Source organism: Nocardia sp. NPDC051321 (genome assembly GCF_044455225.1).
In the GTDB taxonomy this organism is placed as follows: Bacteria; Actinomycetota; Actinomycetes; order Mycobacteriales; family Mycobacteriaceae; genus Nocardia.
Map to the genome: position 1 here is coordinate 283,768 of NZ_JBITEM010000008.1, position 57,671 is coordinate 341,438.

The 57,671-nt window shown below is 65.3% G+C and carries 51 protein-coding genes (2 of these 51 only partly in view); 22 read left to right on the plus strand and 29 right to left on the minus strand.

What is annotated here, in order from left to right; translation table 11 throughout:
- On the minus strand, window positions 1–521 hold the 5' portion of the coding sequence (locus tag ACIA8C_RS21110) for an alpha/beta fold hydrolase (protein ID WP_397137102.1). Its footprint begins 301 nt before the window's first position; only the first 521 of its 822 coding nucleotides appear in the window; its start codon is at window positions 519–521; its stop codon lies off the left edge, out of view.
- Between the two features lie 157 nt (window positions 522–678).
- Here ACIA8C_RS21110 and ACIA8C_RS21115 point away from each other — a divergent pair, with 157 nt between their 5' ends.
- Both ACIA8C_RS21115 and ACIA8C_RS21120 read left to right on the plus strand, forming a co-directional pair.
- Complete coding sequence (locus tag ACIA8C_RS21115; protein ID WP_397137104.1) at window positions 679–1,491, plus strand: SAM-dependent methyltransferase; 813 nt, start codon at window positions 679–681, stop codon at window positions 1,489–1,491.
- 103 nt (window positions 1,492–1,594) lie between these two features.
- Entirely contained in the window at window positions 1,595–1,933 is a 339-nt protein-coding gene (locus ACIA8C_RS21120; protein ID WP_397137106.1) for a DUF6300 family protein, read from the plus strand.
- Here ACIA8C_RS21120 and dnaE read toward each other — a convergent pair.
- The 8 genes from dnaE to ACIA8C_RS21160 all read right to left on the minus strand — a co-directional run bounded on the left by dnaE (window position 1,917) and on the right by ACIA8C_RS21160 (window position 13,033).
- On the minus strand, window positions 1,917–5,480 hold the full coding sequence (gene dnaE, locus ACIA8C_RS21125; protein WP_397137441.1) for a DNA polymerase III subunit alpha: 3,564 nt from the start codon (window positions 5,478–5,480) through the stop codon (window positions 1,917–1,919). The genes ACIA8C_RS21120 and dnaE overlap by 17 nt on opposite strands.
- A gap of 192 nt (window positions 5,481–5,672) precedes the next feature.
- Window positions 5,673–6,632 (minus strand): LysR family transcriptional regulator, encoded by a 960-nt coding sequence (locus tag ACIA8C_RS21130; RefSeq protein WP_397137109.1) that lies wholly within the window; start codon window positions 6,630–6,632, stop codon window positions 5,673–5,675.
- A gap of 229 nt (window positions 6,633–6,861) precedes the next feature.
- Window positions 6,862–8,061 (minus strand): dipeptidase, encoded by a 1,200-nt coding sequence (locus ACIA8C_RS21135; protein ID WP_397137111.1) that lies wholly within the window; start codon window positions 8,059–8,061, stop codon window positions 6,862–6,864.
- Window positions 8,062–8,310: 249 nt separating this feature from the next.
- Window positions 8,311–9,162: a class I SAM-dependent methyltransferase gene (locus tag ACIA8C_RS21140; RefSeq protein WP_397137113.1), complete on the minus strand. Its 852-nt coding sequence runs from the start codon at window positions 9,160–9,162 to the stop codon at window positions 8,311–8,313.
- Window positions 9,163–9,382: 220 nt separating this feature from the next.
- Window positions 9,383–10,273: a class I SAM-dependent methyltransferase gene (locus ACIA8C_RS21145; RefSeq protein WP_397137115.1), complete on the minus strand. Its 891-nt coding sequence runs from the start codon at window positions 10,271–10,273 to the stop codon at window positions 9,383–9,385.
- Window positions 10,274–10,682: 409 nt separating this feature from the next.
- Window positions 10,683–11,945 (minus strand): hypothetical protein, encoded by a 1,263-nt coding sequence (locus tag ACIA8C_RS21150; protein WP_397137118.1) that lies wholly within the window; start codon window positions 11,943–11,945, stop codon window positions 10,683–10,685.
- A 17-nt stretch (window positions 11,946–11,962) separates the two neighbouring features.
- On the minus strand, window positions 11,963–12,823 hold the full coding sequence (locus ACIA8C_RS21155) for an alpha/beta fold hydrolase (protein ID WP_397137120.1): 861 nt from the start codon (window positions 12,821–12,823) through the stop codon (window positions 11,963–11,965).
- Window positions 12,824–12,862: 39 nt separating this feature from the next.
- On the minus strand, window positions 12,863–13,033 hold the full coding sequence (locus tag ACIA8C_RS21160; RefSeq protein ID WP_397137123.1) for a hypothetical protein: 171 nt from the start codon (window positions 13,031–13,033) through the stop codon (window positions 12,863–12,865).
- A gap of 121 nt (window positions 13,034–13,154) precedes the next feature.
- On the opposite strand from ACIA8C_RS21160, the gene ACIA8C_RS21165 reads away from it, so the two are divergent.
- On the plus strand, window positions 13,155–15,464 hold the full coding sequence (locus ACIA8C_RS21165; protein WP_397137125.1) for a tetratricopeptide repeat protein: 2,310 nt from the start codon (window positions 13,155–13,157) through the stop codon (window positions 15,462–15,464).
- Window positions 15,465–15,533: 69 nt separating this feature from the next.
- On the opposite strand, the gene ACIA8C_RS21170 is transcribed toward ACIA8C_RS21165, so the two are convergent.
- Entirely contained in the window at window positions 15,534–16,559 is a 1,026-nt protein-coding gene (locus ACIA8C_RS21170) for an SEFIR domain-containing protein (protein WP_397137127.1), read from the minus strand.
- Window positions 16,560–16,707: 148 nt separating this feature from the next.
- The gene (locus tag ACIA8C_RS21175) at window positions 16,708–17,559 is read right to left on the minus strand and encodes a DUF1707 domain-containing protein (protein WP_397137129.1); all 852 of its coding nucleotides are present in this window, start codon (window positions 17,557–17,559) and stop codon (window positions 16,708–16,710) included.
- A 471-nt stretch (window positions 17,560–18,030) separates the two neighbouring features.
- Between ACIA8C_RS21175 and ACIA8C_RS21180 the strand changes: the two genes are divergently transcribed.
- A complete protein-coding gene (locus tag ACIA8C_RS21180) occupies window positions 18,031–18,777 on the plus strand; it encodes an ABC transporter permease (RefSeq protein ID WP_397137132.1) in 747 nt (248 codons plus the stop codon).
- Window positions 18,778–18,813: 36 nt separating this feature from the next.
- Here ACIA8C_RS21180 and ACIA8C_RS21185 read toward each other — a convergent pair whose 3' ends face one another.
- Complete coding sequence (locus ACIA8C_RS21185; protein WP_397137135.1) at window positions 18,814–19,371, minus strand: SRPBCC family protein; 558 nt, start codon at window positions 19,369–19,371, stop codon at window positions 18,814–18,816.
- An 18-nt stretch (window positions 19,372–19,389) separates the two neighbouring features.
- Between ACIA8C_RS21185 and ACIA8C_RS21190 the strand changes: the two genes are divergently transcribed.
- The 4 genes from ACIA8C_RS21190 to ACIA8C_RS21205 all read left to right on the plus strand — a co-directional run bounded on the left by ACIA8C_RS21190 (window position 19,390) and on the right by ACIA8C_RS21205 (window position 26,095).
- Entirely contained in the window at window positions 19,390–20,421 is a 1,032-nt protein-coding gene (locus tag ACIA8C_RS21190) for an LLM class flavin-dependent oxidoreductase (protein WP_397137137.1), read from the plus strand.
- A 457-nt stretch (window positions 20,422–20,878) separates the two neighbouring features.
- The gene (locus ACIA8C_RS21195) at window positions 20,879–22,720 is read left to right on the plus strand and encodes a hypothetical protein (RefSeq protein WP_397137140.1); all 1,842 of its coding nucleotides are present in this window, start codon (window positions 20,879–20,881) and stop codon (window positions 22,718–22,720) included.
- Entirely contained in the window at window positions 22,710–24,602 is a 1,893-nt protein-coding gene (locus tag ACIA8C_RS21200) for a TOMM precursor leader peptide-binding protein (RefSeq protein WP_397137142.1), read from the plus strand. Before ACIA8C_RS21195 ends, ACIA8C_RS21200 begins: the two co-directional genes overlap by 11 nt.
- An 11-nt stretch (window positions 24,603–24,613) precedes the next feature.
- Window positions 24,614–26,095: a SagB family peptide dehydrogenase gene (locus ACIA8C_RS21205; RefSeq protein ID WP_397137144.1), complete on the plus strand. Its 1,482-nt coding sequence runs from the start codon at window positions 24,614–24,616 to the stop codon at window positions 26,093–26,095.
- Here ACIA8C_RS21205 and ACIA8C_RS21210 read toward each other — a convergent pair.
- From ACIA8C_RS21210 to ACIA8C_RS21220, 3 genes are read right to left on the minus strand one after another with little or no spacing between them, the layout of a single operon-like run.
- Complete coding sequence (locus ACIA8C_RS21210) at window positions 26,084–28,171, minus strand: xanthine dehydrogenase family protein molybdopterin-binding subunit (protein ID WP_397137146.1); 2,088 nt, start codon at window positions 28,169–28,171, stop codon at window positions 26,084–26,086. The two genes, ACIA8C_RS21205 and ACIA8C_RS21210, sit on opposite strands and share 12 nt — an antisense overlap.
- Window positions 28,168–29,169, minus strand: coding sequence for an FAD binding domain-containing protein (locus ACIA8C_RS21215; protein ID WP_397137148.1), 1,002 nt, complete (start codon window positions 29,167–29,169; stop codon window positions 28,168–28,170). The genes ACIA8C_RS21210 and ACIA8C_RS21215 overlap by 4 nt, the downstream gene beginning before the upstream one ends.
- On the minus strand, window positions 29,166–29,684 hold the full coding sequence (locus ACIA8C_RS21220; protein WP_397137150.1) for a 2Fe-2S iron-sulfur cluster-binding protein: 519 nt from the start codon (window positions 29,682–29,684) through the stop codon (window positions 29,166–29,168). The genes ACIA8C_RS21215 and ACIA8C_RS21220 overlap by 4 nt, the downstream gene beginning before the upstream one ends.
- 144 nt (window positions 29,685–29,828) lie before the next feature.
- On the opposite strand from ACIA8C_RS21220, the gene ACIA8C_RS21225 reads away from it, so the two are divergent.
- The gene (locus ACIA8C_RS21225; RefSeq protein WP_397137152.1) at window positions 29,829–31,250 is read left to right on the plus strand and encodes an MFS transporter; all 1,422 of its coding nucleotides are present in this window, start codon (window positions 29,829–29,831) and stop codon (window positions 31,248–31,250) included.
- Between the two features lie 77 nt (window positions 31,251–31,327).
- On the opposite strand, the gene ACIA8C_RS21230 is transcribed toward ACIA8C_RS21225, so the two are convergent.
- On the minus strand, window positions 31,328–31,750 hold the full coding sequence (locus tag ACIA8C_RS21230) for a MarR family winged helix-turn-helix transcriptional regulator (protein WP_397137154.1): 423 nt from the start codon (window positions 31,748–31,750) through the stop codon (window positions 31,328–31,330).
- Window positions 31,751–31,901: 151 nt separating this feature from the next.
- Window positions 31,902–32,348 (minus strand): MarR family winged helix-turn-helix transcriptional regulator, encoded by a 447-nt coding sequence (locus ACIA8C_RS21235; protein WP_397137156.1) that lies wholly within the window; start codon window positions 32,346–32,348, stop codon window positions 31,902–31,904.
- A gap of 88 nt (window positions 32,349–32,436) precedes the next feature.
- Here ACIA8C_RS21235 and ACIA8C_RS21240 point away from each other — a divergent pair, with 88 nt between their 5' ends.
- From ACIA8C_RS21240 to ACIA8C_RS21260, 5 genes are all read left to right on the plus strand, one after another.
- Complete coding sequence (locus ACIA8C_RS21240; RefSeq protein ID WP_397137158.1) at window positions 32,437–32,823, plus strand: nuclear transport factor 2 family protein; 387 nt, start codon at window positions 32,437–32,439, stop codon at window positions 32,821–32,823.
- Between the two features lie 515 nt (window positions 32,824–33,338).
- The gene (locus ACIA8C_RS21245) at window positions 33,339–34,703 is read left to right on the plus strand and encodes a cytochrome P450 (protein ID WP_397137160.1); all 1,365 of its coding nucleotides are present in this window, start codon (window positions 33,339–33,341) and stop codon (window positions 34,701–34,703) included.
- Between the two features lie 238 nt (window positions 34,704–34,941).
- On the plus strand, window positions 34,942–35,403 hold the full coding sequence (locus ACIA8C_RS21250; RefSeq protein ID WP_397137162.1) for an anthrone oxygenase family protein: 462 nt from the start codon (window positions 34,942–34,944) through the stop codon (window positions 35,401–35,403).
- A 242-nt stretch (window positions 35,404–35,645) separates the two neighbouring features.
- Window positions 35,646–35,915 (plus strand): hypothetical protein, encoded by a 270-nt coding sequence (locus ACIA8C_RS21255; protein WP_397137164.1) that lies wholly within the window; start codon window positions 35,646–35,648, stop codon window positions 35,913–35,915.
- 160 nt (window positions 35,916–36,075) lie between these two features.
- The gene (locus ACIA8C_RS21260) at window positions 36,076–36,861 is read left to right on the plus strand and encodes an STAS domain-containing protein (RefSeq protein WP_397137166.1); all 786 of its coding nucleotides are present in this window, start codon (window positions 36,076–36,078) and stop codon (window positions 36,859–36,861) included.
- Here ACIA8C_RS21260 and ACIA8C_RS21265 read toward each other — a convergent pair.
- The gene (locus ACIA8C_RS21265; protein WP_397137168.1) at window positions 36,849–37,886 is read right to left on the minus strand and encodes a chemotaxis protein CheB; all 1,038 of its coding nucleotides are present in this window, start codon (window positions 37,884–37,886) and stop codon (window positions 36,849–36,851) included. The two genes, ACIA8C_RS21260 and ACIA8C_RS21265, sit on opposite strands and share 13 nt — an antisense overlap.
- A 61-nt stretch (window positions 37,887–37,947) precedes the next feature.
- Window positions 37,948–38,760, minus strand: coding sequence for a SigB/SigF/SigG family RNA polymerase sigma factor (locus ACIA8C_RS21270; RefSeq protein WP_397137170.1), 813 nt, complete (start codon window positions 38,758–38,760; stop codon window positions 37,948–37,950).
- Between the two features lie 352 nt (window positions 38,761–39,112).
- On the opposite strand from ACIA8C_RS21270, the gene ACIA8C_RS21275 reads away from it, so the two are divergent.
- Window positions 39,113–39,529 (plus strand): group 1 truncated hemoglobin, encoded by a 417-nt coding sequence (locus tag ACIA8C_RS21275; protein WP_397137172.1) that lies wholly within the window; start codon window positions 39,113–39,115, stop codon window positions 39,527–39,529.
- 93 nt (window positions 39,530–39,622) lie between these two features.
- Here ACIA8C_RS21275 and ACIA8C_RS21280 read toward each other — a convergent pair whose 3' ends face one another.
- Window positions 39,623–42,517, minus strand: coding sequence for an ATP-binding protein (locus ACIA8C_RS21280; protein ID WP_397137174.1), 2,895 nt, complete (start codon window positions 42,515–42,517; stop codon window positions 39,623–39,625).
- A 292-nt stretch (window positions 42,518–42,809) separates the two neighbouring features.
- Between ACIA8C_RS21280 and ACIA8C_RS21285 the strand changes: the two genes are divergently transcribed.
- Entirely contained in the window at window positions 42,810–43,424 is a 615-nt protein-coding gene (locus ACIA8C_RS21285) for a TetR/AcrR family transcriptional regulator (protein ID WP_397137176.1), read from the plus strand.
- Window positions 43,425–43,440: 16 nt separating this feature from the next.
- Here ACIA8C_RS21285 and ACIA8C_RS21290 read toward each other — a convergent pair whose 3' ends face one another.
- From ACIA8C_RS21290 to ACIA8C_RS21300, 3 genes are read right to left on the minus strand one after another with little or no spacing between them, the layout of a single operon-like run.
- Window positions 43,441–43,887, minus strand: coding sequence for a hypothetical protein (locus tag ACIA8C_RS21290; RefSeq protein ID WP_397137178.1), 447 nt, complete (start codon window positions 43,885–43,887; stop codon window positions 43,441–43,443).
- A gap of 58 nt (window positions 43,888–43,945) precedes the next feature.
- Entirely contained in the window at window positions 43,946–44,872 is a 927-nt protein-coding gene (locus ACIA8C_RS21295) for a hypothetical protein (RefSeq protein WP_397137180.1), read from the minus strand.
- 15 nt (window positions 44,873–44,887) lie between these two features.
- Entirely contained in the window at window positions 44,888–45,361 is a 474-nt protein-coding gene (locus ACIA8C_RS21300) for a hypothetical protein (protein ID WP_397137182.1), read from the minus strand.
- A gap of 325 nt (window positions 45,362–45,686) precedes the next feature.
- Here ACIA8C_RS21300 and ACIA8C_RS21305 point away from each other — a divergent pair, with 325 nt between their 5' ends.
- On the plus strand, window positions 45,687–46,331 hold the full coding sequence (locus ACIA8C_RS21305; protein WP_397137184.1) for a TetR/AcrR family transcriptional regulator: 645 nt from the start codon (window positions 45,687–45,689) through the stop codon (window positions 46,329–46,331).
- Window positions 46,328–47,185 carry a metal-dependent hydrolase gene (locus ACIA8C_RS21310; protein WP_397137186.1) on the plus strand — a complete coding sequence of 286 codons (858 nt, stop codon included), beginning with the start codon at window positions 46,328–46,330 and terminating at the stop codon, window positions 47,183–47,185. The genes ACIA8C_RS21305 and ACIA8C_RS21310 overlap by 4 nt, the downstream gene beginning before the upstream one ends.
- Window positions 47,186–47,240: 55 nt before the next feature.
- Here the strand turns inward: ACIA8C_RS21310 and ACIA8C_RS21315 are convergent, their stop codons facing one another.
- From ACIA8C_RS21315 to ACIA8C_RS21325, 3 genes are all read right to left on the minus strand, one after another.
- Window positions 47,241–47,564 carry a hemophore-related protein gene (locus ACIA8C_RS21315; RefSeq protein WP_397137188.1) on the minus strand — a complete coding sequence of 108 codons (324 nt, stop codon included), beginning with the start codon at window positions 47,562–47,564 and terminating at the stop codon, window positions 47,241–47,243.
- 83 nt (window positions 47,565–47,647) lie between these two features.
- Window positions 47,648–49,027, minus strand: coding sequence for a sensor histidine kinase (locus tag ACIA8C_RS21320; protein WP_397137190.1), 1,380 nt, complete (start codon window positions 49,025–49,027; stop codon window positions 47,648–47,650).
- A complete protein-coding gene (locus ACIA8C_RS21325; protein ID WP_397137192.1) occupies window positions 49,017–49,691 on the minus strand; it encodes a response regulator transcription factor in 675 nt (224 codons plus the stop codon). The genes ACIA8C_RS21320 and ACIA8C_RS21325 overlap by 11 nt, the downstream gene beginning before the upstream one ends.
- 90 nt (window positions 49,692–49,781) lie before the next feature.
- Between ACIA8C_RS21325 and ACIA8C_RS21330 the strand changes: the two genes are divergently transcribed.
- Both ACIA8C_RS21330 and ACIA8C_RS21335 read left to right on the plus strand, forming a co-directional pair.
- A complete protein-coding gene (locus tag ACIA8C_RS21330; RefSeq protein WP_397137194.1) occupies window positions 49,782–51,098 on the plus strand; it encodes a DUF1800 family protein in 1,317 nt (438 codons plus the stop codon).
- 18 nt (window positions 51,099–51,116) lie between these two features.
- The gene (locus ACIA8C_RS21335; protein ID WP_397137196.1) at window positions 51,117–52,310 is read left to right on the plus strand and encodes a DUF1501 domain-containing protein; all 1,194 of its coding nucleotides are present in this window, start codon (window positions 51,117–51,119) and stop codon (window positions 52,308–52,310) included.
- Window position 52,311: 1 nt separating this feature from the next.
- Here ACIA8C_RS21335 and ACIA8C_RS21340 read toward each other — a convergent pair whose 3' ends face one another.
- From ACIA8C_RS21340 to ACIA8C_RS21350, 3 genes are all read right to left on the minus strand, one after another.
- Window positions 52,312–53,757: a purine-cytosine permease family protein gene (locus ACIA8C_RS21340; protein ID WP_397137198.1), complete on the minus strand. Its 1,446-nt coding sequence runs from the start codon at window positions 53,755–53,757 to the stop codon at window positions 52,312–52,314.
- A 47-nt stretch (window positions 53,758–53,804) separates the two neighbouring features.
- A complete protein-coding gene (locus tag ACIA8C_RS21345; protein ID WP_397137200.1) occupies window positions 53,805–54,497 on the minus strand; it encodes a class I SAM-dependent methyltransferase in 693 nt (230 codons plus the stop codon).
- A 94-nt stretch (window positions 54,498–54,591) separates the two neighbouring features.
- Complete coding sequence (locus ACIA8C_RS21350) at window positions 54,592–55,647, minus strand: helix-turn-helix domain-containing protein (protein ID WP_397137202.1); 1,056 nt, start codon at window positions 55,645–55,647, stop codon at window positions 54,592–54,594.
- A gap of 395 nt (window positions 55,648–56,042) precedes the next feature.
- Here ACIA8C_RS21350 and ACIA8C_RS21355 point away from each other — a divergent pair, with 395 nt between their 5' ends.
- Window positions 56,043–57,386, plus strand: a complete 1,344-nt coding sequence (locus ACIA8C_RS21355) for a lysine N(6)-hydroxylase/L-ornithine N(5)-oxygenase family protein (RefSeq protein WP_397137204.1) — start codon at window positions 56,043–56,045, stop codon at window positions 57,384–57,386.
- Window positions 57,387–57,389: 3 nt separating this feature from the next.
- Window positions 57,390–57,671 carry the 5' portion of a cytochrome P450 gene (locus ACIA8C_RS21360; protein ID WP_397137206.1) on the plus strand. The gene runs 876 nt beyond the window's last position, so the window shows 282 of its 1,158 coding nt (coding positions 1–282); it begins with the start codon at window positions 57,390–57,392; its stop codon lies off the right edge, out of view.

The window sequence follows — 57,671 nt, forward strand, 5'->3', positions numbered from 1 at the left end:
TCGAGAATCTCCTGCGCACTGAGCAACACCTGACGTGGGGTGCCGCTGATGCTCCTCTGCCACGCTGCCAGGTCCGCCCACAACGCGCGGAACCCCGGCAGATCAGCCGCGGTGATGAAGGGTGCGGGAATCGGATTCGCCCCGTCGATGAGCACGAGCTCGCCGACGGAATCGGGATGCTCCGCGGCATAGTGCACGATCAGATCCGCACCGTACGAATGCCCCGCGAGCACCGGAGCCGAGGACATGCCGAGTCGCGCCACTTCGGCCAGCACCGCGGCGAAATCACCGAGAAACGCCTCGAACGAGTATCGGTCGGCCGCCGACGAAAACCCATGTCCCCGTAGGTCGAAGCTCACCACATCGAAGTCCCGCCGCAACACCTCGATGAGTTCACCCAACTCGGCCTGCGTCGAAGTAAGCCCGGGACACAGCACCAACGTCCGCCCGCTGCCGCCGCGCGACACCGGGATCGTCACCCCGTCGTGGCGGACAGTGAATTGCTCGGTATCCATAGTCATGCCAACCATGCTGAAACGTTGACCCTGCGTCAGTGTCAACCCTCGGTCAGCGTGCGAGTGAGCGGATACGAACTGGACTGGCGGTTAGCGTCGGGTTGATTGTCCGGATGCGGTATACCTCGTTGGTATCGATCCCAACGCGCAAGGAGACTTCGGCGTGTCCGATGGCCCTATCGACCTGCATACCGATGTGCCGCACCCGGCTCGGATGTATGACTATTTCCTCGGCGGCAAGGACTCCTACGATGCCGACCGGGTGGCTGCCGAGCAGGCGCTGCGCGAATTTCCGCACGTCCAGTTGACCGCCCGTACCAATCGCGAGTTCATGCGGCACGCTACGCGATTCCTTGCGGCGCAAGGGATTCGGCAGTACCTCGACATCGGTACCGGTATTCCGACCGAACCGAACCTGCACCAGGTCGCCCAGGAGCAGGCGCCCGAGTCCAGGGTCGTGTACGTGGACAACGACCCGTTGGTGCTCGCGCACGCGCGGGCGCTGCTGGTGAGCACTTCCGAGGGGCGAACCACCTACCTGCAGGCCGACGCGGCGGATCCGGCGGCCATTCTCGCCGCGCCGGAATTGCAAGCGACACTGGACCTTTCGAAGCCGGTGGCGGTGTCGCTGATGGCGGTGGTGCACTTCGTGCCCGGTGACGTCTACGAGATGGTGCGGACCTTGATGGCGCCGTTGGCGCCGGGGTCCTATCTGGCGATGTCGCATGTAACAACGGATTTCGATGACGGTGACGCGGACCCGGAAGGCATGGCGCGGCTGTTGCAGGTCTACATCGACCGCGGGATTCCCGTGCGGCCGCGGACCCGCGCCGAAGTCGCACGGTTCTTCGATGGACTGGAACTCGTCGACCCCGGTGTCGAGGTGATCCACCGCTGGCGTCCCGAGGGCATCGAATGCCCGAAAAGCTATGACAAGCGAGTGTCGCTCTACGGTGCCGTCGGCAAGAAGGTCTGAGGCCGTAGGGGATCATCGAGTTATCGCCAATTCACAACTGGTGGTTGGGGATTACGCGTTTCGGTTGTTGGACATCGCACTCGCGATCTAGTCGAATCGATCCGTGACCGAACTCGAGATCTCGTATGTCGATGATGTGCCGTGCAATCGGTGCGCGGGCACGGTGATATGCGCCATGCGGGTTCCCCATTCCTTCCTTCGGGCAGACGGGGTAGAGGTGCGCGGGACCAGATCCGTCGGCCTCTGCCCGTCTTGCGACGGCGAAACTCGCGCGGCACGAGCGGTGCTCGATCACCTCGTTCGCCACGGCGATCTCGCGCAGGCGGACCTGCCCGAGATCGCCGCTCTGCTCGGCGAATTGGCGTCGCGGGCGTTACCGGCGGAACTGGACGAGGAACTGTTGGGTGCGGCTGCGGCGGAGTTCGTCAGGGCAACACCTTGATTCCGCGCAGCGCCCGCAATTCGCCGAGCAACGCCGGGCTCACCGCCACCGGATAGTCGGCGACCGCCAGGATTGTCCGCTTCTCCCGATGGCACAGCACGATCCGCACCGGAGTGCTGCCGTGATGGGCTTGCAGTGCCGACTTGAGTTCCAAAACGCCTTCGCGGTCGGTGCTTTGGGCGTTGAGCTCCAGCATCAGGGGCGGGCGTTGCTGGCCGCCATCTAGGTGGCTCACGTCGAGCACCGCGACGTGCGAGCCGAACACCGACATCTTGTCCTCGCGCCAGTTGACGCGGCCTTCCACTACGACAACGGCGTCGACGGCCAGATCCATGGCGAACACGCTGTAGCTCTTCGGGAAGAACAGCACCTCGATCGAGGCGTCCAGGTCCTCCACCACCGCGATGGCCCAACTCTCACCCTTCTTGTTCACTCGGCGCTCCAGGGCCGAGATGATGCCCGCGACCGTGACCGTCCCCTCCTTCGGTGGATTGGCCAGCACGCCGGCGATCGGCTTCGGCGCACTCTTGCGCAGGATATGGTCCGCGCCATCGAGCGGGTGGCCGGAAACGTAGAGCCCCAGCATTTCCCGCTCCAGCGCGAGCATGTCTTTGCGCGGCCATTCGTCCGCGTCGAAGCGCAGGTGAGCCAGCGGCGAGGAATCGCCTGCCGCCTCCTCGGCGCCGTCCGGCACCCCGAACAGGTCGAACTGGCCCAGCGCCTCCTGGCGTTTCAGTCCGGTGACCGCGTCCACGGCTTCTTCATGGACGGCCATGAGCGCTTTGCGATGCTGGCCGAAGGAGTCGAAGGCGCCCGCCTTGATGAGCGATTCCAAGACACGCTTGTTGCAGCAGACCAACGGCGACTTCTCGACGAAGTTCGCGAACGAGGTGTATTTGCCCTTCGCCGTGCGGGTTTCGATGATCGAGTCGACCACGTTGGCCCCGACATTGCGCACGCCGCCGAGCCCGAACCGGATATCACCGCCCACCGCGGAGAACCGCAGTGCGGACTCATTCACGTCCGGCGCAAGTACTTTGACGCCGAGCTGCCTGCATTCGGACAGGTAGATGGCCGACTTGTCCTTGTTGTCGGACACCGAAGTCAGCAGTGCCGCCATGTATTCGGCTTGATAGTTGGCCTTGAGATAGGCGGTCCAATAGCCGACCAAGGCGTATCCGGCGGCATGCGACTTGTTGAAGGCGTACCCGGCGAACGGCAGCACGGTGTCCCACAGCGCCTGCACGGCCGCATCGGAGAATCCGTTGTCCCGCATGCCCGCCCGGAAACCCTCGAACTCCTGCTGCAGCACGTCGAGCTTCTTCTTACCCATCGCGCGGCGCAGCACGTCGGCGCGCCCCATGGAGAAGCCCGCGACCCGCTGCGCGATCTGCATGATCTGTTCCTGATAGACGACCAATCCGTAGGTCTCGGCAAGGATTTCGCGCAGCGGCTGCTCGAGCTCCGGGTGGATCGGCTCTATCCGCTGCCTGCCGTTCTTGCGATCGGCGTAGTTGTTGTGCGTGTTCATCGCCATCGGTCCCGGCCGGTACAGCGCGTTGACGGCGACGATGTCCTCGAAACCGGTCGGCCCGAGTCGCCGGAGCAGTTCGCGCATCGCGCCGCCGTCGAGCTGGAACACGCCGAGACTGTCACCGCGGCCGAGCAATTCATAGGTCTTCGGGTCGTCGGTGCCGAGCGCGTCCAGGTCGACCGTCTCGCCGCGGTTGGCCTGGATGTTGTCGATCGCGTCGCCGATCACCGTGAGGTTGCGCAAGCCGAGGAAGTCCATCTTGAGCAGGCCGATGGCCTCGCAGGACGGGTAATCCCAGCCGGTGATCATGGCGCCGTCGTCGCGTCGCCACAACGGCGTCACGTCGATCAGCGGTTCGGACGACATGATCACCGCGCAGGCGTGCACACCGGCGTTGCGGATCAAGCCCTCGAGGCCGCGCGCGGTGTCCATGATGGTTGCGACGTCTTTATCGGTCTCGATCAGCGCCCTGACCTCGGACGCCTCCGGGTAGCGTTCGTGCGACGGATCAGTGATGCCCGAAAGCGGAATGTCCTTGGCGGCCACCGGCGGTGGCAGCGCCTTGGAGATCCGGTCGGCGACGGCGAAGCCCGCCTGACCGTAGTGGACGCGCGCGGAGTCCTTGATCGCCGCCTTCGTTTTGATCTTGCCGAAGGTGATCACCTGCGCGACGCGATCAGAACCATACTTCTCCGTCGCGTAACGCACCATCTCACCGCGGCGGCGATCGTCGAAGTCCATATCGATATCCGGCATGGACACCCGCTCGGGGTTGAGGAATCGCTCGAACAACAGGCCGTGCGCGATCGGGTCCAGGTTGGTGATGCCCATGGCGTAGGAAACCAGCGATCCCGCGGCCGAGCCCCGGCCGGGGCCGACGCGGATGCCCTCCGCGCGCGCGTGATTCATCAGGTCCGCGGTAATCAGGAAGTAGGCGGGAAACCCCTTCTCCACGATGATGTTCATCTCGAACTCTGCCCTGCGCACATACTCTTCGGACACCCCGCCGGGAAACCGCCGATCGAGTCCGCGCATGACCTCCGCGCGGAACCACGAGTTCGCGTCGTAGCCCGGCGGCGCTTCGTAGATCGGCATCCGATCGGTATGCGCCCACACCTCGGCGTAGGACTCGACCCGTTCGGCGACCAGCAAGGTGTTGTCCGCCGCGCCGGGCACCTGGGTGTCCCAGTACGCGCGCATCTCCTCGGCCGATCGCAGGTAGTAGCCATTGCCGTCGAACTTGAATCGTGTTGGGTCGCTGAGGGTTTTCCCGGCCTGCACGCACAGCAGCGCGGCGTGCGCCTCGGACTGGTCCTTGGTCACGTAATGCGAATCGTTGGTGGCAAGCGGGGGCAGGCCGAGCTTGGCGCTGATCTCGAGCAGGCCGTCGCGGACCGATCGCTCGATCGGCAAGCCGTGGTCCATCAACTCCACGAAGAAGTTGTCCTTGCCGAAGATGTCGCGGTAGTCGGACGCGGCCCGCATCGCCTCCGCGTGCTGGCCGAGGCGCAGCCGGGTCTGTACCTCGCCGGACGGGCAACCGGTGGTGGCGATGATGCCCGCGGCGTGCTGGGCGATGAGCTCGCGGTCCATCCGTGGCTTGCGGTAGTAGCCCTCGACGCTGGCCAGCGACGACAGCTTGAACAGGTTGCGCAGACCCCGCGAATTCTGCGCAAGCATGGTCATGTGGGTGTATGCGCCGCCGCCGGAGACGTCACCGCCGACGCCCTCGCCATTGGATCCGCGCTGGCCGGCCTGTCCCCAGAACACCGGCTTCTTGTGGTGCCTGCTGCCCGGTGCCAGGTAGGCCTCGATGCCGATGATGGGTTTGATGCCCGCTTTCGTGGCGACCTGATAGAACTCGTCCGCGCCGAACATGTTTCCGTGGTCGGTCATGCCGACCGCGGTCATCCCGAGCCTGCCTGCCTCGTCGAACAGCGGTTTGATCTTCGCCGCGCCGTCGAGCATGGAGAATTCGGTGTGGACGTGCAGGTGAACGAACGAAGACAACAGACGCCCTCCAAGATGCGATCCGGGTTCGGATCGCCCTATTCGAGCCGAGTGCGCGAGGGAGGGTCAAACAATCGACACGCGTGCGTCGACAACCGATGGTTGTTCGTGCTGGCAGTGTGTCGCGAAACAGAAGCGGGTGCAGGCGAATCCGGGGCGGTCATGAGACGGCCGCCATGTCCGCGCCTCAATTGATCAGGGGCTCTTGGCCGGGTGGTTTGCCCAGAGTCCGCTGTGCAGTTCTGCCGCTGGCAGCCAATGGATTTCGGGATCGTACGGCCGAAAGTCGGCGGTCACGTAGTCGATGAGGCGGGGCAGCGCGGGGTGCCGATTCCGGCGCTGCCACAGCATGGAATGCGGGTAACCGGGTATCGGCTCGACGACCGGGATCTGCACCACCTCGGGATGCCATGGGGCGCGCAGTCTTTCGCCGGTGAAGACGAAGCTGTCCGCTGTGTCGGCGATATCGTCGAGCAGGTGTTCCAGGCCGAAGTAAGGGCCCGAGGTATCGATGGTGAGCCGGAACTCGGCGGCGAGATCGTCGTAGTACTGCCGCCATTCGCTGCCCGGTTCGTTGCCAGGCATCCGCGCGACCGAATCGGTCAGCTCGCTCAGCCGGATCTGGCGGTGCGCCGCGAGGCGGTGTTTGCGGCCGATCAGCACGTGCACTGGCTCGAGGTAGGCGGGGACATGGTCGATCGAGGGGTCGAGTGCGCCGACCACCCTGGCGAAGGCGACGTCGATCGCGCCGTTGACGAGTGCGGACCGCCCGCTGCGCAGGCCGCTGGAGGTGATGATGTCGACCTCGACGCCCGCGTGCGCGTGCGCGAAATCTCTGATCAATTCGGTTGCCACGATCCGGGTTTCGAGCACATCGACGCGTAGCGGGCGCACCCGTCCACTGACTGATTCGCTGGCCTGATCGGCCAGCGCGATGAGGGCCCTGGCATGGGGGAGGAAGGTGGTGCCGTCCTCGGTGAGGCCGCTCCCGTTGCGCGAGCGCTGGAACAGGGTGGTGCCCAGACCTGCCTCCAGCTTGGCGATCCGCTTCGAGATCGCCTGCTGCGTCAGCCCCAGCTGGTCCGCGGCCGCACCGAAATGCTGATGGTCGGCGATAGCAATGAACGCGCGAACCGCGCCCAGATCCAATTCCACCCTTACTCCTCCCACAACTACCGGTTGTCTACCTTCGCATAGAGCAGACATCCGCCGCGGATCAGTCCGGCGTCGTCGAGTCCGGCACCGGCTCGATGATGAGTCCGAAATCGGCGTCGTGGCGTTCCTGGCCCTAGGTCACCGAGCCTGCCGCGTGAGGTTTCTCGCTCACCGTGCTGGGTGTAACACACCTAGCCTCGGTCGTGCGCCCTCGGACACTCGTCGACGGTCAGGGCGTGGGAGCGTCGAGTTGGTCGATGGTGGCGTTTGAGGGGGTGCGGGTGCGTTGCAGTTTGCCCGCGACGTCTTCGGCGTCGCGGAGGACGCGGACGGCGTTGTGCCAGGTCAGTTTTCCGATGTCGGGCGCGGACCAGCCGCGGCTCAGTAGTTCGGCGATCAGGGTGGGGTAGCCCGCGACATCGTGCAGGTCGGTGGGGAGGTAGTTGGTGCCGTCGAAGTCGCTGCCGAGGCCGATGTGGTCGATGCCTACCTGCTCGCGCAGGTGGTCGAGGTGGTCGGCGACGGTTGCCGCGGTCAGCTCAGGGCGCGGGTGGGTGGCTTCGTAAGTTCGCCGGCATGCTGTCGCCTCCGGTGACCAGTCCATCCGGTGGAAGCCGTTGGCGTGCGCGTATTCGTCCGCCGCGGCCGCCCAGTCCTTGGCCGCGGGGAGCAGGAAGTATCCGACGAAGGCGGCCATCGCGACGCCGCCATTGGCGGGCAGCGTGGCCAAGACGTCGTCGGGGATGTTGCGCGGGTGGTCGCAGAGGGCGCGCGCACAGGAGTGCGAGAAGATCACGGGCGCTTCGGATGTCGCGATCGCCGCACGCATGGTGTCGGGGGAGACGTGGGAGAGATCGACGAGCATGCCGACGCGATTCATCTCGCGCACCACCTCGGCACCGAACGCGGTGAGCCCGCCCGCCTTCGGTTCGTCGGTGGCCGAATCCGCCCACGGCACATTGTCGTTGTGCGTGAGGGTCAGGTACCGCACACCCAGTCGATGCAGGGCACGCAACGTCGCGAGCGAGCAGTTGATGCTGTGGCCACCTTCGGCCCCCATCAACGAGGCGACCCGGCCTGCTGCGCGTGCGGCTTCCATTTCGTCTGCGGTGCAAGCCAATTGCAGCCGATCGGGGAATCGTTCGGTCAGCGCCCGGACGAAGTCGATCTGCTCCAGGGTGGCGCTGACGGCGGCGTCGCCTGCCAAGCTGCTAGGCACGTACACCGACCAGAACTGCGCGCCGACCCCACCGGCGCGAAGCCGATCGAGGTCGGTGTGCAACCGCGCACTCTGATCCGCCGCCAGGTCGACGGCATCGAGATCGTAACCGGCCTCGACCCGCATAGCCCATGGAAGATCGTTGTGACCATCCACCACAGGGGTATCGCGGAGGACGGCGTGCGCGCGAGCGAGCAGAGGGGAGGTCACGACTCTGTTCTATACGCGTGACGCGCGGGTGTCGACTGCTTCGGGCGGTCTGGGTTCGATTGGAGTCAGATATCCGGGAGACAGGTCTGGGGCCCCTCGATCAGCTGATGGGTACCGCTAGCCGCGCAGTTGACGACCGCGTCGATGATCGGTTTGGGGGGTGCTGTTGTCGTCTGAGCTGCCCAGTGCGGAGTTCCCCACAGGTTGCATCCGTGACCGCCTTCGAATTCCGAACCGGTACAGCCGAGTTCAGCGGGATGATGCGGGGAGCGGTGAGTTCGACATCGGACGGGTGACCGCACCCGCGGCCGGATCCTTCACGCCGACGCCGACGGCGACGAAGGCGCCGGTGCGGCGGAAGATCACCTCGTAGCATCTCGCGGCCACGGCGAGCGGCAGCGTGACGGTGCTGGTCAGCCGCCCGATCATGTTGCGCACACCGCCTCGGGACCACACCTCGGTGAGATGCGATCCGGCGGCCGCGTGCGTTGGACCATCCATCCACCCGGCGAGGGTGTGTCCACCGGACAGATTGAGGGTGCGAGCTTGCAGTCCGACGCTCGTGAGCAACTCGGTGAGCACCGGTCTGGAGAAGTGGAACCGATGCTCTGGCAGGTTCCATCCGCGCCAGGCGGCGCCGAACATGTGCGACTGCACGCTGGTCGGGTCGGGGACGGCGATCACCAGCGAGCCACCGGGACGGAGCAGCGCGGCCGCGGCTCGCAGCTCCGCGTTCGGCCGCGGAATATGTTCCAGCACATGCCAATACACAATCGCGGAGTAGCGATCGGAATGATCGATCAAGTCGGAGGTTCGGCTGTTGAGCACGCCGGGCGCGGACGAGTGCGGATCGATTGCCGTGACGTAGCAGCCGCGGTGTCGCAGCACGTGAGCGAGGCGCCCGGCGCCGGCGCCGACCTCCAGCGTGTTGCTGAAGTCCACGCGTTGGCGCGCCAGGCGCCAGGTGACGTACTGGCAGATGAGGTTCATCAGCCCGCGCACCACCGGTGGATACCCGAGTTGGGCACGGTCGCCGGCGTCGTGTGCTGCGTGCAGCGCGTCCTCGGCAATGTCTGGACTGGCGGCCAGTCCGCAAGACACGCAGCGATGTAATTGAATCCGAGTATCGAAGCAAGCTCGACAACTCTCGGCTGCGCGCGGGCAGGCGTGCGTGAGCGTCATGAATTACCTCCGGAACATCCGTACCCCGCAGCGAATGAAGGGGCCGACATCGAACGTTAGCGAGCAATGGTCGGAGAGAGAACCAGTTGCGGAGGTTGCGCTAGTTGCGCAACACAAGTCGGGTTCCTGCACGGTGTTCTCAGTGCGCGTCGTGCTGGCTCGGCGCTCGGCGGACTATCTTGGGCGCCGCCGTGTTTGCCTTGCGCAACGTCCATTGGGCGCAGCCGAGATCGCCTGCCCGGAAGGCTGCCGCACACATGCCGAAGTAGTACAGCCATGTTCGGATGACGGTGTCACTGACGCCTTCGAAATGCAGTGCGTGCGAGGACCGTTCGAGGTTGTCGGCCCATTGCGTGAGAGTCCTGGCGTAATCGGTACCGATTTCATCGGACGACTCGACATGGAACTGCGCGAGTTCTGCTGCAGAGCTGATGAGTTCCTTCGACAGAATTTGTCCGCCGGGGAAGATGTTTCTCCGTATCCAGGTGTCGTGCCTGCCGGATAAGACCATGCGGGCGTGGCTGGTGTAAATGAATTGCAGCACGAACGTACCGCCGGGGACGAGGGCCGCCGATACGGCGGAGAAAAACTCATCGATGTGCTCGCCGCCGACCGCTTCGATCATCTCGATACTCACTGCCGCGTCGTAGGTTCCATCGATGGATCGATAATCGGCTACTCGGAAATCGGCGGACGATCCGGCGGCGAGAGCGCGGTTCCTGGCGAAATCTATCTGGCGCCGCGCGAGGCTGATCGCCACGACGTCGAGGCCTCGCCGAGCTGCTTCGAGGCTCAATGTACCCCAGCCACAGCCGATTTCGAGCATCGACTGGCCGTGCCTCAGGCCGGTTCGGTCGAGCGTGGTCTGTATCTTGCGGCGTTGAGCGTCGGCCAGCGTGTCGTCGCCGTCCTTGTCGAACATGGCAGAGCTGTAGGTGTAGGTCTCATCGAGAAAGTTCGCGAAGAATCCGGTAGGCACGTCGTAGTGAAATGCGGCGTTCTCCCGGGCCTTGTCGACGCTGTTGGCCATGAGCCTGGGCGACCTGGCCAGGATCCGTGCGGCCGCTCGGCCGTACACCGATGAAGCTGCTCGCTTCAGTAATGCGGCAAAGGGCTCGAGGACGCCAGCAAGGTCTGCGGTATCCCAGTCGCCGTTGACGTATGCCTCGGCAACTCCGGTGATCGGGTTTCCGGCAATGCGGCGAAAGAAATTGCGCTGGTTCAAGATGACGAGCGTCGGCCCGTCGAGGGTGGGGGCGGTACCGGACGGCACAACCCGTACCTGCACCTGTAGCCTGCGGCAGAGGGCGAAGAAAACTATCTTGGTGAAGGGCACGGCGATCGCCTGCAAGCGGCCCGCGCTTGCCGCATTACTGCTCGCCGTCGGTTCGCCGTTTCCTATCGCATTGACCATGGTTCTTACTTTCTCCGAACTGGGTTCACTTCTGTGGCCCCCCTTGAATCGAGAAATAGACCTGCACGGCCGTCAGCACGATCGGCAGTATGACCGCCACGAAAAAGGCGGGAAGTTCGATGCGTCGGATGACCCGCAACGGACGAACGGAAATGGCGCGCACTTCCTCGATTCGCTTGCGAAAGTTTTCCTCCTCGATGGGGCTGAGCGGGCCGGTGGCGGTAGCCGTGGCGTACAGGGTTGCTATCCGACGCTGCTGGGCCGCGGCCGACATGCCGTGTAACGCGTAGGCCGGGACGACCGTCACTGTCGGGAGCATGATCGACCAGATGATGAGCACCACAATGACCCAGGGCACGTTGTTGAATCCGAACGCGAGCAGCGTGATCGACATGGCGGTGCCGTGGATGGTGAGTGACAGCACGACTGTCCGATAGGTATCGGTGACCGATTTCCAGCCGAATACACCGTCGCGGTTCAGCCAATCGAGGTCGCGTTCGGCCACCGCGGTAAAGCCGAAGAAGGTCCAGATCGAGATCAATCCGACGAGATTCTGGATCAACACCAGAAACATGCCGAGGGCCATCAGGCAGATATAGACGAGGAAGCCGGCCGGATGGTAGATCGACGCCCACCAGGATCGGTAGGAATCGGAAACCCACGGAACTTCCTGCCCAGCGGACAGATTGCCCGCATAGGCGCGGAAGATCCCATTCTGATTCGCGCCGATCACCAGTGACATAGCGGTGAGAAGTGCGGCGAGGACGATGAGTACCAACCCGGTATGGCCTGCCCTGTTCAACCCCGTGTTCGCACTACGTACCAACCCCTGCAGCCCCGTTGTGCCCGCCGGTCGGTGTTCGACGAACCGCTTGATGAATAGGACGCGGTGCAGCCTCGAGTACGACGGTGTGCCGCGATCCCGCAGCGCGCCGCTCGCGACGAGCGCGGGTACGCACAGCTTCATCATGCGCCACTGTCGATGAACGATCGGCAAGGTCAGGCAGATGACGGCTATCAAGATGATGTGGGTGAAGTCCCGGACAAGGGTGAAACGTGGCTGGGATCTCGATGATTCACTGATGCCAAGGCTGCGCCGCACATCGTTGACCATCTGGAAATCCGATGCCTGTCCGAAGGTTCCTTGCCGAAGTGTCAGTGCGGTCAGGCTCAACGCGACTATCGGCAGTAGCAGTAGCAGCGGCCAGGTAGGCCACGTCGCCGACTTTTTCAGTGGCGGCACGGACAAGAACGGGTCGAAGGCGACCGGCGTCCCGGAATGCGTCATCGCAGCCTGCTACCCACCTACTGGGAAAGGGAGAGAATCAAGTCGGCCAATTCAGCGGGGCGTTCGAGCATCGGCATATGCCTGCATCTTTCGACGGTCAACTCTTCGGAAATGTTCAGTATCTTGCGCAACCGGAGGTAATCGCGGTCGGTCGACATCCGGTCCGATGCCCCCCTGATGACGACCGTCCGGCTGGAGACAGTTCTGGCCAGCTCGGCCAGATTTACCGTGTGCGCCGCGCCGAAGACCTTGATAAGCCGGGCAGTCCGACGCCCACCGATGTACTGGAGCGCATCCCGGAGCACCTCGGGGTCGAGCCCTGCCGGGTCTTCGATGTAGGCCCGCATGGTGAGGGAGCGAACAAGTTTCGATTGCACCGCGCGCCTGGAGACGGCGGCGGGGATCGCGGCGCCGACGAAGTGTGCCAGGGTAATTGTGAACAACCCGGGGTTCCGGAGCGCCGCCCTCGGGTCGGTGAGCACCGCCTCGACGTCGAACAGCACCGGGTCGACCAACACCAGGGTGTCGACGAGATCAGGTCGTGCTGCCGCGATCTGCAGGGTGACCAACGCGCCGAGCGAATGTCCGACCAGCACACTACGTTGCACGCCGATCTGGTCCAGAAATCGGATGGTCTCTCGGGCAACTGACTTCAGATCGTAGGTACCGACCGGCGGCACGCTCTCTCCGGAGCCGGGGAGGTCGAGGACGAGGGTTCGGCGCGTCGCGGCGACACGCGGTGCTACCGCGTTCCAGAAGTCAAGTGAGGTGCCGAGACCGTGCACCAGGACAACATCGCCGCGGTCACCGGGATCGAGCGGGCCATTGCGGAAATATCGGATGCCGTGACGGGTTTCGGTGGGAAGACGCAACATCATCGCTCTCTGGTCGAGGTGGGGGAACATGCGCGATTCGGCCTACTTGGTCGGTGGCGACAGCGGGCGGGCACAGGACGGGCGGCCACCGATCCGAGTGGGTTGATGGGCGTTGCCCGCTGGGGCGGTGCCGTCGGCTCGTGCGGTGGGCCGCTCGTCGGTCCTGGCGACGCGGGTGACCGCCGCGCCCCCGCGGTGTCGGAATGAATCCATCCTGCGTCGCACCGGTTCCTCCCATTTCTCCTCTTGGTTACCGAGGCGCGCTTGGCGACAATGAATGCGCCTGGCATTCGCTAGTTTTCATGGATCAGATCCGGTACGGGAGGGTTGCGCGATGGCGGATGGACCGCAACCCGCAACCACGCCGGGTGGGCCGCCCGACTCGGCGGCGGCCAGGCAGGCGTTCGGTCGCGAGCTCAAGCGGTGGCGCATGCTGCGTGGTAAATCGCAGGGCGAATTGGGCAAGGCCGTGTACGTCGATAAGTCGGTGATCAGTCGTATCGAGAACGGACAACGTCCCGTCGCCGCGGACTTCGTCGCCGGCTGTGAGCAGTTGCTCGACGCGGGCGGTGCACTGTTCGCGCTGGCACCGACCCAGGGGCCCGCAGCGGTGATCCGCGCCGTACCGTTGCGCGAACTGGGCTTACCGCCCGCGCCGCGGCTCGTCGGGCGGGAATCTGAGCTGTCGGCGCTGGTGTCAACGCTCGCGTCAGGCCAGGCACGACCCGGGTCGTCGCAGGTCTGCGTGGTCCGGGGCATGCCTGGCGTAGGGAAGACCGCGCTGGTGCTGTGCGCCGCCCACCAGTTGGTCTCCACTTTTACCGATGGCTGTGTTTACCGCGATTTAGGTGGCGACACGACCGGTCTGCCACCGGTGCGACCAGAAGATCTGCTCGAATGGTTGCTGCGGCATCTGCAAGTCGATGTCGACGTGATACCTGCGAGTCTGGCGGACAGTGCGGCACTGTACCGCGGGCGCACCAGGGGTAAACGGATGTTGTTAGTGCTCGACAACGTCCGGGATATCGGTCAGGTGATGTCCGTCATCCCGTCGGATCCAGGGTGCGCGGTGATCGTTGCCACCCGTCATCGACTGAGCTCGCTCGACGTCGTCCACAGCATCGATCTGTCCCCGCTGGCCACAACCGACGCGAGAGAACTACTGCGGAAGATGGTTTCATCGGACGATTCAACTGATGAAGCAGGCCTCGATGCCGCCGTCGCGGAGATAGTTCAGCGCTGCGGCAATCTTCCGCTTGCCATTCACGTTGCTGCGGGCATGTACAGGCGCATGCCACATCGCGGCCTGAGCGGTGTCCGCACGCAGCTGGACGAGGCGGCCGGGGATATCCGCGCGCTGTCTGATGGAGTTACGAGTGTGGCCGGTATTCTGCGGACGGCACTCGCGGAACTCGATGCGTCGGAACGCGATTTGTTCCGGCTGTTGTCTGTGCATCCGGGACGCGACTTCACCGCGGAGTCGGCGGCGGCGCTCGCGGACGTCGATCTATCGGGCGGACAACGGCTGATCGACGGGCTGTGGGACAGACATCTGCTCGTCGCCGGCCGGGGCCGTGGCTACGGCATGCACGATCTGCTCCGTGAATTGTCGGCGGATGATGCCGCCACACTCACCGAGACGGAGCGGGGCGGCGCATTGCGGCGGCTGCTCGCGCGGTATCTCGGCATCGCCCACGCCGCGGATATCCTCGTCGCACCGCACCGGAATCGAACGCCGTTACCCGACACGGTCGACGCGGTCGCTGGAGACACTCGGTTCGGCAGCCCAGAGAAGGCACTCGGCTGGTTCGATGGCGAAGAAGAGACGCTGGTTGCCCTCGCCCATGCGGCGCGGGCGGCCGGGCAGGACGAATACTGTTGGCACCTGGCGCATATTTTGCGCGGATATTTCTTCCACACGCGCCGATGCGCACCATGGATCGCGGTGCATGAGGACGCACTCGCGTGCGCGCTCCGGCGCGGCGACAGTTGGTGGGAAGCGACCACTCGCAACAACCTCGGACTGGCCTTCGCGATGCAGCATGACCTGGACCGCGCTTCCCGGCAGTACGAGCGAGCGCTGGCCATCTTCACCGCATCGGGAGATGACATCAGCGCAAGCCACACGCGCGGACATCAGGCGTGGATCCATCACCTGCGCAAGGAGTATGCCGCCGCCATCGACACGGCCCGTGCCGCACTCACCGTGTATCAGCGGGAAGGCATGCGCCGCAACGCGGCCATCATGATGCGTGAACTCGGCGGATCGCTCGCAGCGCTGGACCTGACCGCGGAGGCGGCCGGACAGTTGGGCGCGGCCATCGCCGAATTCCGGGTGCTTGGGCTGGATCTGGACCTGAGCATGGCGTTGAGCTCGCTTGCGGCGATCAGCCTGCGGTCCGGAGATCCGGTCGAGGCGGTGGCGCATTTCGAGGAGGCGGTCGCGGTCGCTCATGCCTGCGGTAGCGGCATACAGGAAGTTGCCGCGTTGCAAGGACTCGGCGACGCCGAACTGGTCATCGGACGATCGGAAGTTGCGACGGCGCATTGGTCGGCTGCGTTGGCACTGGTGGACGAACTCGACCTGCCCGGCGGCGGCGACCTTCGCCGCAGGCTCGGGGGCAACCGCGTCAGTGGCGAATGAGCCCACGGACGTCCTTGCCGCGCAGCGGGTGCGGCGGTGCCAGCGCCGGAGCTCGGGAGTGTTCGCCGACTACGTGAAAAGTGTCGGATTCCCCCACGCCAGTGCGGGTAGCTTGCCCGAGCGGCCGACCGCCGCCATCGCCCCGGCCAGCATGGGGTTGTCGAGCGTGTCCGGCCGATAGGCAACCAGGCGCAATCGCAGTACTCCTGTCACGTCGTAGCGGATCTTCGCGGGCTCGCCGTAGGTCACCTCGACCTGTTGCTGTGCTTCCCCGTCCAGGAAGACCTGGAAGTAGCCGACCTGTCCGGCGTCCGAGGCGTTGTCCAGCACTCCGACGACCGACTCGAACGCACGAAACGAACGGCGAAAGTTGTATTCGATCGGGCTGCGGGAGTCGCCGCAGAAGTTCGAGCATTGGTGCACGATGCTGTTTCCGTAGTGGATGCCGTTGAGGTCCGCACCCGTCAGACGCAGATCTCCGCCGCGCACAACAGGTTCCAGTGCGATCGTCAGCAGCCGCGCCGTGCGCTTGCCTGATGTGACACTCGGCGGCGAAGATTCGGGCGACCGGCTGACGAACGTCGGACCGACATAGTTTCCGCGCGGTGGTGCGGGGTATTCGGAGACACCGCTGAAGGCCGCGAGTAAATCGTTGACCCCCTCGGTCGTGAATTCGCTGATCGCGTATCGGGTGGTCGAGTGGGCAGCGAGGAAGACCGGAATCTCGTCGATCGAGCGTCCGGGGAGCACGACCGGCAGTATGCGCCGTGTTTCCGCGCGTAAGTCTCTCGTGAGGCCATCGCGGATGATCGCAGCCTCGAATTGCGCACCGCGCCCCTCGTCCGCCGCGGCGCTGCCGTCCGCACGACGCTTGTAATCGGGTGATGCGATGACCAGGACGAAGTCTGCCGACGTGAGCTGGTCGATCGCCCATAGCGACCAGTCGCGGCGTTCGTAGTCATCCCACGCGTCGAGCCGGACATCGACACCGGCTTCGCGGCGCAGGAAGGTGCAGAACTCGCGTACCAGACGTTTGTGATCGGCTGTGTCATGGGAATAGGAAACGAAAACCCGAGGTGCCGTCGTATCCGACATCTGCCCTTCTTCCTTTCTGGTCGTCGTCGTTGCCGGTCTGTGTGTCCGCAAGGTCGGACCCGTTTCGCACCAACCGCTTTCACGCGACTACGCTGATTCGGGCGAACCCGCGAGAAATCCATTCCGGATTACGTGACCGTGCGATCGCCTACCGTGTCGCGCGAAGATCACCGAATACCCCCATGGAATCGCCGCCGCCGCTGAGATCGGTCGCCTGCAGGCGCAGGCGCAACGGCTTGTCAAATTCGAGATGGATCGGGGCCGTGGCACCGAGTTTGACCGTGGTGTCGGTAATGAGCACCCCGTCGGCATAGATCTGGAACTGCATGGCTATATCGCTCGGTGTCGAGTCGTCCCGGACGCCGAGCACACCGTCGAGTCGGGTGAACTTGCGGCCGAGATCGTATTCGACGAAGGCGAGATCGCGTCGGTAGGGCTGGAGCATGACCGACCGGGTGTATGGGGTGCCCGACACCGTGCCCGGCCCGGTATCGAAACTCCAGTAACTGCTACTGGACAATTTTTTGAAGTCCATCAGGTATTGCACCGCGTCGGCGGTGGAACCGGACCCGGTTATGGTCGAAATCGGCGTGGCCGTATTGGATTGCGCGGTGGTGGATTGCGTCGTTGTGGAGGTGTGCGCGCTGGTCGAGGGCGCTGTGCTCGGAACGCGTGCGATCGCGGTGGTGGCTACCTCGGCCGGGCGGGTCTGCGGCGACTGGTGTTGGACCAGCACCACCACCGTGGCGATCAGCGCGACGCACGCGACACTCAGCGCGGCGGCCACTAGGGGCCACCGGCTACGCCGGGCGCCTTCAGCTGCCGGAAGATCCGCGAAAACGGCATCAAGGTCCGCTTTGGTGACGGCATTGGCGATCGTCCGGGACCGCAGGTCGAATTCGTGCAAATCGATTCGGCCGGCCGCATGATGTTCATTGAGAAGTGTTAGTGCGCGGTCCTTTTCGGACGTTCCGATTCGTCGTGTCAGATTCTCTTCCATCCACGGCAGTGTAGTGCAGCGACGCGGTTTTGGAACCTGTTGTGTCGGTATCGTTTTGGGTTGAGATCGGTGCTGTAGGTTGGCGGCATCCTATGAAAATCCCATTTAGTAATTCGAACGAAATGACAGTTGTCCGTGCGAGATCGACGTTCGCATCGAAAGCCATTGAAACCCGACGGTGTGACGTCTGGAATGAGATTCAACCGCGAGGCGATCGGCATACTCACCTGGCCGTTGAGTTATTGCGCTCGAAATTGTCTGCGCTAACTAGCTTCCTGTGTCGTTCAGTTCAGTCTCGCAGCGAAGGCATACCGTGTCTGTCCGTCGAACACTCGACAGGCTTGCGACACTGCCCGATGTGGTCGGCCACTCGCTGGCGGTTCGGAGCCGAGGCGGTTGCGATCGCGACGAAGCGAGCCGCCACGCTCCGGGTAACGCTGTCGCCGGTAGTTGGTGTGGGAGGGTGCGGGCATGAACTCGGTCGCGACGCCAGGTATCGGGTTGGCGGTGCTGTGTCTCGTGCTGGTCGCGGCGGCCACAGCGCTGTATTGGGGAGCCGACCTCGGGTCGATTACCGTCGCGCCCGCCGCGGCGTTGCGTGCTGTGGCGCAGCTGTCGGTGGTGGCGCTGGTGTTGGCTGCGGCGTTGGCGCACTTGTGGTCGTCGTTGTTGGTGCTGTTGGTGATGTTCGTCGCCGCGACGCTCACGGCGGCAGGTCGGGCCCGCGCAGGGGTGTCGGGCGGCTGGCTCACCCTCGCGGTTGGCGCCGGCATCGCGGCGGTGCTACCGGCGATGCTGGTCAGCGGTGTGGTTCCGGTGACCGGGGTGGCTGTTGTCCCGGTCGGCGGGATCATTCTCGGCGGCACCATGACTGCCACGTCGCTGGCCGCTCGACGGTCACTGGACGCGTTGACCCAACGCCGCGGTGAAGTGGAAGCGGCATTGAGCCTCGGGCTCACTGATCGCGACGCACGGCTCGAGATGATTCGCTCGACCGCCGCCGATGCGTTGCTGCCTGGCGTCGATCAGACGCGGACCGTCGGGCTGGTCACGTTGCCCGGCGCGTTCGTCGGTGTCCTGGTGGCCAGCGGATCCGCCGCGCAAGCGGCCGCCGTGCAGATACTCGTGCTGCTGGGTTTGCTGCTCGCGCAAGCCTGCGCGGTAGCGGTGACCACCGAGCTCGTGGCGCGCGGTCGGGTGCGGCGCTCGGGCCGATGATCATCGCCACCGCGGTAACCATCGCATGATTCGATGTTATGGGCGGGGATCGCTGTCGACCTGGGTGCGGATCCAGGTGAGGTTGGCGCGCATGCCGGTTGCCCATTCCTCGAGTCGCCGCGCGACGATTCGTCCTTCGAGTTCCGGGGTGGCGGTGATCGCTGCGGTCAATCCCGATGGGGCAGGGCCCATTCGGGCCCACTGGCGGATGAGCACGCCTTCTCGGGCCTGGTCTATCTCGAAGGCCCAGGTGGCGCTGGTGGTGTCGTCGGGGCCGACTACTCGCCAGACCCAGCGACGCCGGGGTTCGACCTCGACGACTTCGCAGACGGTTTCCCAGGATCCGAGGGCGGGGTGATCGTTTCGGCCGCGGAACCGTGCCCCGGGCTCGACTCGGTCCGCTGTGCCCTCCCACTGGACGGACTTCAGCTCGGGTGAGCACCGTGCCGGTAGCTCTATGTCGGTGACCATGGCCCACGCGGTGTCCGCGTCGCATGGAATACGTTCCGCCACTTCGATAGTGGGACAGTCTCGATAGCGCACCTGCACCCTTCCCTGCTGCTGGGATCCGAACTCTCTATACGCTATGGCCACTATGCCCGAGGAGGCGCGATGCGTATCGGTGTACTGATCGAGCCACGGCTGCCCGGCGCGGTGGAGTTCGCCGTCGCGGCAGAGCAGGCGGGGGCCTCGTCGCTGTGGGCCGCGGAGGTGTGGAGCTACGACGCGCTCACCGGACTCGCCTATCTGGCGGCCAAAACGTCATCGATCCGGTTGGGGACGTTCGTGGTTCAGCTCGGATCGCGCACACCAGCGCTGTTGGCGACGTCGGCGCTGAGCCTGCACGAGCTGTCCGGCGGACGATTCGACCTCGGTATCGGGGTTTCCGGGCCACGGGTCATGGAGGGGTGGCACGGCGTCCGGTTTCGCCGTCCGGTGCAGACCACCCGCGAGACGATCGAGATCATCCGGACGGTGAGCCGCGGCGAACGCCTCGAACATTCCGGCGAGATCTATCCGCTGCCACTGCCGGACGGGCCCGGCCGGGCATTGCAACCCCTGGTGAATCCGGCGCACGTGCCCATCTACAACGCCGCGATGGGTCCGCGGAACCTGCGGCTGACCGGCGAGCTGGCCGACGGCTGGCTCGGTAACGCGTTCATCCCCGAAGCGGCCGAGGTTTTCCTGGATCCGTTGCGCGAGGGCGCGATGCGCGCCGGTCGCGCGCTCGCCGATCTCGACCTGGTGGCGCCGGTCGCCGTCGAGATCACCGACGACGACCAGGCGGCAGCCCAGGCGATCGACAAACACGCCGAGGGATACGCGTTCACCATCGGTGCCATGGGCGTAGGCGGCCGGAACTTCTACAACGACGCCTTCACGCGTCTCGGTTTCGGAACGGCCGTCGCCACGGTCATCCAACTGTGGCAGTCCGGCGACAAAGCCGCCGCGCGCCGCGCCGTGCCCCGCGAACTCGGCGAATTGACCAACCTCATCGGGACTCCCACCAGGATCGCCGAGCGATTGCGGCACTATCGGGGCGCCGGAATAACCAGCCTGCTCGTCAAACTCGACGGCGACTACCAGCGGCAGCTGTCGACGTTGCGTCAACTGATCGCTATCGAATCCCGCGGCACGGATTGACGGAAGAGTGCCCGGCCTCCCGCTGCCCACCGGCACCGGGAGGCCGGGCGCGGCGGCTATCCTTCGAGGCCGCCGACGAGAATTCCCGGGTCACGGTCGCAGCCGCTACAAACGCAGTGCCCGCAGGTGCAGCATCCGGAACAGTCGCACGGGGGGATCAGACCCGTTGGCACCGAGCGGTCGTCGGCCATGGTCAGAAGTTCGGGTTCGAGATTCAGCAATTCAAGGGCGAGTTTCGCCGAGGTAGTAGACATTTGCCAGTCCTCTCCTGAATAGGTGGAGCGAGAACTTCGAATATGCTTGCCGCGCTTTCCCTTTCGACAGGGCAGTGGGCCCTGTCGAACCGGGTCTCGCCCCGCTCCGGCTGGGAAAATTTCCCAGCTTTCCGGGAATCGGTGCTCTGTCGGCGTGACCGTCGGCCGTGTGATCGTGCTCCAAGAGGCGAAAGGAGCCCGGCATGCGTCCACGATTGGATCCGGCTGTGCGCTATGTGGCCTGCCCCGACGGGGTCTACCTGTTCGGAGATCGGGGCGCGCGCACCCTACGGGGAGCCAGAGCATTCGAATGGCTCAGCCGGCTCGAACCGTATCTGAACGGCGAACTGGAATTGGACATGCTGACCGCGGCGCTGCCCGCCGACCAGCGGGCCACCGTCGAGGGCATGGTGACGGTGCTGCACGAGCACGGTTACCTCACCGACGCGCGAGACGATCTTCGCCATCGCCTCTCGAAGGCGGACCAGCAGACCTACGCGCGCGAGATCGCGTTCCTGGCCTGCGCGATCGACTCGCCGGAGCATCGGTTCCAACGGCATCGGGAGGGGCGGGTGACTGTGTTGGGCGCTCCCGGAACCGAATCCGTCGTGCGCGAGGTCGTCGCGGCCGGAGTGCGATCGGGCTGGGCGGATGTTCGCGTCTTGGCGGGCGAGCGGGACCTCGTCGAGCTGGCGCGGGCCGCCGAAGCCGCGCGCCGCGACGAACAGCAACGGGTTGTCATCGAGACCGCGACGACGCAGGCGGCGGCCGACTTCCACTACACCGACGTCGTGCTGCAAATCTCCAGTGCCCTGGACGATTTGGAGGCGTTTGTCCCTTCCTGCCCGCGCGGCGCATCCCTCGGGCAGATGTTGATCGGTACCGACGAAGCGTGGATCTCCGAGGTCGGCGATTCCGTCGGAATCGCGGCCGCGTCCTGTTGGAAACGCCTGCGCGCCAACCGCAAAGGCACAGAAACGCGGCGGCAGAATCGCTGGGTCACCGGACCCGTGCCCGCTGTACTGGCCGCACATATGGTCCTTTCCGCTTTTCGGCATCGCACGGGATTGGCTACGCTACCGGCCCCCGGGGCGAGCGGACCGCGATTGACCAGGGTGGATCTGCGGACCCTCGATATGACAGCGCACCGGGTTAATGGTGTCGCTCAACGTGATTCACAATCGTCGGAGGGGTGTGGCGGCGACCAGATCGCCTCGACGCTCGACGATCTCCTCACGAAGGGCGCTGCGCTCGTCGATGAGCACACCGGCGTTATCGGTGTTCTCGATGAGGGCAACCTGCCGCAGTTCCCGCTAGCGCTTTGCCGCGCGGTTGTTTCGGATCCGGCAGCGGTGGTTCCGGCCGGGGCTCCGCTTCCGGAAGTGCTCGGGTGGGGATCGGACCAGCGCGTTGCTTGCATCGGGGCATTGCTCCGCGCGTTGGGCGTGTACGCATGGCTCGCCACGGACACGGCAACGAAGACAACCGGCCTAAATCTGCTGACTGGCGAAACACTGACGCTGCCACCTGAAATCGCGAGCGACGCAACGAACCAACCGGCTGTCGGCGTCGCCGCGGGACTCACTCAGGCGGACGCCATCTCGTGGGGGTTGCGCCAGCAATGCGAAGCACTGCTCATCGAGCGCCGTGCGCGGTGGACGGCACCGGTCGTCGACGCGCATCGAGTACCGCTCGACGAGGCCGGTGGTCGGCTCCTGCACCAGCTCGACGTGGCGGGCTGCCGGACATCCGTGCTGGATCTCGGTGACATCCTGCGGATTCCGGCCTACGCCGTGCGTACCGATCGCGGTGACGAGGTGGTGAGTTGCGCGGCTACCGCCCAGGATGCCGTGCGGGACGGGTTGGCGCGCACGTTACTGGCCTGGCAGGGCTACCCCGCCGGCTGTACCGCCCCGGTGGTGTCCGAGGAACCCGGTGTGCTCGTGCAGGCATTGCACAAGGCCGGATTCACGCCTGTCGCAATGATTCTCGACAGCGATGTCACGCTCGTGCACACCGTCCGGGTGGTGCTCGATGCCGCATGACATCGCCGTGCTCGGGGCGGGGCTGCTCGCAAGCGCCGTTCGGACAGCCCTGGCGGCAGCAGGTAACCGCGCCACCGATGACGAACAGTCCTGCGCCGCGTTGGTAGTGGCTGAGGACGGTCCGGGCACTACCAGTTCTGGTCACCGCCACGACAAGCCGTGGATTCCGGTGCAGCTGAACCATACTCGGGTGCTCGTCGGGCCCGGCCACCATCCCGGTACGCCGGGCTGCCCGACCTGCGCGCACCGCCGCCGCGAACACAACCGTGCCGACGCGCCCCAACGCGCGGCACTGACCGAACAGTTCGGCGCGGAACTGTTGCACCGGTCCTCGCCTCTGCTGCTGGAGACCACGGCGGCCGCGGCGGCGGCGCTCGCGGTCACCGAGGTGGAACGGTTGGTGGCGGGCGCGCCGAGTACGACGCAGTGGAGCCTCGACCTTGCGACGGCGGTCACCAGCAATCACGTGATCCTGGCCGATCCGTTGTGCCCGGATTGTGCCGAGCTGCCGGACGATGACCCCGATCTGGCGCGAATCCGGCTCGCGCCCAACTCGAAACCCGAACCGGGCCAGTTGCGCCTGCGTGATCTGACCGCGGATTTACCTGAGCTGCAACGGACTTACGTTGACGCGGACACCGGGATGGTCCGCGCCATCACCACCTGGACCACCGCGACCTGCCCGATATCGAAGGCGGAGATCGAATCCGAACAGGCACCCGCGAGCAGCCACGGTTACGGACGCGGCTTCGGTGTCGACGCGACCAAGGCCGCCGCGGTGGCCGAGGCGCTGGAACGTCTTGGCGGACAACGCCCCCGCGCCCGGCGTACCGTGGTTCGCGCCGCGTATTCCGACATCGTCGATAAGGCCGTCGACCCGCGCACCTTCGGCCTGTACTCCGACGAGCGGTACGACACCCCCGGCTTCTGGTTCCATCGCTACCACCCGGACCTGGAAATACCCTGGGTGTGGGGGTATTCGTGCACCCGTGCCGCACCCGTGCTCGTCCCGGAGTGCCTGGCGTACTACGGAGTCCACGGCCGCCGTTTCGTCTACGAGACCTCCAACGGTTGTGCCGTCGGAAGTTCGGTCGTTGAGGCGGCCCTGCACGGCCTGCTGGAGGTCACGGAGCGAGACGCCTTTCTGCTCACCTGGTACGCCAGGCTACCCGTGCCCCGAGTCGACCTGAACTCGGCGAGCGATCGCCGGATTCCGCTGCTCGCGGATCTCGTCGCGCATGAATTCGGTTACGAGGTAGCGGCTTTCGACTGCACCACCGAAACGGGCATTCCGGCGTACTGGCTGATGGCCGTCGACAAGACGCCCGACGCCGGCAGGCCGAGGGTCCTCTGCGGGGCGGCCGCGCACATGCTTCCAGAGCGCGCGATGCTGAGCGGCATACAGGAAATGCTCACCATGCTGGAGGGATTCGTCGCCCGCTACGATCCCGACTCGGCACGTCGAATGGTTGTCGACGACACCGCGGTCGGCGATATGGACGACCACAGCACCCTCTACGGTCACTCAGACGCCTTCGCGCGCTTCGACTTTCTGCCCTTCGACGGCCCGCAACGGCCGATACCCCACCCGGCGTGGCCCGAATCCATCGATCTCACCTGGGATTTGCTGCAGCTCATCGAGCGGTATAATGGCAGTGGCCTTGATGTCCTTGTCGTCGACCAGACCTCGTCGGAACATCGGGCGGGCGGGCTGGCCTGTGCCAAGGTGCTCGTTCCCGGCACGCTGCCGATGACCTTCGGACACCGGAACCGCCGCGACCACGGACTGCCGCGAATATGCACGGCACCAAGAGTTCTCGGCTATGCCGAGCACGATCTCGCCCCGGACGAGGTCAATCCATATCCGCACCCGTTCCCCTGAGGAAGAAGTCGATGAGTGCCGACATCGGTTCCCCGCTTGCGACATTCCTGGACCGCGGCCGCCGTCCGGCGGATGGCCCGATCGACTGGAATGCCGCCCCGGAGCGGTACAAGCGCTACCCCGAAGCCGAGCGGGTGCCCCTGCCGTGGGGCGAGGAAGTTGTCGATACCGCATCGATCCGGTCCCTGATGGGCGCCCTGCTGCTCGAGCTGTGCGGAATCACCCGCTTGATCTGGATACCGGTCCTCGACGGTGCGCCGAGGCCGGGGGAGTTCAAAGTTCAGCACGGGCGATCCGCGCCGTCGGGCGGTGCCCTCTATCCGCTGGAAGCGTATGTAGCAGTGGGTGATTCCGGGCCGGGGCTCTATCACTACGACGCCGCGCATCACTGCCTCGAGCTGCTGCGAACAGGCGATCATCGGGGCGCGCTGGCACCCGGCTCCTCAGTCCCCGCCGCGGTGGTGGTGCTCACCACTCGGTTCTGGCGCAACGGATTCAAGTATGGCGAGTTCGGATACCGGCTGCAGACACAGGAAATCGGCGTGCTCGCCGCTCATGCCGAAGCGATCGCCGCGCGCCTCGGCACCACCGTGGACACGCGCCTGGACTTCGCCGACGAGTCGGTCCATGCGCTGCTCGATGTCGATCCGCGCGCGGAAGCCGCGTTGGCCATGATGTTCGTCGGCGACGACGCGGCGGCCGCGAGTACACCCTCCTACCGGGAATTGATCGAGCTGGCCCCGGCGATCGCGCTGCGGCGCTCACCGACGATCACGGACCGGTTGCCCGCCATGGCCGCGCTGCATGCCGCCTCGATGACACCGCCGGACGACCTGGTGACGGAATCCGCGCCGTATCCGGTGGAATCAGGGCGCGTAGTGGCGCTCCCGTCGGTTCGGGTGCCACTCGACGCGGGTATCCCCGCCCGGTGCTCGCCCGCTGACGGGTTCCGTCCGCGATCCGTCGATGTGGCCCAGCTAGGGGGTCTGATTGGTACCGTCGCCGACGGCTGGGCGGGGTTCGGCCGAGGATCGGCCCTGTACTGCCTCGTCGCGCGGGTCGAGGCGATACCGCCCGGCACGTACCGCTACGACCCCGCACGGCATGCTCTCGTCGAGATCACCGTGGGTGTCGCCGAACCCATCCGCTGCCATCCTGTCGTTGGTGAGGCCGCCGCGGTCCTCCTGCCGGTCGGCGATTTTCTGGCGGGAACCCATACCGCCGGAGCCCGCTGGTATCGGATCGTGCAAGCCGACGCGGGCGTGGTTCTGCAGCGAGGCGCGCTGGCCGCCGCGGCACTGGGTCTTGCCGCGCGCATCTACTCCGGCGAAAGTCCTGATTTCACTGGTCATCTCGGCGGTATGGCGGACCGCACCACACTGGCCGCGCTACTGATCGGAGAGCCGCGAGCGGTCTCGACGCTGGACCACCGCATCCACCCGGTCCGTTACCCGGTGGGGAAGGCGAGGTCCGGATCCGATCTACCGGAGTAGCTTGTCCGCGGTGATGGGTAGATCGCGGATGCGGATTCCGGTGGCGTGGTAGACCGCGTTCGACACCGCGGCCGCGGCGCCGACGATGCCGATCTCACCCGCGCCGCGCGAGCCCATGGGATTGGTGTGCTCGTCGATCTCGTCCAGCCAGATCGCCTCGATATCGCCGATGTCGGCGTGGGCGTTGAAGTGGTAACCGGCGAGGTCCTGGTTCACGATGTGACCGAAGCGCGGATCGCGCACGCTTTCCTCGTGCAATGCCATGGACAGTCCCCAGATCATGCCGCCGATGAGCTGAGACCGCAGCAGCCGTGGATTGATGGCGCGTCCGATGGAGAAGACACCAAGCATGCGAGGCACCCGAATCTCGCCGGTGTCCCGATTCACGTGCGCCTCAACGAAATGCGCGCCGAAGGAGTGCGTGGCGAAATCGTCGTCCTGGCTTTCGTCGGCGTCGACGCTGACCTGCGCGCCGACGGCCGGGGCGGTCCCGTGTGTGTCGCGGAAGGCGCGTGCGGCGGTGACGATCGCGGTGCCCCACGAGCTGATACCCGAGGACCCACCCGCGACGGACGCCGAGGGCAGGTCGGTATCGCCGATCTGTAGCTCGACCGATTCGAAGGGGCAGCCCAGCGCGTCGGCGGCGATCTGGGTGAGCGTGGTCCACGTGCCGGTACCGATGTCCGCGGCGCCGATTCGAACGAGATATCGGTGGTCCGACGCGAACTCGACGCACGCCGCGTTTCCTGGTGATCGGGTAGCCGGATAGGTGGCGGCGGCGACGCCGGTGCCGACGAGCCAATCGCCGCTGCGTCGGCTACCGGGCGCGGGATCACGTGCAGCCCAGTCGAATTCGATGGCACCGCGGCGCAGGCATTCGATGAGGTGGCGTCCGGACCACGGCTTGCCCGAGTCCGGATCGGTGTCGGGTTCGTTGCGAATCCGCAATTCGATCGGATCGATAGCGCAGGCGACGGCGAGTTCGTCCATGGCCACCTCGCCCGCGAACATGCCGGGCGCTTCGCCGGGCGCGCGCATCCAGAACGGCACGGCCACGTCGAGGCGCGCCAGCCGGTGCGTGGTCCGGCGATGGGGCGCCCGGTACATCTTTCGCGACGAGACCGCGGTTTGTTCAGCGAACTCTTTGACCCTGGAGGTTTGCTCGATGACGTCGTGGGTGAGCGCGATCAGTGTCCCGTCGGCCGCCGCGCCGAGACGGATGCGCTGGATGGTCGGGGTTCGGTAACCGACCAGCGCGAACATCTGCTGTCGGGTGAGTGCCAGCCGTACCGGTCGTCCGCCGCTGCGTTGCGCCGCGAGTAGGGCGAGGACGTTGTGGGCGTGTGGGGCGCCCTTGGCGCCGAAGCCGCCGCCGACGTGCGGCGCGATCACCCGTAACTGCTGAGGCTCGAGTCCGAACAAGGGTGCGATCGTTTCGCGGACGGTGTGCACGCCCTGGGTGGAGTCGTACAGCGTGACGGCGGGCTCGTCGCCCGCCGGATGCCAGATGGCGATACAGGCGTGCGGTTCCATCGGGTTGTTGTGTTCGATCGGGGTGGTGTAGGTCTGATCGATGGTCACGGCGGCGGTGGCCAGCGCGGCGTCCGGGTCGCCTGCGACGGTATCGGTCGGAAAGACGGAGACTTTGTCCGGGGCGTAAAGGGTGGTGGGGTCGCCGGGGAATTCCACCTGAGCCTGCTGTTCCTGATAGGAGACTTTCACCAAACCGGCCGCATGCCTAGCTATTTCGGGTGTCTCGGCGATTACGGCGCCGATCAGCTGGCCGCGAAAGGCGACGTTGTCGTCTTGCAGGATGGTCAGCTCCCCGTCGGAGGTATCCGCCAATTTCGGTGCGTCGAAGACGGTGAGCACGGCGATGACGCCGTCGAGACGGGTGGCCGCGGTGGTGTCCATGGCGGTGACCCGGCCGCGCGCGATGGTGGCTTGCACGGGATGCAGATAGGTCGGCCGGTCCACGCGGTGTTCGGCGGTGTAAGGGGCGGTTCCGGTGACTTTCGCCGGGCCGTCCAGACGCGTCGGCGAGGTGCCCATCGCGTTGGCTTCGATGAGTGTCATGACCGCACCTGCTCGGATTCGGTGAGGGAACGCAGCGTCGCGACCAGCGTGCGCCGCGCGAGTTCGACCTTGAAGGCGTTGCCTGCCAACGGTTGTGCCTCGGCGAGCTCGGCCTCGGCTGCCGCCGCGAAGGTTTCTTCGGTGGCTGGGGCGCCGATCAGCGTCGACTCGGCCACGCGGGCCCGCCACGGTTTATGCGCTAACCCGCCGAATGCGATACGCGCGGAAGCTATTTCGCGCTGGTCGTGGCAAACCAGTTCGGCGGCAACCGATACCAGCGCGAACGCATACGACGCGCGGTCGCGCACTTTTCGATAGGTCGAGCGTGCGCCGGTGGGTGCCGCGGGTAACTCCACCGCGGTGATGAGCTGTCCGTGCGTGAGCACGGTGTCGCGATCGGGCCGGTCGCCGGGCAGGCGGTGGAAATCGACCAGCGGTATGCGTGTTTCACCGTCGGAGCCCATCACTATCACCTTCGCGTCCAAGGCAGCCATTGCCACGGCCATGTCCGAAGGATGCACGGCCACACAGTGTTGCGAGGCGCCGAGGATCGCGTGATAGCGGACGTAGCCGCCGAGAGCGGAGCAACCGGAACCGGGTTCGCGCTTGTTGCACGGCGTGGAGACATCCTGGAAATACACACACCTGGTGCGCTGCAACAGATTCCCGCCGGTCGTTGCCAGATTCCGCAGTTGGCCCGACGCACCCGACAGCAATGCCCTTGCGAGAGCGGGGTATTGGGTGCGTATCGAGGGATGTGCGGCCACATCGGTGTTGCTTACTCCGGCCCCGATGCGCAGGCCGCCGTCGGGCAATTCGGTGATCTCGGTGAGCGGCAGGTGGCCGATATCGACCAGCAGCGTCGGACCGGCCACACCCAGTTTCATGTGGTCGACGAGATTCGTTCCGCCCGCGAGATAGGCCGCCTCCGGCCGGTCCGACACGGCCGCGACCGCGTCCTCGATGGTGCCCGCCCGCCGATATTCGAAAGGAATCATGCCGAGGCCTGCCGAATCGCCGCGAGGATATTGGGGTACGCGGCGCACCGGCACAGATTCCCGCTCATCCGTTCCCGGATCTCGGCGTCGGTCAGCACCTGCTCCGCGTCCAGATCCTCGGTAACGAAGCTCGGCTGGCCGGCCGCCACCTCGTCGAGCATCCCGACCGCCGAACAGACCTGACCCGGCGTGCAGTAACCGCACTGGAATCCATCCTGCTCCACGAAGGCCCGCTGCATCCGGTGCAGTTCGCCGCCGTCGCCAAGGCCCGCCGCGGTAACCACGGTGGCGCCGTCCCGCGCGACCGCGAACGTCAGGCAGGTGAGAGCGCGCCGCCCGTCCAGTAAAACGGTGCACGACCCGCACTGCCCGTGGTCACATCCCTTTTTCGGTGCGGTCACGCCGAGTTTTTCGCGCAGGGCATCCAGCAGCGTGGTGCGGTTGTCGAGCCGCAAGGTATGCCGTACACCGTCGACCTCGAGGCTGATCTCGGTATGACTTCGGGCGGGTTCCATGAGCGCGGGATAGCCCTGCGGGTCGCGCTCAATCGGATTCGGTCCGAAGTGCCGATGAACGGCGTCGAGAAGCTACGGGCTCGGACGGTCTGCGGAGCGTCGCCCGTGGATGGGTCCGCCGTCGCCTTAGCCTGAGGTGTGGCTGTGCTGACCCCGCGCGAACGTCCGAGGCGTTGGTCGCTGGACGACATCGTCGTCACCGATCCGCCGATCATCCGCCGGGCCATCGGCGCGGCGAGCATCGGCAACATCACCGAGTGGTACGACTTCGGCGTCTACGCCTATTTCGAGCCGACCATCAAGGATGTGTTCTTCTCCCATTTGGGCGACACCGCGGGCACGGTCGCCACCTTCGGCCTGTTCGCGGTGGCGTTCCTGGTCCGACCGTTCGGCGGTATGTTCTTCGGCCCGCTGGCCGACCGCATCGGCCGCAACCGGGTGCTGGCTACCACGATGATCCTGATGGCGCTCGGCACCTTCGCCATCGGCTGCATCCCGGACCAGAACTCGATCGGCATCTGGGCGCCCATGCTGCTGCTGTGCGCGCGGCTGTTGCAGGGGTTCTCCACCGGCGGCGAATACGGCAACGCGATGACCTTCATCGCCGAGTACGCGCCGGACCGGCGGCGCGGATTCCTCGGCAGCTGGCTGGAATTCGGCACGTTCACCGGATATCTGCTCGGCGCGCTGATCGTCACGCTCGCCGACGCCACCTTGAGCCACGACCAGTTGCTGTCGTGGGGCTGGCGGTTGCCGTTCTTCGTCGCGCTTCCGCTCGGTATCGTCGGCGTCTACCTGCGCATGCGCCTGGCCGACACCCCCGCTTTCGCCGCGCTGGAAAAGGAATCCGAGGAGCGCGAGAAGTCGAACAAGACCGGTGACGAGGCCAAGATCCTGGCGAAGCTGTGGCCCTACGTCCTGGTCTGTATGGGTCTTGTCGTGGTCTGGAACGTCCCCAACTACATGCTGACCTCCTACATGCCGACCTATGTCACCTCGACGGTGCCGGACGCGACCGGCGGCGGAGTGTCCTCGTCGACCTCGCAGTGGCTGCAGATCGCGGTGATGGTCGTCGCGCTGCTGACCATTCCGGTGATCGGTCTGATCTCCGATCGGGTCGGCCGTAAACCGATCATCTGGACCGGTATCGCGGCGCTGATCGTGCTGGCGTTCCCGATGGTGCTGCTTGTCCGCACGGATAACGCGTTCGCCGTCTTCGTCGGCCTGCTGATGATGGGGCTGACGCTGATCTGTTTCAGCGCGACGATGCCGTCCACCCTGCCTTCGCTGTTCCCGACGAAGGTGCGTGGCGCGGGTCTGTCGGTGGCGTTCAACGTCGCGGTGTCGCTGTTCGCGGGCACCACCTCCGTGGTGGTCGGCGCACTCGTCGGAGTGACCGGCGACTTGAACTGGCCCGCCTATTACCTGATCATCGCGGGTGTGGTTGGCGCGGTGTCGGTGTACTTCCTGCAGGAACCCAACGGCAAGCACATGTGGGGTTCGGCGCCTGCCGCGCAGTCCGAGGAGGAGGCGGCGGAGTTCGTCGGGTCGCAGGCGCCGACTTAGCGCGAATCGTGGCAACGGCGACGGTTCGTGCCAACGCTCGCGGTGCGGTTCGGCCGCGACGAGCGCCGGGCGGGCGGCTAGGGGGACGGCTCGAGGAGCTTGGCGAGCGTGATGGTGTCTTGCAGGTAGCGGTCATACGGAAAGTTGGCTGCGAGCAAGGCGTTTCGGAGCTCGTCGAGAAGCGGTTTGCCGCTGGCGTGAAAAGCTGCGCGGCCCGCTTCGGTGCTGCGGACCAGGCGCCGTCGTCCGTGGTCGGGGTCGGGCTCGACCTGCACGAGTCCCGCTTCTTCGAGTGGGCGCAATGCCCGGCTGATCGCCGGATCGGATACCGCGAGCGCTTGCGCCAGCTGATGCTGGGTCACCGGCTCGATATCTTCCAACGTCCCGAGCAGCCGTATTTGGCTGTAAGTCAGGCCGCCGGAGCTGTCAACGCGCCGCCGGGTGGCGTCTCCGAGTAGGAGTACCACGCGATGCAACAAGTCTCCGAGTCCGTCATCCACGCGTCGAGCATATCAGAGTCTTACCTGGTTAATATTAACGTGGACTCCGACTTCCGAACTGCCCATGGGTGCGTCTCGTTGCGCATCGCCCAGCCATATCTGCCGTGGCCGAGGACCTGAATGCCGGTAGGACAACATGATCCGCGGCCGTTCAGCCGAAGGGTTGTTCGTGGACGAATCGGGTCAGCGCGGTAGCGAAGGCGCGGGCCTCGTGTTCGGGCCAGGCGGCCAAGTGTCTGTCGAGACGGTCGGCGAGGCGTTCGCGCATGGCCTTGACCGCCTGCTCGCCGCTGTCGGTCAGGCTCAGCAGCGTGGCGCGGGCATCGTCGGGATCTGGTGTGCGACGGAGCAATCCGGCTTGTTCGAGGCGGGTGGCGTGTCGGCTGGTCACCGAACGATCCAGGCCGATTTCGGCGGCAAGCGCGGCGGCGCTGCGTTGGCCCCAGCGGGCTAGGGCGCTGAGTACCGGATAGGTCGCCGTGTCCACTGCGGGGTTCATCCCGTGGGTCAGTTCGGCGTAGATGCCCTCGCGGGTTCTGCGGCGCAACAGTTCGGCGATCGCCTCGGCGACCTGGGCTCCGATCCCTTGTGGTGACATGTTTCCCACCATAGCGTGCATCGTGCACGGATATGCGCTACAGTCATCTGCGTGCGCGATGCACGCAAATGAACAAGGGAGAATGACCATGACCGCCATCGCCGCCGCCCTCGCCGACCTGCTCTTCGATCGGCAGATCGACGTCGACACAGCGTTCGCGCGCCACTTCACCGACGACTACCGTCAGCGCACCGACGGCGTGTGGAGCGACCACGCCGAGTTCGTCGAGCACATCACCCACCTGCGAACCGTCATTGCCGACGGGAGTGTGGAGGTGCACGACGAACTGATCAACGGCGACCGCTACGCCGATCGCCACACCGTGTCCGCCCGCAAGGTCGACGGCAGCGAGGTCGCGTTCGAGGTGCTTGTCTTCGCCGAACTCGCCGACGACGGCCGCTTCCGGCAGATCATCGAGACCACCACCATGCTCTCGGGCTCCGCACACGACCGAGGCCTGGGCAGCGCCCGCTGAACATGCCGTGCCGAGTCCGCCACGAGTCGACCGCCGTCGTCCGGCCCGAGTTCCTGGAGCAGTCGGGAAGCCTTGGGCCGGGCGAGGATACGGAAGACGCGCCCGTTATGCCGGGCAATGTCGTCACCGGCTAGCCCGAAAAGCATTGGGGCAGTTGCCTCGCCATCCTGTTGCCCGCGACCCAGCCCGACGTGCGGCAGCAGGGGCGCCGTAGGTGAAGTTCGCGTGCGATGAACGAATCTGCCAGTGCGAGAGCTCTTGTCGATCCACACTGGTTAGTAGGCCTAGTCCTCAGAGCGACCAATGCTTGTCAATCGAAGTCCACCCGAAAGGGTGGTAGTGGCGCCGTTCGGATCGGTGAACACTGGGGGGTCTGAAGTCGACGTTGCGCGGGACGGAGAGTCATGGGCACGCGGTTGAGAATTCGTCGGACGGTCGACGCGCTTCGTCGGGTAGCGGGCGGCGGGCCCCCGGGCCCCGGCAAACCCCGGGGCACTGACGGGCAGGTCAAAACCGTGCCGATCGCGGTGGCGCCGCACCGGCTGCCGGTGCTGGGGCATCTGGTGCCGCTGCTGCGAGATCCGCTGGGATTCATGGCATCGCTACCTACGTACGGTGACCTGGTCAGCATCGGACTGGGCCCGGTGAATGCGGTAGTGGTCTGCGATCTCGAACTGACTCGGCAAATGCTGCTCGAGGACCGCGTTTTCGACAAGGGCGGACCGCAATTCGACAGCGGCAGGGACTTGGTCGGTACGGGTTTGGCGACGTGCCCACATGCGCAGCATCGTAGGCAACGGCGTCTGTTGCAGCCGGCGTTCCATCCGAACCGGATCACCGCGTACGCGTCCGTGATGGTGCAAAAGATCGACGAAATGGTCGATTCCTGGCAGGACGGGCAGATCATCGACGTAAAAGCGCAACTGCACACACTCGCGGCCCGGGTGATCGCGGCGACGCTGTTCGATCACGCGATCTCGGATGCGGACCAGAAGCGGCTGCTCCGCGATGTCGAGGCAGTGTTCACCGGTGTCATGCGGCAGGCGATGATGCCGGCGTGGATGCGCCGGTTGCCGATCCTGGGCAACCGCGCCTGCATGGCAGCCGCCGTCGAGGCGCGCACCATTCTCGGCGAGTTGGTCGCCGCGCGCCGCGCCGAGGGGGTCGATCGCGGCGATCTGTTCTCGGCGTTGGTCTTCGCTCGCGACAGTGCGGGAGGTGGGCAGTTGAGTGACGACGAGATCGTCGAACAGGTGCTCACATTCTTCTTCGCGGGCACCGACACGAGTGCCGCGACGTTGGCATGGGCATTGATGCTGCTCGACCGGCATCCCGAGATCGCGGCCCGCGTGCACGCCGAGGTCGACACCGTGCTGGCTGGACGGCCCGCCGCGCGTGAGGATTTGCCGCGCCTGCAGTTCACCGGCCAGGTGATCATGGAAACCTTGCGTCTGCGTCCGCCGGGCTGGCTGCAGACTCGGACGGTAACCGAGGACGCCGAGTTGGGGGAGTATTCGCTGGTTGCCGGTACGACCGTGATCTACAGCGCGTATCTGATCCAACACCGGGCTGACCTGTACCCCGACCCTGAGCGGTTCGACCCGGACCGATTCGATCCAGGCCAGAGCGCGCCGCCCCCGCGTAATGCGATGCTGCCCTTCGGCGCCGGTGCCCGCAAATGCATCGGTGACAACTTCGCCCTGACCGAGGCCACCCTGGCGCTGGCAACCATTGCCGCTCGCTGGCGACTGCGGATCGTTCCCGGCACCGACACCAGGCCCACCCCGGCTGTGGTCCCGCAGCCTAGGCAACTGCGGATGCACGCGACCGCGCGTGCAGCACAGCCCGCGCGCTCTGAAGGATCCACCCAGATCGTCTGAGCCCAGGTCGACATCCGAAATGGTTGTGGCGCTTCAGAGTACGCAGTTGATGCCGCCGTTGTTCGGTGCCGCCCGAGCAGCGTCCGGGAGTGTTACGTTAGTCATATTGTATGAGTCCCGAAGTAATATGTTACGGTTTTCGTACTATATGTCTCTCGAACGGACACCCATGAACCTCGTCACCGGCGCGACCGGAATCATCGGACGGCCACTCGTCAGACCACGCGCAGGCATGGTCGTGACGAAATATGTACGCTTCGTCAGCCTGGTGTTCACCGGGCTCTTCGCCGGATTCCTCACTGGTGTCCTGGTTTTGGAGCTCTCCCTACGCAACTTCGACGCAGCGGTCTACACCCAGGTCAGATTGGTGGAGCTCGATTCGCTGGACAAGCTCGCGGTCGTCACGCTGCTCCCCGCACTGCTCGCCACCGCGGTACTGGTCTACCAGGCGTTCGGAACCAACGGTCGGTACCTGACAGTGGCTGCGCTCGCACTGCTCGTTTTCGTCTTCGTCCTCACACTCATCGTCAATCTTCCGATCAATTCCGACCAGCTCCAATGGAGCCCCACGAACCCGCCGAACGACTGGGCGAACGTGCGGAACCGATGGCAGATCGCCCACGCTGCCCGAACGGTGGCCGCCGTCCTCGCTTTCAGTCTCCTGTCCTGCGCTACCGTCTTGCCCAGCAAGAAGCGATAGCGACACAGTCGATATCCAGGGATGCAGAACAACTCGGTCCGCATCCCTGGCAAGACGTCCGGAAACAGCGGGCCAGTCAGGCCGCGCACGCATGACTCGCCGGACAGCGGGTACGCGCTGTAGATGGTCGACAGATCATCTCCACTACCAGGGGTCCCGCGATGAGCGGGCGAAACCCTACGCTTCGCGATAACGGCCGGAAGAGAAGTGCTTACCGCAGTGCGGCGCTGTTCGTAGGTGGCGTGGTGTTGCCTGCGCTTGCCGCCATGGTGATCATCGGGGCGTGGGTGGGCGGTCGAACCGACTGCGCCGACTGCGCGAGTCATCCTCGGTACCTGGTGGTCGTCGTGCCCGCGAGCATCTTGCTGGTCGGCACCCTCGCGGCTTTCGGCAATACCTATCGCGTGTGGCGTCGCGGCGGTCCCTGGGTGACCTGGCAGGGCGCCGGCTGGTTTCTGATGACGATCACCCTTATCTATCTCGCCATCTCGGCAGGAGCCGTGGGCAATTGAGCCAACCGTCCGGCAGCCTGGAACCTGAGGTAAGCGCCGAAGCCGCGATGGCCGACTTGTGTATCGATATGCTCGAGGTGAACGCGGTACCGCACAGGCCGGACGCGGGATGGCGTCCGTGTCGGGGTGCGTCGGCCATGTCCGCCTGGAGGTTGAATCAGTGGCTGTAGGGCAGCAATTCGGTTGGGATCCGGTGGAAGTGGACGGTTGCACGGTGCTCCGCCCACACGGTGAGCTGTGCGCGCTCAACTATCGGTCGTTCACCGATGACCTGATCAAGTTCGCCATGGACGTGCCGCAAGCGCTGATCGTGGTGTTGGACGATCTGCTGATCACCGGCGATACCTCGCTGTCCGCGTTCGCCAAGGTGTGGATGCGGATCGGTGAATGGCCGGGGGTGCCGCTGTTGCTGGTGGCCGCGTCGGCTGAGTTGCGCGGGCGATTGGTCACCGCGGTGGTCCACCGGTTCGTCCCGGCGTACGCCACGATGGCCGAAGCGTTGGTGGCCGCGGCCGACCCGCCGTTGCGGTTCAGGTCCAGTCTCGCGGTCGCGCCGACCGAGGGTTGCGGCCAGCGAGCGCGCCAGTTCGTCGAGCGCACCTGTGATCTCTGGGCGGTGCCGGAGTTCCGGATCGATGCGTTGGTGATCGTGACCGAGCTGGTCGAGAACGCTTTCCAACATTGCCGTAGCAGCGAGGACATGGTGGTCCGGGTGGAGTTACGCGATGAGTTACTGACGGTCGCGGTCTCCGATAGCGATCCCCGCGAGGCGGTGCTGCGGGAACCGACGAGCGAGTTGACACGGTTCTTCGGATTGCACGCGGTGGCACAGTTGGCTTTGGCGTGGGGCTGTGCGCCACGGTGGCCGAACGGCAAGGTCGTGTGGGCGACGCTGCCCACCGCGCGCCGGGCGATGTGGCCCGGGCGCCGGGCTCAGTCGAACTGAGGAGCCGATTCCGGCTCGGTTTCCTGGCTCGATCCAGGCCCGTCGTTGCGGTGGGTGAGAAGCCTGCGCAAAACGGCGGCCGCATGCTCGTGCTCGATGCTCTGTTCGGCGAATCGGTCGGCGGGCCGCCGCTGACCGCGGCGTAGCGCGTCGGACCGCATGCGTTCGACCAGTTGTTGCTTTTCCTCGAGCACTCGCACCGCCGTCCAGAGGGCTTTCTCGGTCTGCACGATTTGTTCGACGAGCAGCGCCTCGCCGGTCCAGCCGTGACCGACCCGGCAGCGGTATCGCGCCTCGTCGGGCAGGGCGTACAGCGGCCCGCCACAGTCGGGACAGCTGAAGCCGACCGGATGGGTCAAGTGCGTCACGTCAGCCGAATTCTGCTGCTCACCGGCATCGATCTCGGCCTCCAGCCGAGCCAAACTCGACGGGCGCGCGGGCGCGGGCAGTGCGACCCGCGTGGTGATGGATTCGGCAAGCACCGCGCCGATCTTGCGGGCGGGCAGCGTGAAGTCGACCGGGACGTGCGCCAACGCGCTGTCGGGCATGCTCCGATAAACAGCTTCTTCCGGGTCCTGCACCACCGCGAGCCCGCCATGGGCCTTGATCAGGGACAGGCCCGCAGTGCCGTCATCGAGCGATCCGGACAGGACCACCCCGATTGTCCGTGGGCCCCAGGTGATCGCCGCGGAGCGGAACAGTTGGTTGATGCCCGGTCGTCGTCCGTTCTCGGTTGGCCCATGCGACAACAGGATTCGCTCATTCGATACGAGCAGGTGATGGTCGGGGACAGCCACGTAGACGACGCCGGCGGTGAGGCGCATACCGTCTTCGGCGGTCAGCGTTGGCAAGGTTCCGCTGCGGCGCAGTATCGCGGCCAGCGCGCTGGCCGCGCCCGCTGGCATATGTAAAACCACCAAGACAGCCGCAGGAAGGTCCTCGGGTAGGCCCGCGACGAAGTCGCGCAGCGCCTCCACGCCGCCGGCGGAGGCACCGGCAACGATGAGGTGATCTGGTTCCGCCATTCGGGCCCCTGGAGTTGGTTGTATCCGACTGCTAGTGCAGGACTACCCGCCGAAGCTCAGTTCAGTCGGCCAGTGCTTGTTCGCGCAGTGCGTCCAGGGTGCGGGAGAGGATTCTGGATATCTGCATTTGGGAGACTCCGCAGCGCTGGCCGATTTCGGCTTGGGTCAGGTTTTCGAAGAAGCGCATGTGCAGGATGCGTTGTTCGGTTTCGGGCAGCGCTGCCAGCAGGGGTGCGATTGCCAGGGCGTTTTCGGTGAGTTCGTAATGAGTGTCTTCATAGCCGAGGTTTTCGGCGGCGGCACCGGTCCCGGGTCCGTCGTCGGTGCGGGGGATGTCGATGGAGTCGGTGCGGTAGCAGTTTCTCGCGATCAGGGCCTGGGTGATTTCGGTCAGATCCAGGTCGAGGTCGAGGGCCAGTTCTGTTGCGGTGGGTGGGCGGTCGAGCCGGTGTACGAGGCGTTCGATGGCGGGCCCGATCTTCTGTTGTGTTTCCTTGATTCGGCGAGGCACGCGAAGTGCCCAGGTGCGGTCGCGGAAGTGCCTGCGGACCTCGCCCATGACGGTGGGGACCGCGAAGGACAGGAATGGGCTGCCCCGCGCGGGGTCGAAGCGGTCGACGGCGAGCACGACACCGACCGAGGCGATTTGATAGAGATCGTCATAGGTTTCGCCGCGTCCGCTGAAGCGGCGGGCGATATGGTCGGCCAACGGCAGGCATCGCCGCACTATCGTGGCCCGCAGCTCCGGGAACCGCGGATCGGCGGTGTCCAGCGCGGCCAGTTCGATCAGGGCCGGCTCGATGTCGTCATAACTATCGCCGCCACGCCTACCCCGATCAGCGGCGGTTCGTGGCATCGCTTCGGCAAAAGTCATAGCCCACACCCCATTTCAGGTCGTCAGAGGCGGCTCACCCATGCCGACCGCCGGACACCCGTCCGGTATGGCTCGGCACATCGGTGCTTTTTCGATGATCACATTCGCTTGTTACCCGGTGGGGTCGAGGTCAATCACGTCCAACCCGAGGGACCGCCCTCGGAACCGGGATTTCGGTACGCCGGTGGGGTCAGATCACTGTCGCTGTGGCCATCGAACCGAGGCCTGACATGGTGCCTCACAGTATTCTCTCCATACCGGTGAGGGCGCCGCAACGTGATTGCTATGGGCAGCAATCGAGCCGCGATGAACAGCTCACCTCGGGGCAATGTGCCGCTGCTGTCGTTGAGTCATGACTATTTCCTCGTGGTTCAAACAGCGATCGACCGCGACAGCCGCACCGATCTTCGATCAGATCGGTGGTTATCAGGCGTTGGAAGTCGTGGTCGCCGATTTTTACGTCCGAGTGCTCGCCGACGAACAGCTGGCCGGTTTCTTCACCGGCACGAATATGAACAGGCTGCGCGGCAAGCAGGTCGAGTTCTTCGCGGCCGCACTCGGCGGACCCGACCCGTACACCGGCGCACCGATGAAACAGGTGCATCAAGGCCGCGGGATCACCATGGCGCATTTCGGCCTCGTCGCCGAGCATCTGACCGATGCGCTGGTCGCGGCCGGCGTCCCCGCGGAGGTGGTAGCCCAGATCATCTCCACCATCGCGCCGCTGGCTGCCACGCCCCTGTGTGCCCAGCCGGGCGGAGGGAACTAGAGGCCGATCGACGTAAGCTACGGCGCGAATGACCAGCCGACGGACCACATCACCGGCGGCTGGTCAGCGGAGTGGGTGGAGCGGAAAGGTCTATCATCGTGCACCCTGTTGGGCCAGCGCCACCGCTACCTGAATCCGGGATTGCAGACGCAGTTTCGTCAGGATGTTCGATAGGTGCGACTGCACGGTGCGGGGCGACAGGAACATTCTGGCGGCGATGTCGGGGTTCGACAGGCCCTCCGCTACCAGCGCGGCGACCTTCCGCTCGGTGGGTGTCAGCGCCTGCAGGCCGGTTTTGGGCCGGTTGCGGCGGCCGCGGCGGCCGCGGCGAATTCCGTACTCCCGCAAGCGCGCTTCGGCTCGCGCGATATCCCATTCGGCGCCGAGTCCGGCGTACAGGTCGATCGCGTCGTCCAATGCGGGCCGAGCTTGCTCGGCGTAACCGTCGGCCGCGAGCATGGTTGCGAGGGTTTCGTTCGCCTGTGCTTGATACCAGGGGCGATCAGCCTGCCGGAACGCTTCGACGGCCTGGGCGACCAGCGCCGACTCGCCCTCGGCCAGCCCGCGGCACAGCGCCGCCGTAGCGCGTCGGCTGTGCGTGGAATGCCGCGCCGCCAACGCCTCCGCGGCGGAGGCGACTTTGCCTGCGAGCTCCGCCCGCCCGGCCGCGAACGCCAGTCGTATCAGATCCGGATACATCTGATACACCGTGGCCGAGACCGGTCCGTTCGCGAACTCCTCGCAAAGGCTCATGGCCCGGCTCGAATCACCTTGTGTCTCATATATCAACGCCTGCACCCATGGGCGCAGATGCCGGTAGCCGAGACCATCCCACCGAGCATCGGGTGCGGGTAGCGACTCCGGGGTGCCGACGAACGTGCCGCGATGCACCGCGACGAGAGCCGTCAGGCACTCGGCGGCCGCGGCTGCGCCGAAGACGTCCGGTGCGTCCCGGCAGGCGCGCAGTTCGATCAGGGTTTCGTCCCAGCGGCCCCGCAGGAAGTGTAATCGCGCCAGTTCCAGCCGATTCGGGCCGAGATACACACCTGCGGTGTGCTCGCTGTACCGAACCGCCAGCGTAAGCGTCTTTTCCGCCGCCGCGTGCTGGTCGAGCTCGGTCAGGCAACGGCCGCTCAGCGAGTACGGCTCGATGTTGGACAGCCGACGGCGACCATGGGATTCGAAATTCCGGATCAGTTGATCGCCGAGTTGCCGCGCCTCATCGAGAAATCCCTGGTGGAACCGTACCAAGCCCAGCGCGAGCGAACTCAGTCCGCTGGCGACCGGATCCGCATGGGCGAAATCGGTCGAAATCGCCTGTGCCGACGCCTCTTCGGCGAGGTCGAAACGCTCGTGCAGCGTATGGGCCACGGCACGAAATCCGTGAAACCGCCCCTGCCGCACTGTGCTGACGCCGGGCCGGGCGAGTGCGGAATCGGCGACCTCGACGGCGTCGGACAGGTTGCCCTGGGCGAAGCAGGCATGGGCCAGCAGCCAGCGCAGCACAATGCCGACCTCATGTCGCCCGGTTATGTTGGCGCCCTGCGACATTGCGTGCCGCGCCACCGCCTCGGCCTCGGCCGGGTTCCCGCTCCATAACAGCGCCCGGACCTGCCAGAGCCGCAACTCATCGAAGCGCTCCTGGTCGAGTCGCCGGGTCTCGAGGGCCCGTGCGAGCACCCCGGCCGCCAGTTCCGGAGCACGAACCGTCAGCGGCTCAACGACATTCGCCAACCACTCCAGGCCGGTCGGGTCCAGCGGCCCAGCACCCGTCAGCAGGTACATCGCGACGCGCTCCACCGGCGCTGCCATCGACATCAGTACCCGGGCCGCTCGCATTTGCAGAGTCACCCGCGAGGCGGGCGGAAGCTGATCGGCCAGCACCTGACGGATCAGGTCGTGCCGGAAGGTCAACTCGGCGCCGGAACGAACCAGGATTCCCGACGCGATCGCCGTGCTTATCACGCTCCACACGTCGATGAGCGGCGCCTCGAGCACCTCGGATAGTTCGATCGCCTCGACCCCCTGCCCCAAGGCCGCGGCCATCGATAGGATCTGCCGCGATCGTGCCGGCAGTTGGTCCATCCGCCGCAGGATCACCTCGGTCAGTGATTCCGGCAGGCGGATATCCGCGGATCCGCTCTCGGCGAAAGGGCTTGCGTCCGAACTGATGTCGCCGGACTCGAGCATCCCCGCCTGCAACATTCCCGCCACTAGTTCGGTGACGTACAGGGGATTACCACCCGCGCTGGAGACGGCAGCCGACAGCAGGGGCCCAGCGGACGATCCGAGGGAGAGATCCACCAGCACAGCAACTTCCGCAGGGCTCATCGGGCCGAGTCGCACCAGTTCGGCACCCGCCGCCTCGAACTCGGCGAGCAGATCCGACAGCACGCGCGCACGGGGCGGCGGCCCGACCGCGAGCACGATCAGCAGCGGGAGCTTGTTGACGAATTCTCCCAGCCGCTGCAGCGTCCGCAGGCTCGACGGATCCGCCCAGTGTGCGTCGTCCAGGATCAGCGCGAAAGGCCCTGTGGCACAGTAATTCTCGGTAGCTGCAAGCAGGGTCTCGATGGTCGTTGGCTCGTGCCCGATTGTCATTGTGTTCGTGCCGGCGCTCCGGCCCGCCTGTTCTCGGAGCGGCGCCAGCTCGACTGCGGCTCGCAGCGGCCCCATCGCCGCGAACGGCACGTGTTGTTCGAGCTCCTTGGCCGCACCGCACAGTGCCCGCAGCCCACGTGCGGCAGCCGATCGCGCGGCCGCGGAAAGCACTGCGGTCTTGCCGATGCCGGGTTCCCCCTCGACGAGGACGATTCCGCCCGCGCCCGCGGCCACCTTGTCGATCCGGTCCGTTATCCGACCGAGCTCGTCGCGCCGGCCGATCAGCCGTCCTGCCGGACCGCCGTGCGCGGGGTATTCGAGCGACGCACCCGCTCCGGACCTCCCCGCCGGCGCGGCTGTTGATTCGATTTCACTGAGTCCTTGCATAATTCCTGCCCCGTGGGAATCCGAGATGGTCGAGTGATGCCACACGCGCACATGCGGATTCGGCCACCGAAGGCGGATCGACGTTGGCCGGGCTCGCCCTCCTCCATGGCCGAGTGCCCGGCTCGGCGAATCCCGTGCGGCACCCGGACCGCGCGGATCGACCGAAAGCGGCGCTGCTGCAACAACGTCGCGGAACGGGGATGCTGTTCGATCAGATCGCCCGACGTATACTGATTTACTAGTAGGTCAAATTCTCGCCAGGACCCGCCCAATAGTCAAGAGGCACAAGACTATGACGTCACGTCCCCAGAGGGGCGACCGCAGCACTCGGTCACACATCCTCGATGTTGCCGAGCACATGGTGCAGAGTCGCGGGTTCAACGGGTTCAGTTATGCCGACGTCGCCGCGGCCCTGGCGATCTCCAAACCGGCTCTGCACTACCACTTTCCGAGCAAGGCGGAGCTGGGCCTCGCGCTCGTGCAGCGATACGAGCAGCGGTTCTTCGAGGCGCTGTCAACAGTCGCCGACCGCGGCGCCCCCGCCAGGCTCGAGCACTACGCGAGCCTGTACGCCGGCGTCCTGCGCGAGCAGCGAATGTGCCTGTGCGGCATGCTCGCCGCCGAGTACCGGACCCTGTCGGAGCCGATGCAGCAATCGGTGGTCCACTTCTTCGAACGAAACGAGGCATGGCTGTCCGAAGTACTGACCCTGGGACAGCGGGAACAAACACTCGCCTTCACGGGGTCTGCGCACGAGAAGGCGCGAATGATCATCAGCTGCCTGGAAGGCGCGATGCTCGTGGCCCGGCTGTACGGCGATCTCGGCATGTTCCAGACGACGGCGGCGAGCCTGCTCGCGGGACTCGCGCCCGCCGCCGCCGACGAAACCGCCGACACCGCAGGCTGATCCGATAGCGGACCGGTCAGTCGTAGTATCGCTTTTTGAGCTCGCCGACCTTGGCCAGGTAGTCCTGGATGAGCTCGGCGGCGGCTTCGGCGAAGCTCGCGCAGAACTCGGTCTGGGATAATTCGCGAACGGTGTCGGGTTCGAGGTGAGCCGAGAATTCCTTCATGCCTACCGTGCAGATCTTGATCCGCTTGTCGCTCGATTCGCCGGCAGCCTCGACAGCGTCCCGGTCCGCGAAGAACGCGTAGTCCGTGGCGTTTTCGGCATCGATGTTCAGATGTGTGTACTCGATCGCCCGCCGATACTGCCGCTGCCACCCGGCCGCAAGCAGCCCGGCGATACTCGCCAAAGCCCGCTCCATGATCGGTTCGTTGACGAACGCATAGTCGCTGTCCTTGAAGAACAACGCGACTTCGGTGCGTGCGGACAACTCCGCTTCGATGTCGGTCCCGGGCGCGGTCACCCGGACGCGTATATTGTCCAGTCGCGTAGCCAAATCCATGACAGTCCCGCTTCTATCCTCAGCCAGGCAGACCCATGCCGCGGGCGCCGCCGAGGTCGGCCGGACTCATTCCGGCGAGATCCGGGCGTGCGGCGACAAGCTTGTTCTTATTATCGTTGAATGCGCCGATCAGCGGTGCGACGTAGTTCGCGATATGGTTTTGCTCGACGTCCTGGATATGCTGACGCAAAGTGTCGATAGCCTGCTTCATCGAACCGACGACGGATTCGGCGGACTGCCCGGATCCCGCAATATTGGATGCGCCCAAGCCAACGTTGCCGAGGGCGATGCTTCCGGCGACCGGCACGATCGGTGCGGTAGCGCCGCCGGTTCCGATGGTGATGAGCCCGGAAGCGATCGTGGCGACCGCGGAAAGTACGGTCAACAAGTAACTCCACTGGTTCTTGGTGCAGCTACCGACGTTGTCCAAGGCGTCCAACGTGTTTTCCGCGATACCGTCGATATCGTGGCGCGCCGCGGCCCACATCGCCTGATGCGCCTCGAGGACACCCCGCATGGTCGACAGGGCCGTGAACTGGTTTGCGGCAAACATTCCGAAAGGGTCGACGAAGTTGGCCTTGAACGCGATCGCGGCCGCACCGGTCCAGCTCTGCAGATAGCCACCGTCGGTTGTCATCTTGGCCAGGTCGGTGTTCGTCAACATCACATCGCCGGTGAGCTTTGTCTGCGGGGCCGAGCCGGAGTTCACCTGCCCCATAGCCGCCTTCAGATCATTGATCAGCGGGTCGTAGTGCGCCGGATCTGGCATCTTGGTGAATGGCTCGAACGCCGGCTCGACGAAGGCGAATTGCTGCCTGAATTGCTCTAGTGGCGGGGCGCTCACGGCCGATCTGCCCGTGGTAGCGGGCGTCGCCTCCCGCCGTGCGATGGTGGCGGCCTTCTCTGCGATGTCATGCGCGTGTTGCATGAGCTGATCGAAACTCATTCTGCCACTTCCCATTCACTCGACGTACGCGCGCCGGCCCGGCCGGTACCTACCGGTCACATTTTGGGCGGCGTTCAGTGCCGGATCGTCGCGTATGCGGCGGTTCATCTCGTCAGCGGCCGCGTGATCGTTCACCGCGAAATACTGCGCCGCGTTGTCCAGAGCCGTCGCGGTGTCTTCCAGATTCTTCACCGTGTCCGTCAGGAAACTCAGCACGGTCTCGTGTAGCGCGAGATAGGCGTTATACACCGGACCTTTTGCGTCACCACCGAAGAACGCTGGTCGATCCATAACCTGAGCCAGCTGATCGGTGACACTGCGGCAGCTACCGATCGCAATACTGTAGTCCAGCGCGATCTGCGGAAAATCCGCCTTCGCGGCCTTTTCCAGTTCGTACAGCTCGACACCGAACCGTATATCCGAAACCCCCATGGACGCCCTCTTCCCTACGTCTTGAAGTCCGCGGGCGGCGAACCGGCCACCACGCATCGCAAACGGTACCTCCGCTCAGGCGAATTGCCCAGGGGTTCAACGGAATCGGGAATAATCCCGCCTTTGAGCCGTCGTCGAGTCCATAAATATCCGCCTACTCGCGGATGTTTCCACCTGCCGCGCGGCCGTATCATTGCGCGGACTTCCGCCCAGGGGAAGGGTGTCTCAGCTCTTTCCGGTTGAGTCTCGACGCCGATCGCCAATATTCCACAATGGAATGTCGAGGGTTCGAAGCCCTCGGCGGAAGGGTCGGTACGGGCCTCCGATCCGCAGTTGCAAGAAACCGTACCTGTTTATTGTTTCTTGAGTCATACTCGTTGTTATGGCGAGCACACGAACCCGGCGAACACAGCCCGAACGGACCGCGCAGACCCGGCGCGCGGTGCTCGATGCCACTGTCGACGCGCTGGTCGAGGTCGGCTTCAGCGCGGTAACGACCAGCGGCGTCGCGCACCGGGCTGGGGTATCGCTCGGCGCGGTGCTGCATCACTTTCCGACGAAATCGGATCTGCTGTGCGCCGCGGTCGCGCATTCGTTCGACCGGAGCATCGAGGAATACCGCGAAGTTATGACCCACCCCAGGCCATCGGCGAACAGGGTCGACACGGCGATCGAATTGCTGTGGTCGATGTATTCGCGTCCCACCTACGCCGCCTGGCAGGAGCTGTGGACCGCGGCACGCACCGACCCGGCGTTGGCCGCCGCGATAGTCGACGTCGACCGGCAGTCCATGGCCGCAGTCGAGCGGGTGTATGCCGAGCTGTTCCCGGTCGACAGTGATTCGCAGGCCGCTCCCGCCGTGGTGCACCTGCTGTTGGCGTTGTTCGACGGGCTGGCTTTGTCGCGGTCGATACCCGGCTACGAACCGTACCCCACCGACGCCGTCCTGGCCGCCGCCAAAGAGCTTGTCCGCCCACTGATTACGGGCAATAGGGAAAATTCCGAGAGATACCGAGCAAAGTCATGACGAACTCACCCGCTAATGCCAAGCAGCCGATTCGGGTTCGGCGCATTCGATTTACCTATCCCACCGGGTCGCTGCGACGTCACTATGTAGACGGAGATCTGGTCATGAGCCACGCCATGGCCTACTTGTCATCGACCTTTCCGGAGGGTGAAGATTTCTTTGTGCGCTCCGTCCGACGGTTCGCCGATCAGCTGACCGAACCCGAACTCCGGTCGCGGGTAGGCGGATTCATCGGCCAGGAGGTCACTCACGGCCGCGAGCACCGGGAGTTGAACGAACGTCTGCAACAGATGGGCTATCCCACCTGGTTAGGGGACCGCACCACCTGGCTGTTCCTCTCGCTGTGCGAGCGGGTGCTGTCGCCGCTGAGCTGCCTGGGGATAACGGCCGCGCTCGAGCACTTCACGGCGGTCGCCGCGGAAACCCTGCTCAGCGACGAGCGAGCGCAGGCATTGCTGGGATCGACCGAGGTGCGCTCGATGCTCCTGTGGCACGCGATCGAGGAGTCCGAGCACAAGTCAGTCGCGTTCGACGTCTACCGTGCTGCCGGTGGCACCGAACGACGCCGCATTGCCGCGATGCTCTTCACCATGGCCTTTTTCGTGACCGGCGTTACCACGCACACCGTCGCCTCGCTGGTCCAGGACCGCGCTACCTACAACCCCGGCACGCTGGCGCGCAGCCTGGCCGCCCTGTGGCACTCGCCGTTCCTGACGTCGAGCGTCTTCGCCCGGTTTCGGGAATACGTGAAACCCGGCTTCCATCCCGATGACACCGACAACACCGCACTGCTCGAGTACTGGACCGCGGAATTGTTCGGCGAGCAGGGCACACTCGTGGACCACCTACGATGAACCGCGGCTGATTCATACCGCCACCGACCAGCGGCCGATCAGTGCGCTATGCCGCCTACTTGTGGCAAGCGTGGCGGTAGTCGCGGATGGCGGCGCGGGCGTTTTTGAAGTCCTGTGCTTCCTGCGGGTGCGCCTGGCGGTAGGACTTCCACTCGGCTTTGCGCTGGTCCTTGGGCAGGGACCGCACCTTCGCGATTTCGGTGGCGAAGTCTGGGTGGCCGGCCAGGAATGCCGCGATCTGCGGGGCGCTGTCCGCCCGCGCCTTGGCTGCGGCCGCGGGGTTGCATTGCGGGCCTGGGTCGGCGGAGGCGGCTGCGGGCAGGGCGATGGCCAGGCCAGCGAAACCGGTGAGGGTGGCGGCGATGAGGGTGCGCTTCATTGTTTTCTCCAGTGTTATGCGGACCATGTCCTCATCGAATCTGCCGCCACAACCGCGAGAGCGCCCTATCGGGACCGTTATCTTCAGGCGATCTTCAGCCGTAACACGAATACCGCACCCCGCTGTCCGGTCGGCGGATCGGCGCAGCTCAGGTCGCCGCCATGAGCTCTGGCGATGCCGCGCGCGACGGCGAGTCCGAGGCCAGCGCCGTCTGCGCGGTGTTCGCGTGCCTGGTCGAGGCGCACCAACCGGTCGAAGATCCGGTCGCGTTCGGCGCGCGGCACTCCAGGGCCGGTGTCGCGGACGATCAGTTCGGCGAGGCTGTCCGTACCGCCGATCAGCACTGTCACCGCACCATCGCCTTGAACGGCCTGGCACGCGTTCTCGAGCAGGTTCAGCAGCACCTGACGGATGCGGTCCGGGTCGACGGCCGCGACCACATGATCGCCCGCGAGCTCGAACTCGATATCGGGACGCAGTAGCCGCATTCGATCGACTTCCGCGGCGGCCAGGTCGTACAGATCGGTGCGGGTGTGCCGCAACTGCAGTCCGGCGTCGATCCGGGCCAGCTCGACCAAATCGTCGACCAGGCGTCCGGCGCGCTGAGCCTCACGGACCAACAGCAGTTGCATCTGCTGACGGACCTCGGGGTCGGCGTCCAGCGGCTGCTGCAGAATCGCTTGGGCGATCGCGCGAATCCCGGTGATCGGGGTACGCAACTCGTGCGCGGCGTCGGCGACAAAGGCGCGGATCTGTTCCTCCGAGGCATGCGCCCGTGCTTCGGCACCCTCGAGCGCGTCCAGCATCTCGTCGAAAGCCGTTGCGGTGCGTCCCAATTCGGTATTCGGATGGGAGGGTGACAACCGTCGTCCGCGTCGTCCTTCGGCGATCTCGCCGGCCAGCAGCGTCATCGTATCCAACGGAGCCAGGGCACGCCGGATACCGAACGGCAGCCCGACGACGATCACCAGTAGCGCGGCGGCGGTGGCGCCGATGAGCACCCATGCCAGCTTCGACTGGGCTCCCGCCAGCAGTTTGGTATCGAGCTGCAGCGTCAGTTTCGCGTGGTCCAGTTCGCCATGCCCGGTCAGCAGGACATGTCTGGTCTTCACCGCGGACTGGTCCTCCCGCACCGTGTTCAGGCTGCCGAAGGTACGGCCGTCGGCGAGAATCAGCCGCGCCCGCACCGACCGCGCGTCGATGCGGGTGAGCAGATCCCTGGCCGAGGTGCCCTCTTTCGAGAGTTGCTGTGCCAGCTGAACGCGGTCGGTGAGCACCGCGTTCTGGCTACGGTTCACCGCAACCCCGAACAATCCGTGCACCACCAGCGAAACAAGGATCAGCACCACGGCGAGCACCGCGGCCGTGGTGAACGTGACGCGCCTGCGCAGCGACACCGTCTTCATCGCGCGGCCACCCGGCGGGTGCGCGCGGCCGACCGACGGTGCGAGATCACTGGTCACCGACTCTCAAGGTGTAGCCGAGGCCGCGTACGGTGTGCAGCAGTCGTGGTCCGTGTGCCTCCAGCTTGCGCCGCACCGCACTGACATACACCTCGACCAGGTTCGGGTCGTAGTCCTCGTATCCCCATACGGCGGTGAGTATTTGAGCTTTGGTGACCACGCGATCGCGGTGCGCGGCGAGATAGGCAAGGACCTTCAGCTCGGTCACGGTCAAGGCGATTGTCTCGTTGCCGCGTCGCACCGCACCGGACGCGGCGTCGATGACCAGGTCACCGATCGTGGTCGAGGTCTGCAGCCGTCCCATGCGTCGCAGCAACGCATCGACGCGGGCCACCAGTTCGGCGAGGTCGAATGGTTTGATCACGTAGTCGTCCGAGCCTGCCCGTAGTCCGCGCAGTCGGTCCTCGATGCCGTCGCGGGCGGTCAACATGACCACGCCGGCGCCCGATCGCGCGCGGGTCGTCTCCAGCAGGGCGAATCCGTCACGTCCTGGCAGCATGATGTCGAGCACGACCACATCGGGGCGGAACTGCGCGAGGTCGCGTTCGAGCTGCTCGCCGTGCCCGCGGCTGAGCACCTGGTGTCCGGCCGTGGTCAGCCCCGATTCGACCGCGACCCGGATGGCCTCGGCGTCCTCGATCACAAGTATCCGACCTGGTTGCACACTGTCATTGTTGCGCTCGCGGGCTGAAGATTGCCTGAAAGGTCGCGAGCGAGCGGCTGACGTCGCCGCACCTGGCCGGATACTCGGACCATGGCGACCCAATCGGCACAGTGGATGAGCACCGCGCGGATGCTGCGCCGGGCCGGCTTCGGCGCTACCGGGGCCGAAGTCGACGCCGTGGTGGGGTTGCGGCCGCAGGACTACTTGCGTGCGGCATTGACTGCCGACCCGGACGCGGATCCTGGTGCACGGGCGACTCCGCTACCGGCCTTCACCAAGGTCGCCGCGCCAGGGAAGCAGGCGACGCCAGCGGTCCGAAAGCGATATAACGCCGAACGCAACGATCAGCTCGGCGCCTTGACCGCATGGTGGCTGCGGCGGATGGCCGCTGTCGAGCAGCCGATCCACGAGAAGCTGACCCTGTTGTGGCACAACCACTTCGCGACGTCGGCGACCAAGGTACGCGACGCGACCGCCATGGCCGCGCAGAACCAGAAGTTGCGCACCCTCGGCACCGGCGACTTCGGTGCCCTTGCCTACGCCATGCTCACGGACGCGGCAATGCTCAAATGGCTTGACGGCGTGAGTAATTCGGCGAAGGCGCCCAATGAGAACCTGGCTCGTGAGTTCATGGAATTGTTCGCACTCGGGCACGGCAACGGATACACCGAGACCGACGTGCGAGAAGGAGCCCGCGCGCTGACCGGATGGGCGATCGACGGCAGCGACGAGGTCACGCTCAATCCCAAGCGACACGACTCCGGCCCGAAAACGCTGCTAGGAGTGACGGGGTCACTCGGTGCCCGCGAATTCTGCGATATCGTGCTCGGTCGTGCCGAATCGGCACAGTATGTGGCCCAACGGATGTGGCAGCAGCTCGGCGCCGACGCGCCGCCATCCCGATCGGCGATCGACCGCGCGGTGTCGGCCTACGGACCGGACCGCGACACCGCGAGCATGGTGGTCGCTATCCTCGCCGACGACGAATTCAGCACCGCGCGTGACACCGTCGTGCACGGGCCGGTCGAATGGCTGATCGGCGCGGTGCGTGCGCTGGCGGTGCCCATGGACAGCGAGACCGATGTCAAGAAGCTGATCGGCCTGCTGCGCAACCTCGGGCAGTTGCCGTTCTACCCGCCCTCGGTCGGCGGCTGGCCGCACGGCCAAGCCTGGATGTCTACAGCCGCGGCACAGTTGCGTCTCCTCGCGGCAGCAAGTCTTGTGAAAAACGCCGACCTGAGCCACATTTCGGCCGCCGCGCCGACGGATCGTCTCGACGCGGTCGGATATCAGCTCGGCATCGGCGGCTGGTCGGACCGCAGTGCCGCGGTGCTCATGCCCCTGCGGGCCGATCCGTCCAGGCTGACCACGATCGCCTTGAACACCCCCGAGTACCTGACCAGCTGACCCGAAAGTCACCCAACCATGCCACAATTCACTCGCCGACGGTTCCTCGTCGGCAGCAGCGTACTCGGTGCACTCGGCCTGGCCGGTGGGTCGGTGATCAGCTGGGACGAACTGCACCGAAAGGCGGCGACCTCGCCGCTGGCGACCGGCGCCGGGATTCTGGTCCTGGTGACGATGTACGGCGGCAACGACGGCATCAATACCGTGATTCCGTACGCCGACAACGCCTATCACGACGCGCGGCCGGAATTGTCGTACCAGCCGCAGGACGTGCTGCACCTCGATGGACAGCTCGGACTGAATCCGGCCATGAAGGGCTTCGCCGAGTTGTGGAACAAACAGAACCTCGCGATCATCCGCGGCGTCGGATACCCCCATCCCGACCACAGCCACTTCCGGTCGATGGACATCTGGCAGACAGCGTCGCCCGACAGCCCCGTCGCGACCGGCTGGATCGGCCGCTGGCTCGACGCCACCGGCGACGATCCGGTGCGTGCCGTCAACATCGGCCCGGTACTGCCGCAGCTGGTACTGGGGGAGAAGCATACGGCGGCGGCGCTCGATCCAACCACGACGCCGCTGACACCCGAATTGTCCACGGCCCTGGCCGGACTCGCCGCCACCGACCCGCACGACAGTCCGGCCCAAGCGCAGGTCTGCGCCGGCTATCACGCCGAACAGACTGTGACACAGACATTCTCGTGGCTGGGCACGAAACCGGCCGCGCCCGGCACCAATCCGCTGGCCGCCCAACTCGAACTCGTCGGACGGTGCGTCAAGGCGGGCGTACCGACGCAGGTCTACTCGGTCAGCATGGGTGGCTTCGACACCCATGCTGACGAACGCCGAACCCAGCAACAACTGCTCGGCCGATTCGACCAAGCCGTATCGGCGTTCCTCACCGACATGTCCGGACACCCGCGAGGCCGCGACGTGGTTGTCCTGGCCTACAGCGAATTCGGCCGCCGCGTCCGCGCCAACGCCTCCCAAGGCACCGACCACGGCACTGCCGGTCCGGTGTTCGTCGCGGGCGCCCCCGTCAAAGGCGGCTGGTACGGGGACGAACCCAGCCTCACCGATCTCGACAACGGCGATCTGAAGACCACCGTCGACTTTCGCGACATCTATTCCGAACTGCTGCACCGAGTCATCGCGACTGACCCTGGCCCCGCCGTCGGCGTCGCCCGCCACGAACTGGGTGTGATCACCTGAGTCAGCGGTCCAGTGCATTCCCGGCCGGAGACAGTAGACGCCGGGTTTGCCGAGGCAGAAAAAGGTCGTAGAGGAGGCCGCCGACGATGAAGGCGGCGGGCAGTCCCGGCTTCATCGACGCGAAGGCTTCGAACCAGGCCTGCTCGGTGGGGACAGCGCCGATGGCGGAGGCGAGATGACCGGAGGCGTCCATGACAATGCCGATGACGGTGGCGAGCAGCATCGCGGCGAGGGCGGCGGGGTTGTTTCCCGCACGATTGCCGGTGGCGGGGTAGAGGGCGGTGAGCTGGTAGCCGGTTCGGTGCCGCCGGTAGAAGTCGACCAGGAAGATGGCACACCATGCGGCGAGCGGGATGCCGAGGACGGTGAGGAAGGATTCGAAGCTGGCGAAGAAGCCCGGCGACAGGAAGATGAGATAGCTGCTGGCGAGGACGATCAGCGTCGAGTCGACCGCGATGGCCGCCGGACGGGACACTTTGATGCCGAGGGTGAGCAGGTTGAGACCCGACGAGTAGAGATTGACGACGCCGCTGCCGATGAGTCCGAGGATGGTGGTGAGCAGAAACGGAACGAAGAACCAGGTCGGCAGCGGCAGCACGAGTGCCCCGATCGGGTCTACGGCGGCCCGGGAGGCGAGATCCGGTCTGGCAACGCCGGCGAATACTCCGAAGAACATCAACACGATCGGCGCTATGGCGCCGCCGAGCGTGGTCCAGCCGACCACGCCGCGCGGGTCGGCCCTGGCCGGGAGATAGCGACTGTAGTCGGCGCCGGTCATCACCCACGCCAATCCGCCCGCGGCGATGACGAAGGTGACTCCGGCCAGCAGCGGTCTGCCGCCGTCCGACGGCATGTGGTGGGGCAGACCGACTTTCGGTATGACAAGGCAGCAGTAGCCGATGATCGCGATCGTGATGGCGAGCGTTATCCACTTCTGGGCACGAATCACGAGGTGATAGCCGTAGACGGCGATCACTATCGTTGCGGCACCGGGCAATACGAGGCCGAGCACGAGCAAGGTGGTGTCGCTCGCCTCCGGAATGACCCGGCTGGCAAGTGTTCTGGTCGCCGTCGCCGCGAGGAACAAGGCGATGGCCTCCCAGCCGATGCAAGCCAGGTACGCCACCAGGGTGGGCAGCTTGTTGCCGCTGTAGCCGAAAGTCGCGCGGCTGAGGGTCATCGTCGGCGCCCCGCCCCGGAGACCGGCAAGCGCGACAAATCCCACGAGCGGATAGCCGATCGCGGTGCCGACGACGATCGCGATGAGGGCGTTTTTCCAGGAGAGGCCGAGCGTGAGCACGAGCAGTCCGGAGGAGATGACGAAAGGATTCAGGTTGGCCGCTGCCCAGAGCCAGAAATGATGACGCGGTATACCGGAGCGCTCATCGTCGGCTGTCGATTCGATACCCTTGCGTTCGATCGTCGGTAGCGTGCGGCTACTTGTCATCCTTATCGAACTCCCATGCTTCTCGCGGCCACGCCCGGCCGGTGTGTTTACCCTGGCTTTCGCTCGGCGACCAACAGCAGGAAGGTCGGTCGACGAAAATTATCCCGCCACCAGGGATCGGCGGCTACCTGCTCGGGTGCAGGCCGCGGCTCCTTTATCGCGGTCACGGCGAAGTTGGCCTCGGTCAATGCGGCCAGATAACTTTCCAGCGGACGCATCCAGACCGTGACCTGTGCGGGCGAGGATTCACCAGCTACCCGGAAGTTCTGGGTAAAAGAACGGACCGCGAAGTATTGATCGGACACCGATTCGCCGGTTGTCTCGTCGTCTGTCGGCGTCCGATAAAAGCAGGGGTGCAACATCAGCACGACAAGCCTGCCACCGGGCTTGAGCACGCGCCCGAATTCTTCGAACGCCGGTGCCGGATCGGGCAGATCATTGACGAGGTGATTGCAGACAACGCAGTCGAAAGTCGCGTTGTCCAGCGGTAACGCCGCCACGCTTCCGTGGTGGTAAACGATGTCGCGACCCTCTTGGTCGGCCGCGCCGCGTGCCGCCTCGACCAGTTCGGCGCACGCGTCGATGCCGACGACCCGTGCATTACCGCCATCGAGTATGCGGGACAAATAGCCTTCGCCACACCCCGCGTCGAGCACCCGTTGGCCGCTGCGCTCACCCACCGCCGACAGCACCGCGCGATCGGTCAGATCGGTTCGGTATCGGTCGCGTCGCTCGCGCATGATTCGCGTCCAGAATTCGGCATTCTGCCGGTAACTCCGACCATCCAAGGTTTCTGTACCTATTTCCATCTCGCTCCGCGGTCGGCAGCCCATATCACACAGTTTCCAGCTGACTCAGCAGAGCGGGCGCCATCTTTTTGGTGGCGACCGTACTGCCTACCTCCATACGGCCTCGCAATTCGTTCCGGATTTCTCCGGCACGCAGTCCCAATGTCGGATCACGCTGCAGCATGAGCGGGATCGCGACACTGACCAGATAATGGAGATAGGCATCGTTGGAATTGCCGATCTCCTGGACGAGGCTGTCCGCAAAATTTCGCAACAGCAGCGACCGGGGGACCGAAAAATCGGTGGTCACCGGCGCATCTCGGGTGTAGGTGGGGAATGCCCATGATTCGAGTATGGATAACAAAGTGTTCTGTTCGACATCTTTGCTGTAGCGTAGTGCCTCGTCGGTATCTCCGGTTTGGATGATCCAGCCCATCACCCCGCTACGATAAGGCATGACGGATCGCCGGTCCAGCGTTTTGGATTCGAAATCACGCATCAAGACCCCGGTGGCCTTGGCGCTATGGTGGACGAACGTCGCGTGCGCGATTATAGCGTGAAAGGAATTGCCGCGCTCGGCCAATCGCTCGGACATCTCCGACGATTTCCCGAGTAGCGGATTGGCATCGACTATGAGGCTGATGTTCGCGTCGGTATTCCAGATGAAACCGAGAGCCTGGTCCTGCTCCCGGCCCCAGAATCGGGCCAGGCACGCGGCGGCATTGCGATCGTCACCGCGCATGATGTAGAGGGCGGCCTCCAGCACGCTGCTGACCCACTGCTCCGGCAGGTGTTCCATGGCGACCAGATAGCGGAAGGTGTCCTCGCGGACCTGAAGGCCCTCCTGCGCGAGGCTGTCGATCAGCTCGCGCCGTCGCCGGGTGAGCGCGTAGTCGACCAGTAGTTCCGCGACGCCGGGCACCACGCCGATGATGGCCTGCAACGTGCGCCCCCTGATGCGATCGAGCCACTTGGGTTCGGTCCACAATCGACTCACGGTGCTTTCATCGAGCCCGGCAAGGACCGCCACATCCGCGATGGTCATGCCCACGTCACCGGCGATTTCGGCCAACGTCTTAGAACTCGATGCCTTGGAACTCAAGCCGAACTCCCCTCGACCGTCTGGTGCGTCACTCGCCAACGAACACCACTAGCTTGCCTCAGAACTCGCTGACAGTCCTGCTCGCACCCCGACGGGTAAAGAGGTCACCAAGAGCCGGACGCCGCCGACGATGGGTCGTGCCGCGCGTCCGACTGGCAAACTACGTCTAGGCGTACCCGCCGCTCGGGGGCGCAAAACGTGCCGGCGCTGCGCAAGGGATCTGGTGCTCGGCGACGCGGATGTCCTGTCCACAGGACGTAATTCGACCGACGACACCGATCACGCGCCTGGGCCTTGAATGAATTCTGGGGCGAGCTTAGCGTGGCAATACGTTTATCAGTCGCGATACCGTTTCGGCTCGGCGGCCATCTATTCGAGAGTTGGTTGAGCACTTGTTGTCTGGAATATCCGGGGGAATTCCTATCGGCCCCCCATCGTCGGAGACCTACGATACGGTCGGCATCGGTTTCGGCCCGTCCGGCCTTGCGCTGGCCATCGCGCTGGAAGAACAGCGTTGCGCGGCACCGGCAACCCCGGCCACCGTCGCCTTTTTCGAACGTAAGCCCGCATTCGGCTGGCACCGGAACATGCTGCTGCCATCGACGAAGATGCAGGTTTCGTTTCTCAAAGACCTTGCCACGTTTCGCAATCCGACCTCGCGGTTCAGCTTCGTTTCCTATCTGCATGCGAAGGGCAGGCTTGCGCAATTCGTGAACAATCAGGATTTCTATCCGACCCGCCGTGAGTTCCACGACTATCTGGAGTGGGCCGCGGCGATGGTGGCCGACCGCGTCACCTATGGGGTGGACGTCACCGCGGTGCGGCTACCCGCGGGCGATCAGCGCGCCGGGCACCTCGAGGTGGTGGTCCGTGATCGCGAGGAATACCGAGTGGTGAATGCCCGCAACGTGGTTATCTCGACCGGGCTGGTGCCTGCCATGCCGCCGGGGATCGAACGCGGCCAACGAGTCTGGCACAGTTCGGAATTCATCGAGCGTTTCGACAGCTGCGATCCTCGGGACCTGCGGCGGGTAGTGGTGGCGGGGGCCGGGCAGAGCGCGGCCGAGATCACTCGATACCTCTACGACGCGCTGCCGGACGCCGACGTCTACGCCGTCATCCCGTCCTACGGATACTCGATCGCCGACAGCACGCCGTTCGCGAATCAGGTGTTCGATCCGAACGCGGTCGATGATTACTACTTCGGCACCGACGAGTCGCGGGACGTGTTCTGGCGGTACCACCGCAATACCAACTATTCGGTGGTCGACGACGACGTGATCAGGGATCTGTTCCGGCGCGCCTACGACGACGAGGTCAGCCATGCGGAGCGGCTGCGGTTTCTGCGGTTGTCGAGGGTCTCCGGCATCCAGCGCAATGGCGTCGGTGCCCGGCTTTCGGTGCGGTCGCTGCTCGACGACACGACCCGCGGACTCGATGCCGATCTGCTGGTCTGCGCGACCGGTTACCGGCCGATGCAACCGTCGGGGCTGCTGCGCGAGCTGGACGGTCAGCTGCATCGCGACGGCGACGGCAGCTATCGGGTCGGCCGGGACTACCGGCTGATCGGCGATCTCGAGCTGCCCGGCGGGATCTATCTCCAGGGCGGCACCGAACAATCCCACGGGTTGTCGGCGTCATTGCTGTCCAATATCGCCGTGCGCAGTGGCGAGATCGCCGAATCCATGCTGAGTCGACGGGTAGGTCAGGAACTCGTCGCCATCGATCTCGGGAGCTGATCCATGTCCATCGTCGCGTCCCGGCTCGGCCTCGGCCCGCTGCCCGCGTTCCTCGATCCGACCTCGCCTCGGCCGGCGCTGCGGGTGCCGGTGACCGGCGGTGCGCACATGTGGTTGGTCACCGAGTACGCGCTCGGCCGAATGGTTTTGTCCGACAAGCGGTTCAGCCGGGCCGCGGCGGCGCGGCCGGAGGCGCCGAAATGGCAGGCGGTCAATCCGTCGCCGAATTCGATCATGAGCATGGACGGCGCCGAGCACGCCAGACTGCGCCGGATCGCCGCGTCC

Coding starts and splice junctions, on each gene's coding strand:
- ACIA8C_RS21305 (WP_397137184.1), top strand. CDS start 45,687: ATGGCGAGCACACGAACCCGGCGAACACAGCCCGAACGGACCGCGCAG.
- ACIA8C_RS21145 (WP_397137115.1), bottom strand. CDS start 10,273: ATGGCCAACAGCGTCGACAAGGCCCGGGAGAACGCCGCATTTCACTAC.
- ACIA8C_RS21345 (WP_397137200.1), bottom strand. CDS start 54,497: ATGCGCGAGCGACGCGACCGATACCGAACCGATCTGACCGATCGCGCG.
- ACIA8C_RS21240 (WP_397137158.1), top strand. CDS start 32,437: ATGACCGCCATCGCCGCCGCCCTCGCCGACCTGCTCTTCGATCGGCAG.
- ACIA8C_RS21265 (WP_397137168.1), bottom strand. CDS start 37,886: ATGGCGGAACCAGATCACCTCATCGTTGCCGGTGCCTCCGCCGGCGGC.
- ACIA8C_RS21280 (WP_397137174.1), bottom strand. CDS start 42,517: ATGCAAGGACTCAGTGAAATCGAATCAACAGCCGCGCCGGCGGGGAGG.
- ACIA8C_RS21220 (WP_397137150.1), bottom strand. CDS start 29,684: ATGGAACCCGCCCGAAGTCATACCGAGATCAGCCTCGAGGTCGACGGT.
- ACIA8C_RS21285 (WP_397137176.1), top strand. CDS start 42,810: ATGACGTCACGTCCCCAGAGGGGCGACCGCAGCACTCGGTCACACATC.
- ACIA8C_RS21180 (WP_397137132.1), top strand. CDS start 18,031: ATGAACTCGGTCGCGACGCCAGGTATCGGGTTGGCGGTGCTGTGTCTC.
- ACIA8C_RS21330 (WP_397137194.1), top strand. CDS start 49,782: ATGGCGACCCAATCGGCACAGTGGATGAGCACCGCGCGGATGCTGCGC.
- ACIA8C_RS21270 (WP_397137170.1), bottom strand. CDS start 38,760: ATGACTTTTGCCGAAGCGATGCCACGAACCGCCGCTGATCGGGGTAGG.
- ACIA8C_RS21195 (WP_397137140.1), top strand. CDS start 20,879: ATGCGTCCACGATTGGATCCGGCTGTGCGCTATGTGGCCTGCCCCGAC.
- ACIA8C_RS21300 (WP_397137182.1), bottom strand. CDS start 45,361: ATGCGTGGTGGCCGGTTCGCCGCCCGCGGACTTCAAGACGTAGGGAAG.
- ACIA8C_RS21295 (WP_397137180.1), bottom strand. CDS start 44,872: ATGAGTTTCGATCAGCTCATGCAACACGCGCATGACATCGCAGAGAAG.
- ACIA8C_RS21235 (WP_397137156.1), bottom strand. CDS start 32,348: ATGTCACCACAAGGGATCGGAGCCCAGGTCGCCGAGGCGATCGCCGAA.
- ACIA8C_RS21210 (WP_397137146.1), bottom strand. CDS start 28,171: ATGACACTCATCGAAGCCAACGCGATGGGCACCTCGCCGACGCGTCTG.
- ACIA8C_RS21150 (WP_397137118.1), bottom strand. CDS start 11,945: ATGACGCATTCCGGGACGCCGGTCGCCTTCGACCCGTTCTTGTCCGTG.
- ACIA8C_RS21190 (WP_397137137.1), top strand. CDS start 19,390: ATGCGTATCGGTGTACTGATCGAGCCACGGCTGCCCGGCGCGGTGGAG.
- ACIA8C_RS21200 (WP_397137142.1), top strand. CDS start 22,710: ATGCCGCATGACATCGCCGTGCTCGGGGCGGGGCTGCTCGCAAGCGCC.
- ACIA8C_RS21335 (WP_397137196.1), top strand. CDS start 51,117: ATGCCACAATTCACTCGCCGACGGTTCCTCGTCGGCAGCAGCGTACTC.
- ACIA8C_RS21205 (WP_397137144.1), top strand. CDS start 24,614: ATGAGTGCCGACATCGGTTCCCCGCTTGCGACATTCCTGGACCGCGGC.
- ACIA8C_RS21170 (WP_397137127.1), bottom strand. CDS start 16,559: ATGTCGGATACGACGGCACCTCGGGTTTTCGTTTCCTATTCCCATGAC.
- ACIA8C_RS21310 (WP_397137186.1), top strand. CDS start 46,328: ATGACGAACTCACCCGCTAATGCCAAGCAGCCGATTCGGGTTCGGCGC.
- ACIA8C_RS21215 (WP_397137148.1), bottom strand. CDS start 29,169: ATGATTCCTTTCGAATATCGGCGGGCGGGCACCATCGAGGACGCGGTC.
- ACIA8C_RS21315 (WP_397137188.1), bottom strand. CDS start 47,564: ATGAAGCGCACCCTCATCGCCGCCACCCTCACCGGTTTCGCTGGCCTG.
- ACIA8C_RS21175 (WP_397137129.1), bottom strand. CDS start 17,559: ATGGAAGAGAATCTGACACGACGAATCGGAACGTCCGAAAAGGACCGC.
- ACIA8C_RS21340 (WP_397137198.1), bottom strand. CDS start 53,757: ATGACAAGTAGCCGCACGCTACCGACGATCGAACGCAAGGGTATCGAA.
- ACIA8C_RS21155 (WP_397137120.1), bottom strand. CDS start 12,823: ATGATGTTGCGTCTTCCCACCGAAACCCGTCACGGCATCCGATATTTC.
- ACIA8C_RS21275 (WP_397137172.1), top strand. CDS start 39,113: ATGACTATTTCCTCGTGGTTCAAACAGCGATCGACCGCGACAGCCGCA.
- ACIA8C_RS21160 (WP_397137123.1), bottom strand. CDS start 13,033: ATGGATTCATTCCGACACCGCGGGGGCGCGGCGGTCACCCGCGTCGCC.
- ACIA8C_RS21165 (WP_397137125.1), top strand. CDS start 13,155: ATGGCGGATGGACCGCAACCCGCAACCACGCCGGGTGGGCCGCCCGAC.